Source organism: Kineococcus aridisoli, from assembly GCF_050871885.1.
Taxonomy (GTDB): domain Bacteria; phylum Actinomycetota; class Actinomycetes; order Actinomycetales; family Kineococcaceae; genus Kineococcus.
In genome coordinates this window covers 1-57671 of record NZ_JBJLSF010000001.1, presented here as the reverse complement: position 1 = coordinate 57671, position 57671 = coordinate 1, and the positions used below count along the sequence as shown (strand labels likewise).

Annotated in this window: 46 protein-coding genes; 18 read left to right on the top strand and 28 right to left on the bottom strand. The window is 71.4% G+C overall.

Annotated features, from left to right (window positions below; translation table 11 throughout):
- The first annotated feature begins 196 nt into the window (after nt 1-196).
- Nucleotides 197-925: an AroM family protein gene (locus ACRYM2_RS00230; RefSeq protein WP_432519019.1), complete on the top strand. Its 729-nt coding sequence runs from the start codon at nt 197-199 to the stop codon at nt 923-925.
- 94 nt (nt 926-1019) lie between these two features.
- Here the strand turns inward: ACRYM2_RS00230 and ACRYM2_RS00225 are convergent, their stop codons facing one another.
- Entirely contained in the window at nt 1020-1748 is a 729-nt protein-coding gene (locus tag ACRYM2_RS00225; RefSeq protein WP_432519017.1) for a FadR/GntR family transcriptional regulator, read from the bottom strand.
- Nucleotides 1749-2076: 328 nt separating this feature from the next.
- On the opposite strand from ACRYM2_RS00225, the gene ACRYM2_RS00220 reads away from it, so the two are divergent.
- From ACRYM2_RS00220 to ACRYM2_RS00210, 3 genes are all read left to right on the top strand, one after another.
- On the top strand, nt 2077-3159 hold the full coding sequence (locus tag ACRYM2_RS00220; protein ID WP_432519016.1) for an LLM class flavin-dependent oxidoreductase: 1083 nt from the start codon (nt 2077-2079) through the stop codon (nt 3157-3159).
- The gene (locus ACRYM2_RS00215; protein ID WP_432519015.1) at nt 3156-3884 is read left to right on the top strand and encodes a riboflavin kinase; all 729 of its coding nucleotides are present in this window, start codon (nt 3156-3158) and stop codon (nt 3882-3884) included. The genes ACRYM2_RS00220 and ACRYM2_RS00215 overlap by 4 nt, the downstream gene beginning before the upstream one ends.
- 410 nt (nt 3885-4294) lie before the next feature.
- Nucleotides 4295-4858, top strand: a complete 564-nt coding sequence (locus ACRYM2_RS00210; RefSeq protein WP_432519139.1) for a flavin reductase family protein — start codon at nt 4295-4297, stop codon at nt 4856-4858.
- A 76-nt stretch (nt 4859-4934) separates the two neighbouring features.
- Here ACRYM2_RS00210 and ACRYM2_RS00205 read toward each other — a convergent pair whose 3' ends face one another.
- Both ACRYM2_RS00205 and ACRYM2_RS00200 read right to left on the bottom strand, forming a co-directional pair.
- Complete coding sequence (locus ACRYM2_RS00205; protein ID WP_432519014.1) at nt 4935-5204, bottom strand: M20/M25/M40 family metallo-hydrolase; 270 nt, start codon at nt 5202-5204, stop codon at nt 4935-4937.
- Between the two features lie 313 nt (nt 5205-5517).
- Complete coding sequence (locus tag ACRYM2_RS00200) at nt 5518-5934, bottom strand: MarR family winged helix-turn-helix transcriptional regulator (protein WP_432519013.1); 417 nt, start codon at nt 5932-5934, stop codon at nt 5518-5520.
- 571 nt (nt 5935-6505) lie between these two features.
- Here ACRYM2_RS00200 and ACRYM2_RS00195 point away from each other — a divergent pair.
- The 6 genes from ACRYM2_RS00195 to ACRYM2_RS00170 all read left to right on the top strand — a co-directional run bounded on the left by ACRYM2_RS00195 (nt 6506) and on the right by ACRYM2_RS00170 (nt 13106).
- A complete protein-coding gene (locus tag ACRYM2_RS00195) occupies nt 6506-8167 on the top strand; it encodes a purine-cytosine permease family protein (protein ID WP_432519011.1) in 1662 nt (553 codons plus the stop codon).
- A 178-nt stretch (nt 8168-8345) separates the two neighbouring features.
- A complete protein-coding gene (locus tag ACRYM2_RS00190; protein WP_432519010.1) occupies nt 8346-9107 on the top strand; it encodes an urease subunit gamma in 762 nt (253 codons plus the stop codon).
- Entirely contained in the window at nt 9100-10803 is a 1704-nt protein-coding gene (locus tag ACRYM2_RS00185; protein ID WP_432519009.1) for an urease subunit alpha, read from the top strand. Before ACRYM2_RS00190 ends, ACRYM2_RS00185 begins: the two co-directional genes overlap by 8 nt.
- Before the next feature lie 80 nt (nt 10804-10883).
- Nucleotides 10884-11588, top strand: coding sequence for an urease accessory protein UreF (locus ACRYM2_RS00180; protein ID WP_432519137.1), 705 nt, complete (start codon nt 10884-10886; stop codon nt 11586-11588).
- Nucleotides 11581-12282 carry an urease accessory protein UreG gene (gene ureG, locus ACRYM2_RS00175; protein WP_432519008.1) on the top strand — a complete coding sequence of 234 codons (702 nt, stop codon included), beginning with the start codon at nt 11581-11583 and terminating at the stop codon, nt 12280-12282. Before ACRYM2_RS00180 ends, ureG begins: the two co-directional genes overlap by 8 nt.
- A 5-nt stretch (nt 12283-12287) precedes the next feature.
- On the top strand, nt 12288-13106 hold the full coding sequence (locus tag ACRYM2_RS00170; protein ID WP_432519007.1) for an urease accessory protein UreD: 819 nt from the start codon (nt 12288-12290) through the stop codon (nt 13104-13106).
- Nucleotides 13107-13206: 100 nt separating this feature from the next.
- On the opposite strand, the gene ACRYM2_RS00165 is transcribed toward ACRYM2_RS00170, so the two are convergent.
- Nucleotides 13207-13809, bottom strand: coding sequence for a helix-turn-helix domain-containing protein (locus ACRYM2_RS00165; protein WP_432519006.1), 603 nt, complete (start codon nt 13807-13809; stop codon nt 13207-13209).
- Nucleotides 13809-14243, bottom strand: coding sequence for a YybH family protein (locus ACRYM2_RS00160; RefSeq protein WP_432519005.1), 435 nt, complete (start codon nt 14241-14243; stop codon nt 13809-13811). Before ACRYM2_RS00160 ends, ACRYM2_RS00165 begins: the two co-directional genes overlap by 1 nt.
- Nucleotides 14244-14637: 394 nt before the next feature.
- Here ACRYM2_RS00160 and ACRYM2_RS00155 point away from each other — a divergent pair, with 394 nt between their 5' ends.
- The 3 genes from ACRYM2_RS00155 to ACRYM2_RS00145 all read left to right on the top strand — a co-directional run bounded on the left by ACRYM2_RS00155 (nt 14638) and on the right by ACRYM2_RS00145 (nt 18739).
- The gene (locus tag ACRYM2_RS00155) at nt 14638-16161 is read left to right on the top strand and encodes a purine-cytosine permease family protein (RefSeq protein WP_432519004.1); all 1524 of its coding nucleotides are present in this window, start codon (nt 14638-14640) and stop codon (nt 16159-16161) included.
- A gap of 73 nt (nt 16162-16234) precedes the next feature.
- Nucleotides 16235-17341 carry a zinc-binding dehydrogenase gene (locus tag ACRYM2_RS00150; RefSeq protein ID WP_432519003.1) on the top strand — a complete coding sequence of 369 codons (1107 nt, stop codon included), beginning with the start codon at nt 16235-16237 and terminating at the stop codon, nt 17339-17341.
- 57 nt (nt 17342-17398) lie between these two features.
- Entirely contained in the window at nt 17399-18739 is a 1341-nt protein-coding gene (locus tag ACRYM2_RS00145; protein WP_432519002.1) for an NAD-dependent succinate-semialdehyde dehydrogenase, read from the top strand.
- Nucleotides 18740-18876: 137 nt separating this feature from the next.
- On the opposite strand, the gene ACRYM2_RS00140 is transcribed toward ACRYM2_RS00145, so the two are convergent.
- The 12 genes from ACRYM2_RS00140 to ACRYM2_RS00085 form a co-directional block, all read right to left on the bottom strand.
- On the bottom strand, nt 18877-19929 hold the full coding sequence (locus ACRYM2_RS00140; protein ID WP_432519001.1) for a formamidase: 1053 nt from the start codon (nt 19927-19929) through the stop codon (nt 18877-18879).
- Between the two features lie 145 nt (nt 19930-20074).
- The gene (locus ACRYM2_RS00135; protein WP_432519136.1) at nt 20075-21505 is read right to left on the bottom strand and encodes an amidase; all 1431 of its coding nucleotides are present in this window, start codon (nt 21503-21505) and stop codon (nt 20075-20077) included.
- Between the two features lie 86 nt (nt 21506-21591).
- Entirely contained in the window at nt 21592-22986 is a 1395-nt protein-coding gene (locus ACRYM2_RS00130; RefSeq protein ID WP_432519134.1) for a cytosine permease, read from the bottom strand.
- Nucleotides 22987-23203: 217 nt separating this feature from the next.
- Nucleotides 23204-24016 carry a 5-oxoprolinase subunit PxpA gene (locus ACRYM2_RS00125; RefSeq protein ID WP_432519000.1) on the bottom strand — a complete coding sequence of 271 codons (813 nt, stop codon included), beginning with the start codon at nt 24014-24016 and terminating at the stop codon, nt 23204-23206.
- 89 nt (nt 24017-24105) lie between these two features.
- Entirely contained in the window at nt 24106-25725 is a 1620-nt protein-coding gene (locus ACRYM2_RS00120; RefSeq protein WP_432518999.1) for an amidase, read from the bottom strand.
- 52 nt (nt 25726-25777) lie between these two features.
- The gene (locus ACRYM2_RS00115) at nt 25778-26443 is read right to left on the bottom strand and encodes a GntR family transcriptional regulator (protein ID WP_432518998.1); all 666 of its coding nucleotides are present in this window, start codon (nt 26441-26443) and stop codon (nt 25778-25780) included.
- Between the two features lie 161 nt (nt 26444-26604).
- Nucleotides 26605-27384, bottom strand: a complete 780-nt coding sequence (locus ACRYM2_RS00110) for an alpha/beta fold hydrolase (protein WP_432518997.1) — start codon at nt 27382-27384, stop codon at nt 26605-26607.
- Nucleotides 27385-27415: 31 nt separating this feature from the next.
- Entirely contained in the window at nt 27416-28426 is a 1011-nt protein-coding gene (atzD, locus tag ACRYM2_RS00105) for a cyanuric acid amidohydrolase (protein ID WP_432518996.1), read from the bottom strand.
- Between the two features lie 164 nt (nt 28427-28590).
- Complete coding sequence (locus tag ACRYM2_RS00100; RefSeq protein ID WP_432518995.1) at nt 28591-29940, bottom strand: nucleobase:cation symporter-2 family protein; 1350 nt, start codon at nt 29938-29940, stop codon at nt 28591-28593.
- Between the two features lie 214 nt (nt 29941-30154).
- The gene (atzF, locus tag ACRYM2_RS00095) at nt 30155-31894 is read right to left on the bottom strand and encodes an allophanate hydrolase (protein WP_432518994.1); all 1740 of its coding nucleotides are present in this window, start codon (nt 31892-31894) and stop codon (nt 30155-30157) included.
- A gap of 110 nt (nt 31895-32004) precedes the next feature.
- Complete coding sequence (gene biuH, locus ACRYM2_RS00090) at nt 32005-32781, bottom strand: biuret amidohydrolase (protein WP_432519132.1); 777 nt, start codon at nt 32779-32781, stop codon at nt 32005-32007.
- A 103-nt stretch (nt 32782-32884) separates the two neighbouring features.
- Nucleotides 32885-33586, bottom strand: a complete 702-nt coding sequence (locus ACRYM2_RS00085; protein ID WP_432518993.1) for a GntR family transcriptional regulator — start codon at nt 33584-33586, stop codon at nt 32885-32887.
- Between the two features lie 710 nt (nt 33587-34296).
- On the opposite strand from ACRYM2_RS00085, the gene ACRYM2_RS00080 reads away from it, so the two are divergent.
- Both ACRYM2_RS00080 and ACRYM2_RS00075 read left to right on the top strand, forming a co-directional pair.
- Nucleotides 34297-35352 (top strand): hypothetical protein, encoded by a 1056-nt coding sequence (locus tag ACRYM2_RS00080; RefSeq protein WP_432518992.1) that lies wholly within the window; start codon nt 34297-34299, stop codon nt 35350-35352.
- A gap of 275 nt (nt 35353-35627) precedes the next feature.
- The gene (locus ACRYM2_RS00075; RefSeq protein WP_432518991.1) at nt 35628-36842 is read left to right on the top strand and encodes an ATP-binding protein; all 1215 of its coding nucleotides are present in this window, start codon (nt 35628-35630) and stop codon (nt 36840-36842) included.
- A 687-nt stretch (nt 36843-37529) separates the two neighbouring features.
- Here ACRYM2_RS00075 and ACRYM2_RS00070 read toward each other — a convergent pair.
- The 3 genes from ACRYM2_RS00070 to ACRYM2_RS00060 are packed head-to-tail and all read right to left on the bottom strand — an operon-like array spanning nt 37530 to nt 40740.
- On the bottom strand, nt 37530-38459 hold the full coding sequence (locus ACRYM2_RS00070) for an ornithine cyclodeaminase family protein (protein ID WP_432518990.1): 930 nt from the start codon (nt 38457-38459) through the stop codon (nt 37530-37532).
- Entirely contained in the window at nt 38459-39151 is a 693-nt protein-coding gene (locus ACRYM2_RS00065) for an SDR family NAD(P)-dependent oxidoreductase (RefSeq protein WP_432518988.1), read from the bottom strand. Before ACRYM2_RS00065 ends, ACRYM2_RS00070 begins: the two co-directional genes overlap by 1 nt.
- Complete coding sequence (locus ACRYM2_RS00060; RefSeq protein WP_432518987.1) at nt 39148-40740, bottom strand: M17 family metallopeptidase; 1593 nt, start codon at nt 40738-40740, stop codon at nt 39148-39150. The genes ACRYM2_RS00065 and ACRYM2_RS00060 overlap by 4 nt, the downstream gene beginning before the upstream one ends.
- 150 nt (nt 40741-40890) lie before the next feature.
- On the opposite strand from ACRYM2_RS00060, the gene ACRYM2_RS00055 reads away from it, so the two are divergent.
- A complete protein-coding gene (locus ACRYM2_RS00055) occupies nt 40891-42930 on the top strand; it encodes a hydantoinase/oxoprolinase family protein (protein WP_432518986.1) in 2040 nt (679 codons plus the stop codon).
- On the top strand, nt 42927-44681 hold the full coding sequence (locus ACRYM2_RS00050; RefSeq protein WP_432518985.1) for a hydantoinase B/oxoprolinase family protein: 1755 nt from the start codon (nt 42927-42929) through the stop codon (nt 44679-44681). The genes ACRYM2_RS00055 and ACRYM2_RS00050 overlap by 4 nt, the downstream gene beginning before the upstream one ends.
- A gap of 179 nt (nt 44682-44860) precedes the next feature.
- On the opposite strand, the gene ACRYM2_RS00045 is transcribed toward ACRYM2_RS00050, so the two are convergent.
- From ACRYM2_RS00045 to ACRYM2_RS00020, 6 genes are all read right to left on the bottom strand, one after another.
- On the bottom strand, nt 44861-46861 hold the full coding sequence (locus tag ACRYM2_RS00045; RefSeq protein ID WP_432518984.1) for a PucR family transcriptional regulator: 2001 nt from the start codon (nt 46859-46861) through the stop codon (nt 44861-44863).
- Nucleotides 46858-48111, bottom strand: coding sequence for a DUF917 domain-containing protein (locus ACRYM2_RS00040; protein WP_432518983.1), 1254 nt, complete (start codon nt 48109-48111; stop codon nt 46858-46860). Before ACRYM2_RS00040 ends, ACRYM2_RS00045 begins: the two co-directional genes overlap by 4 nt.
- Nucleotides 48101-49576: a hypothetical protein gene (locus ACRYM2_RS00035; protein WP_432518982.1), complete on the bottom strand. Its 1476-nt coding sequence runs from the start codon at nt 49574-49576 to the stop codon at nt 48101-48103. Before ACRYM2_RS00035 ends, ACRYM2_RS00040 begins: the two co-directional genes overlap by 11 nt.
- Nucleotides 49577-49766: 190 nt before the next feature.
- Complete coding sequence (locus ACRYM2_RS00030) at nt 49767-50780, bottom strand: ABC transporter permease (protein ID WP_432518981.1); 1014 nt, start codon at nt 50778-50780, stop codon at nt 49767-49769.
- Nucleotides 50781-50785: 5 nt separating this feature from the next.
- Nucleotides 50786-52300, bottom strand: a complete 1515-nt coding sequence (locus ACRYM2_RS00025; RefSeq protein WP_432518980.1) for a sugar ABC transporter ATP-binding protein — start codon at nt 52298-52300, stop codon at nt 50786-50788.
- Nucleotides 52301-52443: 143 nt separating this feature from the next.
- Nucleotides 52444-53559 carry a sugar ABC transporter substrate-binding protein gene (locus ACRYM2_RS00020; protein ID WP_432518978.1) on the bottom strand — a complete coding sequence of 372 codons (1116 nt, stop codon included), beginning with the start codon at nt 53557-53559 and terminating at the stop codon, nt 52444-52446.
- A 314-nt stretch (nt 53560-53873) separates the two neighbouring features.
- On the opposite strand from ACRYM2_RS00020, the gene ACRYM2_RS00015 reads away from it, so the two are divergent.
- Entirely contained in the window at nt 53874-55208 is a 1335-nt protein-coding gene (locus ACRYM2_RS00015; RefSeq protein ID WP_432518977.1) for a metal-dependent hydrolase family protein, read from the top strand.
- Nucleotides 55209-55526: 318 nt separating this feature from the next.
- On the opposite strand, the gene ACRYM2_RS00010 is transcribed toward ACRYM2_RS00015, so the two are convergent.
- Together ACRYM2_RS00010 and ACRYM2_RS00005 are read right to left on the bottom strand one after the other, a co-directional pair.
- Nucleotides 55527-56300 (bottom strand): excalibur calcium-binding domain-containing protein, encoded by a 774-nt coding sequence (locus tag ACRYM2_RS00010; protein ID WP_432518976.1) that lies wholly within the window; start codon nt 56298-56300, stop codon nt 55527-55529.
- 750 nt (nt 56301-57050) lie between these two features.
- Nucleotides 57051-57488 carry a hypothetical protein gene (locus ACRYM2_RS00005; RefSeq protein ID WP_432518974.1) on the bottom strand — a complete coding sequence of 146 codons (438 nt, stop codon included), beginning with the start codon at nt 57486-57488 and terminating at the stop codon, nt 57051-57053.
- Between the last annotated feature and the right edge of the window lie 183 nt (nt 57489-57671).

The following is a 57671-nucleotide window of genomic DNA, read 5'->3' as shown; positions in this document are numbered from 1 at the left end:
AGCACCGGATCGCTGAGCCCGGGTGACCGCCTTCCACGGCTCGCCGCCCAAGGCCCCGCCGTCCCGGTCCTGCCCTGTGACGGGCCGCGCCTGATCCGCCCCGTGAGCCGGCATCCCTGTCCCGCCGCGGTGAGACCCGATGCTCCATCCCCACCGACGCACCTTCATCCCCACCGACGCACCAGGAGGACCCGCGGTGAGCGCGACTCTCGGCATCATCGACCTCGGCCAGACGCCCGATCCCGGCTTCCGCGAGGAGCTTGCCCGCGCCGCACCCGGCACGCACATCCTCAGCGAGGCGCTGCTGCAGGACTTCACCGACGCGCAGGTGATCGCGCTGGATGATCCCGAGGGCGTCTTCCCCATCCACTTCCCGCTGCCGGGTGGAGGACGGGTGTCGATCCCGCTGGCGCACTTCCTGCCGCGGGCGCAGGCGGCTGTCGACCGGCTCGTGGTCGCCGGCGCCGATGTGGTGGTCATCACCTGCGCCGGCGACTTCAGCTCCGTGCGCTGCTCGGTGCCGCTGGTGCTGCCCGGCCGCCTGTCGGCAGCGGTGGTCGCTGCGGTGCTCCCCGGCGCCGCAGTGGCCGCGGTGATGCCGACCGCCGGTCAGGTGGCGCCCTCGGTGACCAAGTGGACCGCCCTGGGGCTGCAGCCACAGGTGCGCTGGCGGGTGCCGGCCGGTGAGGACCCCAGCGCCGAGCGCGGCTGGAGGCAGCTGGCGCAGGAGTTCGTGGCGCTGCAGACAGCGGTGACGGTGCTGGACTGCATGGGCTTCGACCACCGCGACGCCGCGGTGCTGCGTGCCCTGACCGATCGCCCTGTCATCGTCGCTCGTGAGCTGGCGGTGCAGGTGTGCGCGAGCCTGCTGAGGGGAGGAGGCATCGATGCACCGTCGGCGCTGGGGCAGCTCAGCCTCGCCTAGCTGCTTTCCGCACGAGACATCCCCCCTGCGCGAGCCGGCGGCGGTGGATGCCAGCGCGGCGCCTTCACGGCGCTCGCGGCGGCCGGTGCTGTGCTCAGCCTTGCCGATCGCTGAGCGTGGAGGGGAACATCTGGGTCTGGATGTTAGTCAGGTGCGTGCGCATGGCCTGCTCGGCGGCGTCGGCGTCTCCAGCGCGCAGGGCCTCGAAGATGGCCAGGTGCTCTTCGAACTGACGTCGCTGAGCTCCCGGCCCACGCAGGGCGTGCAGGTTCAGCAGCACCCACAGCGGGTGGCGCTCGGTGCTGACCAGCTGAGCGACGACACCTGCCAGCACCTCGTTGCCGCACAGGGCCGCCAGGTGGGCGTGGAAGCCGAGGCCCTCGTGGGTCTTGGCGTTGAAGTCCTCGGCGTTGACCGCCTCCTGCTCGCCGGCCCGCACGAGCACCTCCAAGGCTTGCAGCTGCTCGGCATCGATGCGCTCAGCCACCAGGCGGGTGGTGATGGACTCCAGGTGGACCCGGCTCTCCAGCAGGTCCTGCGGCAGGATGCCCAGCAGGGTGCGTCCGGGGTCCAGGCGCACCACATCCGCCGGCGAGACGTAGATGCCGTCGCCGTGGCGCACGTTGATGGCTCCGACCAGCTCCAGCGCCAGCAGCGCCTCGCGCACGGTGGAGCGGGAGACACCCAGCGTGCTGGCCAGGTCGCGGTCGCCCGGCAGCCGTTGCCCCGGCTGGTAGACACCGGCGTTGACGTCCCCGAGCAGTCGCTGGGCGACGTTCAGGTAGCGTCGTTGCGAGGTTGGTGCGGAATCCTCGATGCTCACCCCGACAGCATACAATTGGTCTGACCTCTCAAGTCTAGTGGTCAGACCAGAGGGTGCGTCGGGGACGCCGCACCGCGCCCCGGGGGTGAACCCCTGCCTCGACGCGGCAGGGCCTCACCCGTCAAGGTCACCCGGCGCGCGGGGGCACACAGCTCCCCCGGCCCCGGCATCACCCAGCCCCTGCCTCCAGCCCCTGCAGGCGTGGCTGGCTCCCACGGCACGCACAGGCGACCATCCCCACCACCCGCCGTCGGCGACCAGCCGTGCTCCAGCGGCTCTCCTCGAGCCGCCCCTTCCCCGCCCGCCCTTCCACCACAAGGAGACCACCATGCAGCTGGGCGTCTTCCTGCCCACCGGCAACAACGGCTGGATCATCTCGGAGACCGCTCCGCAGTACGCGCCCAGCTACGAGCTCAACCACAGCATCGTCAAGCGCGCCGAGGATTACGGCTTCACCCTCGGCTTGGGCATGGTCACCTTCCGCGGCTACGGCGGCAAGACGCAGCACTGGAACCAGACAGCTGACGTGTTGACGTTGACCAGCGCCCTGCTGGCCACCACCGAGCGCATGAAGATCTTCGCCTCCATCGGAGTGCTCGCCCTGCACCCGGCCATGCTCGCGCGCATGGCGGCGACCATCGACGACGTCGCACCCGCTCGCCTGGGCATCAACATCACCACCGGATGGCACCGCGCCGAGTACGCGCAGATGGGCATGTGGCCCGGGGATGAGTACTTCGGCTACCGCTACGACTATGCCAGTGAGTACGCGACCATCTTGCAGCAGTTGTGGGCAAGCGGACGCTCGGACTTCACCGGCAAGCACTTCCAGCTGCACGACTGCCAGGTGGGCCCCACCCCAGCCCATCACATCGATATCGCCGCCGCCGGTGCATCGCCACGCGGGCGCCGCTTCGCCGCCCAGTTCGCCGACTACAACTTCACCATGGCCGACGACCAGGCATCGATCGCCGCAGCCAACGCCGAGCTGCAGCAGGCGGCGGCCCCCCACGGACGCCGGGTACGGTTGCTGACCCACCGCACGGTCATCCTGGACGACAGTGACGAGCAGGCGCGCAAGAAGATCGCCTACTACAACGCTGGCGCGGACACCGAAGCACTGGCCCAGCAGAAGGGGCACTACGCCCTCGACGCCAACGGCGTCAGCTCAGCGGCAGCCGCAGAGTCGATCCAGACCTACCAGGCCATCGATCCGGACAGTCCCACCTTGTTCGCCGGATCCCCCGCCACCGTGGCCACCCACCTCAACCAGCTCGCCGCGACCGGCGGCATCCACGGGCTGCTCATGGACTTCGATGACTTCCGCGACGGGCTGGACCGCTTCGGCGAAGAAGTCGTTCCGCTGCTCGACTTCCCGATCGCCACCGCCAACCTCGAGCAGCCGTCATGAGCGCGCAACGACCCGTGGAGGGCTCCAGCACACCGTCACAGCCAGCGGGCCGGTGCGTGCTCAGCCCGTCGGCCGCCGACACGGCGGCACCGGTGCACATCGAAGCCTCAACGGGCGGGGTGCACCCGCACGGCGTCGTCCTGCACGTCGAGGGGGTGGTCGAGCACGGAGATGAGCGCGGTCGCCTCCTCGGCTTCCCCACGGCCAACATCGCACTCGCCTCACTCAGCGTGCACGAGAGGCACGCTGTGCGGGATGGAGTCTGGGCCGGCACGGTGCAGCTGGACCCGCCCAGGGCTGACGGCTTCGCGGGCGGAGGCGAGAGCAGGGGCGAGAGCAGGGACGAGAGCAGGGGCGAGGGCAGGGGTGAGGGCGGTGGCGTGCACGTGGCCGTCATCTCGGTAGGGCATCGGCCCACCTACTACGGCAGGCATGGCGAGCGGCTGCTGGAAGCGCACCTGCTCGACTTCGCCGGTGATCTGTACGGGCGCTCGGTGCTCGTGCGGCTGCACGAGCGGCTGCGCCCGCAGCGCCGCTTCGCCGGGCCTCTTGCATTGGTGGAGCAGTTGCGCCGCGATGTGGTCGACACGCGGGCCTGGGCGGTACGCGCCGGTCTCGGCGCCCTCCCGCAGTCCTCGGCTGATCAGCACCTCCCCGCTAATCCGGGGCACTCTGCGGGTGCCGGCGGAGCTGGCCGGAAACCCAGGATCGTCCCGGTGGCTTAGGAGCGCTCGGTGGCCCGGCGAGCGGTTCCAGCCGCTCATGCGGATTGGCGCGCTCCGGCGCTCGCCTCAACTCGCCGCCGCACTCGGCGCACTGCCAGGCGCACCGAACGACGGCTCCGGTGGATCGTGGATGTCGTAGACGTCCGGCTCCGTGCCAGGCAAGTGCGCCAGCAGGCGATCGGCGAGCGCACCGGGGTGCCCTTGGCCCACCTGCGTTGCCCTTCCCTTCCGGCGACTCGAGCGTCACCCAGACTGCTCTTGTCCCCCCATCTCAGCGCTCCCATCTCGCCCATGCTCCCGACGATCATTGAGAGGTCTTCGTGACCGAAGCTACTGCAGCACTCCACACCGCATCGGCCGCCGCACCGGCCGCCGCACCGGCCGCCGCACCGGCCGCCGCACCGGCTCCGCTGCAGCTCGCCCCCGTGGGCGACCTCAAGGCGCTGTTCGCCACCTTCGCGCAGTTCCCTTCCGGCGTGGCCGCCCTCTCCGCCCTCGTACCCACCCAGCACGACGACGGCGACGGCGGCCAGGACGCCGCCGAACCCGTGGTGCTGGTGGCCTCCTCCTTCCAGGTCGGCATCTCCGCCGACCCGCCCCTGGTCCTCTTCGCCGTCCAGCACACCTCCACCAGCTGGCCACGCCTGCGCGCCGCCTTGACCCGCCCCGGCGCCCTGCTGGGCGTCTCCGTGCTCGGCGAGGCCCACGACGCCGCCGCCCGCCAGCTGGCCTCCAAGGCCCTGGCCGGCGCCGACCGCTTCGCCGGCATCGCCACCAGCACCACTGCCTCCGGCGCCCACTTCGTGTGCGGCGCCCCCATGTGGTTGGAGTGCTCCGTCCACTCCCAGGTCCCCGCCGGCGATCACGACGTGGTCCTGCTGCGGGTGCACGCGGCCGCCAGCGCCCCCGGCACCGAACCGCTGGTCTGGCACGGCTCCGCCTTCCGCGCCCTGCAGCCGCGGGAGCGGGCGTGAGCACCGACGCGAAAACAGGCGTGAGCTGTAGATTCGTTGCATCATGTGGTTCCATCCGGAACTGCACGAGCAGGCGCTATCTCGAACGATGTCGTGATCTCGCAACTGGCACCGGAGGAGATGCCCCAGCGGCGCACTCGGTGGTTGTTCTTTGCTCTTGAACGCGGCCGTCGACTACGACCAGCCCGTACGGTGCGATCACCACGTCAACACGCCCAGCAGCGACGACGCCCGCCTTGATGTCGGCGGCGCCGCGACCGTGGACGAGGCCCTCTACCAGCTCGCCCCCCACGGGTCCTACCGCCACCGGCCCGGCGACGGGTACGGTGTCCAGGTGGCAGGCCAAGATCAGCGTGCTCTCCCGCGCCCTGTCGCCAGTGCCCGGCCAGCCCTCGGACTCACCGCTGAATCCGGCCGTAGCTCTGGCGCCCGATCGGAGGGCCGGTGCGTCAGCGGCTGCCGCGTCGGGTGCGTGCAGCAGGCACCAGGGACATTCAGCGTCTCCCCCTCAGCGCAGCGCCAGGTGCGGCGCTGCGGCGCGCGCGGTCCATCACCTTCTCGATAGCCCACTGCTGAGCACCGGCATCACCGGAGATGGTGCGGGGGGCACACCATGGCCTGCAGAAGCTTCAGGTGTGCGCTCTCATCCAGCACGAAGCTCACGAGCCCACCTCTCCGACGGCCAAGCGCATCTGCACGCGCCGCAGCAGCAGCGTACCGTCCGTAGAAATCCGCAACAGTACCCGCCGTCGGTCGGCGGGATCGATCGTGCGCATGAGCAGGTTTGCATCGACGAGAGCGTCCACGGCGCGTGACGCGGTGGCTGCAGCCATGGCCAGCCCGTGCAGCACCTCACTCATCGAGGCATCCGGCTGATTGGCGACGAAGGCTAGACAGCGCCAGCGATCGACGCTCAAACCCGTGGTCCGCAGCACAGCAGCGACGTGGTTGTGCAGCACTGCTGCCTGCCGCAAGACAGCGAGGATGTCCGCGTCCGTCAGCTCGACAGCGACATCAGCGGCGGGCTCGGCAGCGGGCTCGGCAGCGGGGTCGATGCGCGTGGTGCTGGATCTCACCGGTCACCTCCTGCGGCGACGACCACCGGGCGCCGCTCCCCCGACATCGCTCTCTCGGCATCGTCTTCTTGGCGTCGTTTCCCCGACGCCGTCGACAGCATGCCAGAGGCCCAGGCATCCGCTGCAGCGTGGACGGCGTTCTTTCGCATCGCCCTAGCGCTGCTGCGCTGCGGGCGGGAACGCCTTCACCGAGATGCACGTGTCAGCCGGCGTGCGATCGCGCTCGGCGCCCTTGAGCGCCGCCTCGGATCGAGTACTGAGGGGAGACGCTGAGGCGCAGTCTGCCGGCTGGCGCAGTTGCGCCACGGACAGGTGGGCACTGGCGTGCACGTGAAGGTCACCGATGGGCTGAACTGGAGCACCATCGCCCGCCTCTAGCGGTGCGTGCGGTTGGGTGGCAGGCCAGGTTTCCGAGGTGTTTCGTGTTTCTTTCCAGCGTGTCAATTTTGCATTGCCGCTGCAGCGCAATGCATTTTGCAGACTGGCAGTGTTGACCGTAGTCGTCGCGTCACCGTAGGTTCGAGAATGCTTCCACCTGGAAGCGATTGGGCGGCCTTCCCGGAGGACAGTGATGACCCAGGACACCACCGGCGCACCTCCGCCTGCCAGTACCTCCACGCATGGCGCGGCGGCGACGTCGGAGACGCTGGAGGACTACACCCTGCGCTTCGCCCCGCGCAGCTACCGCCGCTGGACGCCTGGTGTCGTGGCGACCTCTGCCCTGGGTGGCATCGCCTACCTTGCCGACTTCTCCATCGGCGCCAACATCGGCATCGCCCACGGCACCACCAACGCCCTGCTGGGCATCGCGCTGGCCGCCGCCATCATCTTCATCAGCGGTTTTCCGCTGGCCTACTACGCAGCCCGCTACAACATCGACCTGGACCTGATCACCCGCGGTTCCGGCTTCGGCTACTACGGCTCGGTGCTCACCAACGTCATCTTCGCCACGTTCACCTGCATCTTTTTCGCCCTCGAGGGCTCCATCATGGCCCAGGGTCTGGAGCTGGGTCTGGGGATCCCGCGCTGGCTCGGCTACGCGCTCTCCACCCTCATCGTCATCCCATTGGTCGTGTACGGCATGAAGGCGCTCTCGAAGCTGCAGGTGTGGACGACGCCGCTGTGGCTGCTGCTCATGGTGATTCCCTTCGCGTATCTGGTGCTCAGCCACCCCGACTCCGTGGGGAGCTTCTTCGCCTACACCGGCCAGGACGGCTCGGGCAGCTCGGTGAGCACCGCATCGGTGTTGCTGGCCGCGGGGGTGTGCTTGTCGCTGATGGCTCAGATCGCCGAGCAGATCGACTACCTGCGCTTCATGCCGCCGCGCACCGCCGCCAACCGTCGCGCCTGGTGGAGCGCGGTGGTGCTGGCCGGCCCCGGCTGGGTCGTCTTCGGGGCCATCAAGCAGGCCGTGGGCCTGTTCCTGGCCGTCTACCTCATCGCCTCCCTGGACCCGCAGGCAGCGGCCACCGCCAACGAGCCGGTGCACCAGTTCCTCGGCGTCTACGAGGAGATGATGCCGGGCTGGCTGGCCATGACGCTGGCCGTCGTCCTCGTCGTCATCAGCCAGATCAAGATCAACGTCACCAACGCCTACTCCGGCTCGTTGGCGTGGACGAACTCCTTCACCCGTGTCACCAAGCACTACCCTGGCCGCATCGTCTTCGTCGCCGTCAACCTGGCCATCGCATTGACGCTGATGGAGGCGAACATGTTCGACTTCCTCAACACGATCCTCGGCTTCTACGCAAACTGCGCGATGGCCTGGGTGATCACCGTCGCCACCGACATCGTCGTCAACAAGCACCTGCTGAAGATCTCCCCGCCGGTCGCGGAGTTCCGCCGGGGCATGCTGTACCCGGTCAACCCCGTCGGCTTCGTCTCGGTGCTGCTGTCGGCGGGCCTGTCGATCGTGGTCTTCTTCGGCGGCTTCGGCCAGGCGCTGCAGCCGTACTCCCCGGTCGTGGCGGTGGTGCTGGCCATCGTCTGCCCGCCGGTGCTGGCGATCGCGACGCGCGGCAAGTACTACTTGCGCCGCGACGACGACGGGCTGACGCTGCCGATGTTCGATGCCGCGGGCAACCCCTCCGGGCAGGTGCTGACCTGCCACGTGTGCCGGCAGGGCTTCGAGCGCCCCGACGTGGCGGCGTGCCAGACGCATGATGACGTGGTGTGCTCCCTGTGCCTGAGCACGGACAAGGTCGCCGACCACGTCCTGCCCGCACAACGCTGAGCGGCCGGCATCTGCAAGCATGCGGCGCGGAGTCCTTCCGGTGCTGAGAGCGTGCAGCGCTGGGGCCGCTGGCGCTGAAAGGATGCAGCGCTGAGGTCATCCAGCACTGCGGACATCGAGCAGTGAGAACGTCCGGTATGCGTATCGGGCGGAGCGAGAGGGAAGGAGGTGACCGGCGGTGCACTTGAGTCCTGCCGATACCGAGAAGCTGCTCATGGCCGTCGCGGGCATGGTCGCCCGCGACCGCCTGGCCCGCGGGGTCAGGTTGAACCACCCCGAGGCGGTGGCGCTGCTGTCCACCTGGGTGGTCGAGCGTGCCCGCGAGGGGGCGCTGGTGGCCGACCTCATGGAGTCGGGCCGCCACGTGCTGACCCGTGAGCAGGTGATGCCCGGGGTGGCGGAGATGCTCCACGACGTACAGGTGGAGGCCACCTTCCCCGACGGGCGCAAGCTGGTGACGTTGCACCACCCGGTCCAGGGGCCCACCGGTGAGCCGGGGCACCCGGATGCGCACGCGGCACCCGAGGCACCGAAGACAGCGCCGGCGCCCGACACAGGGTCGGCACCTGACGCAGCGCAAGCGTCTGAGGCACCCGAGGCAGACGAGGCACCCGGTGCGGTGCGGGTACGAGCGGGCACCATCACCCTCAACGCCGACCGCACCGCCGCCGAGCGCCTGGAGCTGCAGGTGGAGAACACCGGGGACCGCCCCGTGCAGATCGGCTCGCACCTGCACCTGCCCGACGCCAACCCGGCCCTGGTCTTCGACCGGGCAGCCGCGCACGGCTTCCGCCTCGACGTGCCGGCCGGCACGTCGGTCCGCTTCGAGCCGGGCGTGGCCCGCAGCGTCGCTGCCGTCGCGCTGCGCGGGCAGCGGCGCGTGCCCGGCCTGCGGATCGACCGCTCGGCCCTAGGGGAAGGAGGCTCTCTCGATGGTTGAGATCGACCGCGCTGCCTACGCCGCGCTGTACGGACCCACCACCGGGGACCAGGTGCGCCTGGGCGACACCGACTTGTGGATCGAGATCACCGAAGACCTCACCGCCGGCGGTGAGGAGGCCGTCTTCGGCGGCGGCAAGTCGATCCGCGAGTCCATGGCCCAGGGCACCACCACCCGCTCCGGTGGCGCCCCCGACACCGTCATCACCAACGCCATCGTGCTGGACCACACCGGCGTCTACCGCGCCGACGTCGGCCTGCGCGACGGAGTGATCAGCGCCATCGGCCGCGCCGGCAACCCCGACATCGCCGACGGTGTCCACCCCGACCTGTGCATCGGCCCCTCCACCGACGTCATCTCCGGCGAGGGACGCATCCTGACCGCTGGCGGCATCGACACCCACGTGCACCTGATCTCCCCATCGCAGGTGCACGAAGCGCTCGCGGCAGGCATCACCACCATCGCCGGCGGCGGCACCGGCCCCAGCGAGGGCACCAAGGCCACCACCGTCACCCCCGGCGCCTGGCACCTGACCCAGGTCCACCGTGCTCTGGACGCCCTGCCGGTGAACGTGCTGCTGCTGGGCAAGGGCAACACCGTCAGCGCCGAGGGACTGGCCGAGCAGGCCCTGGCTGGAGCGGCCGGCTACAAGGTGCACGAGGACTGGGGCTCCACCCCCGCCGCCATCGACGCCGCACTGCGCGCAGCGCAGGAGTTCGGGCTGCAGGTGGCGCTGCACTCGGACTCGCTCAACGAGGCCGGCTACGTCGACTCCACCATCGCCGCGATCGCCGGGCGCTCCATTCACGCCTTCCACACCGAAGGCGCCGGTGGTGGGCACGCGCCCGACATCATCACCGTCGCCGGCCTGCCGCACGTGATCCCCGGCTCGACGAACCCGACGCTGCCGCACACGGTGAACACGGTGCCCGAGCACCTGGACATGCTGCTGGTCTGCCACCACCTCAACCCTGCCGTGCCCGAGGATCTCGCCTTCGCCGAGTCGCGCATCCGCGCCACCACGATCGCCGCCGAGGACGTGCTGCACGACATCGGGGCGCTGTCCATCACCTCCTCCGACGCGCAGGCGATGGGCCGCATCGGGGAGGTCATCACCCGCACCTGGCAGGTCGCGCACGTGATGAAGCACCGCCGCGGACCCCTGGGCGCCAGCCAACCGGCGGACAACGAGCGCGCCCGCCGCTACGTGGCCAAGTACACGATCAACCCGGCCATCGCGCACGGCATCGAGCACCTGCTCGGCTCGGTGGAGGTCGGCAAGATGGCCGATCTGGTGCTGTGGGAGCCGGCCTTCTTCGGCGTGCGGCCCTCGGTGGTCCTCAAGGGCGGGGCGCTGGTGCTGGGGGCGTTGGGTGATCCGAACGCCTCCATTCCCACTCCGCAGCCGGTGCTGCTGCGCCCGGCGCTGATGCACCCGGTCGGCGCGGACGTGTCGGTCTCCTTCGTCTCCCCGGCGGCGCTGGCCGATGGTCTGGCCGGGCGGCTGGGGCTGCGCCGGCGGCTGGAGGCGGTGCGGGAGACGCGCGCGGTCGGCAAGGCGCAGATGGTGCACAACGACGCCCTGCCGAGCATCGAGGTGGACCCGGAGACCTTCGCCATCACCATCGACGGCGACCTGGTCGAGCCCGCACCGGCCACCGAACTGCCGCTGACCCAGCGCTACCAGCTGTTCTGATGAGCGCCTCGACACCCGTCTCGACACCCGAACCTGCTCCCCCCTCCGATGCCCGTTGCGCGGCAGGAGGCGACGTGCCGATGACGGCGGTAGCAGCGGACGAGGTGATGAGAAGCGGGTCGGTGGTTGCCGATCCAGACCTGTTGCTGGCGCTGCTGGCCGATGCCCGCCTGCCGGTGGGCGCGCACACCCAGTCCGCCGGGTTGGAGCCGGCTGTCGTGCACGGCGGCGTGCGCACCACCGACGTTCCGGCCTACCTGCACGGACGGTTGTGCACGGTCGCGGCCGTCGAGGCCGCGACCGCGGTGGTGGCCCGCCACCACGTGCTGGCTGGCCTGCACCTGGCGGTGGTGGAGGAGGCCTGGGCCGCGCGCACCCCCAGCGCGCCGCTTCGCGAGGCCTCGCGCACCTTGGGACGCGGGTACCTGCGCATGGCGGGCCGGGTCTGGCCCCATCCGCTGTGGCTGGGCCTGGGGCGCACCCCACCGCGACCGCTGGTGCTGGGCGCGCTGGCCGCCCTCGCCGGGCTGGACGCTGCGCGCCTGGTCCGCTTGTGCCTGCACGATGAGGCCGCCACGATCGGGGCCGCCGCGTTGAAGCTGCTGCCCACCGATCCTGTGGACACCGTCACCTGGACGTTGGCCGCTCACCAGATGGCCATGGGCCTGGTCACCGACCTGGCCGCGTTGACCGACCCCGACGACATCCCCGCCGCCGGAGCCCCACTGAGCGAGCAGCACTCCTTGCTGCACGCCACCACCACGATGAGGTTGTTCCATGCCTGAGACCACTGCCACCCGCTCCTTCCGCCTCGGTGTGGCCGGCCCTGTCGGCACCGGCAAGAGTTCGCTCATCGCGCTGATCTGCCGGGAGCTGTCCACCCGGCTGCGACTGGGCGTGATCACCAACGACATCTACACCGACGAGGACGCTCGTTTTCTGCGCTCGGCCGGCGTGCTGGACCCCGAGCGCATCCGCGCGGTGGAGACCGGCGCCTGCCCGCACACGGCCATCCGCGACGACGTCACCGCCAACCTGCTGGCCGTCGAGGACTTGGAAGCCGACTTCGCGCCACTGGATGTGGTGCTGGTCGAATCCGGTGGCGACAACCTCACCGCAACCTTCTCCCCGGCCCTGGTGGATGCTCAGATCTTCGTGCTGGACGTGGCCGGTGGTGGGGATGTGGCCCGCAAGGGCGGACCCGGCATCGCGCGCGCCGACCTGCTGATCGTCAACAAGACCGACCTCGCCCCCCACGTGGGCGTGGACGTGCAGCGCATGCACGCCGACGCCTCCGCCGCCCGCGACGGGCAACCTGTCATCGCCCTCTCGCGCACCGACCGGCACTCCATCGACCACCTGGTCGCCTGGCTGCTGGGGATGCTGGAGCACTTCCGCAGCGGCCGCCACGAGCCGGTCGACCCGGGCCCGATGGCACCTCACTTCCACGCCGACGGGACCGTGCACAGCCACGCGTGAGGGACATGAGCTTCACCACCGCCGCCGTGGCCGCTGCGCACCGCAGCGCGCCGCCCACAACCGCGCTGCCCACAACCGCGCCGAGTGCAGCCACCTCCCGTGGTGTCGCAGGAGGCACTGCTGCCGAATCCACTCGCGAGGGCACCTGTGACAGCACCGCCGCCAGCGCCGATGCCAGCGCTCATGCCAGCGCCGATGTGACGCGCGTCGGTGTCGACGCCGGCGGCCTCGAGCTGCGTTCGGGGGCGTTCGCGCCCAAGCTGCTGCAACGCAGCGCCGACGGGCGCAGCGTGCGCATCGCGCTGGTCGGAGCCCGGGCGCTGCTGCTGGCCGGTGATCTGGTCGTGCTGCATGTACACGTCGGTGCAGGGTGCACCTTGGAGCTGGTGGAGGTGGCAGCCACCGTGGCCTACGACGGCCGCGGTGGGCCCCCGGCCATTTGGAGCACCCGGATCGATCTGGCGGCCGGTGCCCGCCTGCGCTGGAACGCCGAACCGCTCATCATCGCCGACGGTGCCCACCTCCAGCGCAGCACGCACATCGACTTGGCCGCCGGTGCCGTCGCCCGACTGCGCGAGCAGCTGGTGCTCGGGCGCAGCGGCGAGAGCGGCGGCGCGGTGCTGCTGCGCACCCGTGCCCGCCTGCAGGGACGGGTGTTGCTGGCGGAAGACCTCGATCTGCGCGATCCCCAGCTGCGCCGTTCCCCCGCCGTCCTCGGCGATCACCGGCGCTTGGACACCTTCACCGTGCTGGGCGAGCGCGAGCAGGCACCGCAGGCCCTGCAGTTGCAGGGCCCCGGCACCCTGCTGCGCAACCTGGCCTGACCTGACCGGAGCTGACCGGAGCTGAGCTAAGCTGACCCAGTTTGAAGGGGGTGCTCCGGTGCAGACGGTCAGCTCGGCGGCCGGTCGCGAGGCTTCGGGTTCATGGTGCGCCGCGTACATGGCCGAGCAGCCCGGGGCTGATCACCCACAGGACCCGTGCTCCCTGCCCGCCGGCGCTGAAGGTGTGCAGCTCGCCGGGATCGAAGGTGAAGGTGTCGCCCTCGCCGAGGACGACAGGCTCGCTGATGTGGGGAAAGGTCAGCTCGAGGGTTCCGGAGAGCACGAAGCAGAACTCGACGTCTGCAGGCAGTGCGTACGGCTCTGCGCCTCCACCGCCGCCGGGTTCGATCTCACTGAGGATGGCCGCCAGACGCTGCTCACCTCGGGGAGTCAGCAGGTGCTCACGAAGGGCGTGGCCACCGAAGCTGATGGGCGGGTAGTCGGCGCGGCGCAGCACCTGACCTGCCGGTGCCGGCTCGAAGAGCGCACCCACCGGCAGCTGCAGCACCTTGCAGATGCGCACCAGGACCGCGACGGAGGCGTTGGCCTGATCGCGCTCGAGGCGGGACAGGAAGCCCTTGGTGACCTCGGCGGCGGCGGCGACCTCTTCCATCGTCATCCGTCGGGCGGCGCGCACCGCCCGCAGGCGTGCGCCGATGCGCACCTCAGCGTCATCGTCAGAGGCTGCGCTGACCGGCCGCATCAGCAGCTCTGCGCCGCGCTCGGATGCACGGACAGGTGCTCGTGCACTGCCCGCCACCCCTGAGTCTGTCGCTGGAAGACGATCGTCTCGCGCTCATCCAGGGTCGAGACCGTTCCTGCCGCGCGCACCGTCGTCGCCACGCGGTGTACCAGGACCGCGGCGTTCTCCCACACCTGCCAGTGCTGTTCGCTGGTGTGGCACTCCAGCACGGTGAAGCCGTCCGTGCGCACCCACTCCTCCCACGCCTCGCGGTAGGCCTGCGCCGAGGTGAGGACCTCGGGGCTGGTGTGGAAGGCGAAGGAGGCGTCGTCGGCGAAGCACGCGAAGTACGTCCGCAGGTCGCCGGCGCCGAAGGCGGCCACGAGCCGGCGGGCGAGCTCGTGCACGTGCGCCTCCTGCTCCGCAGCGCTCGCCAGGACCCCGTCTGCCGTCATCACACACCCCTTCCTCGCCGTGCGGACCGTGCCCGCCAACCGCCCGGCCGTGCTGGCCGTGCTGGCGGTGCTGGTCGCATCGGCCCTGTCCGCGAGCCGTTCGGGCACGGTAGCAGCGTTGATCACCGGAAAACAGTAGTTGCTCGATGCGTCTCCTCTGCACGGGCAGGTGCAGGGTGCCTAGGTCAACGAAGATCGCTGCACGCTGACAGCGGTGCAGGCTCACGTTACGTTCTTGCTACATCCGGTACGTCTCATGAAACAAGGGTTGACTGGCGAGTGGCCACGCGGGACCGTGAGGGCCCGGCTCGGGCCCCCGAACCGGAACCGATCAAGGACGCTCTGCGCTCGCCCACTCGGCGTGCGCGCCGGCCCCTGCACCCCAGGAGCGCTCATGACCACTCCTGCACCACCCCCCGGCTCCCCCGCCGGATCCACCTCCGACTCCTCCAGCAGGCCCGTTCGAACCGGTGCGAGCACCCCCACGGCCCCTGGCGGGGAGCGCTCCTCGGCCATCGAGACCCGCTCGCTGGACTGGGTGCCCACCGCTGAGCGGCACGGCAAGGTGTGGCTGCAGGGCCCGTTCTGGTTCCTGGGCAACTTCCAGCCCTTCACCGTCGCCATCGGCCTCATCGGTCCCGCGGTGGGACTCTCGCTGGGCTGGACCGCCACCGCCGGCATCGCCGGCATCCTCTTCGGCACCTTCTTCATGGCCTTCCACGCCACCCAGGGCGCCCGGCTCGGCCTGCCGCAGATGATCCAGTCACGCGCCCAGTTCGGCTACAGCGGTGTCCTGGTGCCCCTGATCGGCTCGTTGGTCACCTTCGTAGCCTTCAACATCGTCGACACCGTCATCATCGGTGAGGGACTGCAGGGCATCTTCGGCTGGAACCCGGTGCTCGTCGGCGTCGTCATCAGCCTCATCGCCACCGTGCTGGCCATCTACGGCCACGACTGGCTGCACACCACCTTCAAGGTGCTGTTCTGGATCTCGCTGCCCTTCTGGGTCATCCTGACGATCGGTGTGCTCACCGGAGCGGCCGGCGGATCGCCGGCAGCGGCGGACGGCGGCTACAACACCACCGGGTTCATCATCATGTTCACCGCCGCCGCCAGCTACAACATCACCTACGCGCCCTACGTGTCGGACTACTCGCGCTACCTGCCCGAGGACACCGCCCCCGTCAAGATCATCGCCTCGGTGTTCTGGGGCGCCGCCGCCTCCCCGGCCTGGCTGATCCCGCTCGGCGCCTGGTTCGCCACCTCACTGGGGGTCAGCGACGCCCTCGTCGGCATCCACGACGCCGGCAACGCCGTCTTCCCTTCCCTGGGCAGCATCCTGGCCGTCCTGGCTGTGCTGGCCCTGGTGGCCACGATGGGCTTGAACGCCTACAGCGGCATGCTCTCCCTGATCACCGCCATCGACGCGGTGCGCCCGGTGCCGCGCACCCGCGGTGTGCGCATCGCCGGGATCCTGGTGCTGGCCGTGGTCTGGACGGTGGTTGGGGTGGGGCTCAGCGACGCCAGCGAGGCGCTGAACACCGCGCTGCTGGTGATGCTGTACCTGCTGGCTCCCTGGACCGCGGTAAACCTCGTCGACTACTTCTTCGTGCGCCGCGGTCACTACGCCATCGCCGACCTGTTCACCCCCGACGGCATCTACGGGCGCTGGGGGATCCGGGGGCTGATCGCCTACGCCGTCGGCATCCTCGCCGAGATCCCGTTCATCTCCGTGGCCGGCTTCTACAGCGGCCCCACCGCCGAGGCCCTGGGTGGTGTCGACCTGGCAGTCGTGGTCGGACTGGCCGTTCCGGGAGTGCTGTACCTGCTGCTCACCCGCCGCCTGGACGTGGCCACCGAACGCTCGGCCATCGCCCACAGCGACGAACTGCTGGCCGATGTCGACCCCGCCCAGTGAGCCGAGCGGACCGCCCCACCAGCGCGCCCTCGGCCAGCAGATCCAACCGCGACAGCGAAGGAAGCATCACCCGATGCCCACGATGACGGCAGCGCTGCTGGAGCCAGGCTCCAACAGCATCGCCCTGCGAGAGGTCAGCACCAGCGCCGCCCTGGCGCCAACCCACGTGCGCGTGGCCGTCAAGGCCAGTGGCGTCTGCCACTCCGACCTGCACGTCGTCGACGGCGACTGGCCCACCGAGGAGCCCCTCATCCTCGGCCACGAAGGCGCCGGCGTGGTCACCGAGGTCGGCGCGGACGTCAGCGATGTGCGGGTCGGTGACCACGTGGTCCTGTCCTGGTTCGCCCCGTGCCGGCGCTGCAGCGACTGCCTGCAGGGGCGGGCGTGGACCTGCGCGCGCACCCGCTCCCTGGACAACCGCCTACCGGACGGATCCAGCCCACTGTCAGGCGCGGACGGACAGGTGATCGCCCCCTTCCTGGGGGTGGGTGCCTTCGCGCCGGAGGTCGTGGTCGGCGAGTCCGCGGTGGTCGCCATTCCCGAGCAGGTGCCGCACGAGGTGGCTGCGCTCATCGGCTGCTCGGTGGCCACCGGTGTGGGCTCGGTCACCAACACCGCGGGGGTGCGGCCGGGGCAGTCGGCCGTCGTCGTCGGCTGCGGCGGTGTGGGACTGGCCGCGATCATGGGCTTGCGGCTGGTGGGCGCAGGCCCGATCATCGCGGTGGACCTGTCGCAGGAGCGGCTGGACACCGCGCAGCGCTTCGGCGCCACGCACCTGGTGCGCGGCGACGTCGAGGATCTGCCAGCCCGGGTGCGCGAGATCACCGGACGCGGCGCCGACTACGCCTTCGAGGCCATCGGGCGGGCCGCCACCATCGAGGCGCTGCCTGACCTGGTCGCACCCGGCGGCGCCGCAGTGCTGGTGGGCATGACCGCCTACGACACGACGGTGCGCATCCGCCCCTTCGACCTGGCCGACTCCGCCAAGCGCATCCTGGGCTGCAACTACGGCTCCTCCATCGCCCAGGTCGACTTCCCCCGCCTGGCCCGCGCCTACCTGGCCGGCACTCTGCCGCTGGATCAACTCATCGGTCGGCGCGCCTGCCTGGAGGAGATCGACTGCGCACTGGAGGACCTGCGAGCCGCGCGCGGTCTGCGCACCGTGATCATCCACGCCTGAACCGCTGCACCGAACCAGCTGCACCGAACCAGCTGCACCGAAGGATGAGGGAGCTGCATGACCACCTACGCCGTCACCGACCCCGCCACCGGCGAGGTTCTCGCTCGCTTCCCGACGGCCAGCGCCGAGCAGGTCGAGCGCGCCGCCGCCGACGCCGCCCACGCGCAACGGGCGTGGTCGCGCATCCCGCTCAGCGAGCGCGCTCAGGTGCTGCGCCAGGTGGCGCGCGCTCACCAGGAGCGCCGTGATGAGCTGGCCCGCATCATCGGCCGGGAGATGGGGAAGGCTTACGACGACGCCCTGGGCGAAGTCGACTTCTGCACCGCCATCTACGACTTCCACGCCGAGCACGCCGAGTCCCTGCTGGCCGACGAGCCGATCGAGCTGCTGTCTGGTTCCGGTACGGCGTTCGTGCGGCGTGCCCCGATCGGGGTGATCCTGGGAATCATGCCGTGGAACTACCCCTACTACCAGGTGGCCCGCTTCGCCGCGCCGAACCTGCTGCTGGGCAACACCGTTCTCCTCAAGCACGCTCCGCAGTGCCCGGAGTCGGCCGCGGCCCTGCAGTCCATCTTCGAGCAGGCCGGCGCCCCGGCAGGGGCCTACGTCAACCTCTACGCCAGCGAGGAGCAGGTCGCCCAGCTGATCGCCGACCCCCGGGTGCGAGGCGTCTCGCTCACCGGCTCCGAGCGGGCCGGAGCCGCCGTCGCCGAGATCGCCGGGCGTCACCTGAAGAAGGTCGTCCTCGAGCTCGGCGGCTCCGACCCCTTCATCCTGCTGAGCACCGAGGACCTGCAGGCCACCGTCGATGCGGCGATCGCCGCCCGGCTGGACAACACCGGACAAGCGTGCAACGCCGCCAAGCGGTTCATCGTCATCGACGAGCTGTACGACGCCTTCGTAGCCGCGCTGCACGAGCGGCTGCCGGCCGCCGCCGCACAGCTGGCGCCCCTGTCCTCCCTGCAGGCGGCGACGCGGCTTCAGGAGCAGGTCGATCGCGCGGTGGCCCAGGGCGCGCAGCTGCGCAGCACCGGCGAGCGCGAGGGCGCTCGCTTCCCCGCCGGCCTGCTCATCGGTGTCACTGTGGACTCGCAGGCCTACCGCGAGGAGCTGTTCGGGCCGGTGGCCATGATCTTCCGCGTCCACGACGAGCAGGAGGCCATCGCGGTGGCCAACGACACCCCGTACGGGTTGGGCTCCTACGTCTTCAGCACCGACCCGGCCCAGGCGGCCCGTGTGGCCGACGCGCTGGAGGTCGGGATGGTCTTCGTCAACGGCGTGCTGCTGGACGCTCCGGAGCTGCCCTTCGGCGGCGTCAAGCGATCCGGCTTCGGCCGCGAACTGGGTCGCTACGGCGTGGATGAGTTCGCCAACAAGAAGCTGATCCGCACCGTGTGAACGCTGGCCGGCCGCTGGCCGCTGGTGCACGCTCGTGTGCAGGTGCCTGTGCAGGTGCCCGCCCGTGAGCTGGTGGGCACCTGCACGAGGACCTGTATGGGGGGCCTGGAGGAGCCCCCGCCCCCTGCCGACCTGCGTCAGCCGCCGCTGGGGCCGGTGGGCGCAGGCCCGGAGCCGGCGCCGGGCTGAGCGCGTGAGCGCACCTGCTCAGGCACCGGCCAGCCGGCGCGGGTGCCGTCCACGTGCACGACCTCCTCCTCCCACGGCACGCGGTAGGAGCCCGCGGCCAGGTCCCGCACCCAGGTGTAGGGGTTGTCGCGGGCGCCGCCTTCGAGGGCGACGTAGCCGCGGTGACCCAGCTGGTAGATGTTGTTCTCCACCCCCCAGCCGCGGCGGGCGTCGTCGGCGCGCGAGGGCACGACCTCGGCGGTCACCAGGCGGTCGGGGGTTCCATCGCCTTCGACGAGGACGGTGCCGTCGATGTCGCACACCATCGCCGCGCCCTGGGACCAGACGCCGTTGGGGTCGGGGCCGGCCATGCACACCGAGACGGTGTAGGCCAGGTTGTGGAAGGCGTTGGACTGGTTGGTGATGCGCCAGGACTGGGCGATGGGGTAGGTGTACCCGGCGGTGCGCAGGATGACGTTGGCTCCGCGATAGGCAGCCTCCCGGGCCACTTCGGGCAGCATCCCGTCGTGGCAGATGATCAGGGCCAGCTTGGAGCCGGCGGGCCCATCGCACACGGGGATGCCCAGGTCGCCGGGGGCCCAGGGCTCCATGGGCACCCACGGGTGCAGCTTGCGGTAGTACAACTGCACCTGCCCGCTGTCGTCGACGACGATGCCGGCGTTCCACGGGGCGCCGTCGGGGTTGCGCTCCATCAGCGAGAAGCAGCCCCACACCCCGGCCTCGGCGCAGGCTGCGCGCAGGGTGGCCATTTCCGGGCCTTCCAGGTCGACCAGCAGGGAGTCCTGGAGGAAGGTCTGCGGGTCCAGGCCGTTGAGGCTGTACTCGGGGAAGACGACCAGGTCCAAGGTGGGCATCCCGCGCTTGGCCCGGCGCAGCAGGTCCGCCAGGTGCTCGGCCTGCGCCTTCAGGTCCGCGCTCTCACGGATGACGGGGATGCGAGCTTGCACCATGCCCAGCACAAGGGCACCGGGCGAGGGGTTGAGACCATCCAGTCCGCTCACGTGAGTCCTTTCATCGGGTCACTCCTTGCTCGTGGGAGCTGGTGCACGGCGTGGCGGAGTCGGCGCGCCGCGGCCACCAGCCTCCTCCATGCCTCACTGCCGGCATCTCAACACCGGCGCCTCGACACCGGCGCCATGGTTGGAGTCACGACTGGGTGGTGGCGGCGGCGAGGGTGGGCCAGTGCTGCGCCCACGGAGCGGCGGCCTCGAAGGCCGCCGAAGCGCGCAGCACGCTGGCATCGGCCAGGTGGCGGCCGACGATCTGCAGCCCTACCGGCAGCCCGTCGTCGGTGAAGCCGGCGGGGATGCTGGCCGCGGGCTGCCCGGTCATGTTCATCGGGTTCACGAAGCCCAGCCAGGCGTTGTCGGGCACCTGCCTGCCGTCGATCTGGGTGGGGCCCTGCACGCCCAGGCCGAAAGGTGCAACGGCCAAGGTGGGGGTGAGCAGCAGGTCGTAGCCAGCCATGAAGCGCCACATGCGGTTGACCACCCGCTTGCGGGTGATCAGGGCGTCGGTGAAGTCCTCGGCGCTCCAGGGCCGGCGCAGCAGCGCCAGCAGGTGCGGGGACATGTCCGGGTGCTGATCGGCGAGGGCGCGCATGCCGCGCAGGTCGGACTCGCTGGCGACCATGGTCCAGAAGGCGTCACCGAGGTCGCCGAGGTCGGGGCTGGCCTGCTCCACGTGAGCGCCGAGGTCCTCGAAGATGCCCACGGCGCGTTCGACGACCGCCCGCACCTGGGGATCGACGGCCAGGTGGCCCAGGTCGGGGCTGTAGGCGATCCGCAGGCCCGCCACCCCGTCGGTGACCCTTGCATCGCTGGTCTGCCCGTCGCTGGCGGCGGTGATCCAGTCGACGTCGGTGCAGGGGATGGAGTGTCGATCGCGCGGGTCGGGTCCGGCGATCACCGAGAGCATCAGGGCGGCGTCGGCCACGGTGCGGGTCAGCGGGCCGACGTGCTCCAGGCTCTCCCAGCTGGAGATGCCGGGGTAGCGCTCGTCGCGGGTGCCCGGGTACAGCGGCACCCGTCCCATGGATGCCTTCATCCCGTAGATGCCGCAGTGGGCGGCGGGGATGCGGATGGAGCCGCCGCCGTCGCTGCCGAAGGCCAGCGGCGCCATCCCGGTGGCCACGGCGATGGCCGAGCCGGCGCTGGAGCCGCCCGGTGTCAGTTGCGGGTTCCACGGGTTGCGTGCGGTGGGGCTGACGGGGCTGTGGCCGACGGCGCTGTAGCCGAACTCGGGCACGGTGGTCTGCCCCAGCAGCACCGCGCCGGCGGCGCGCACCCGTTCGACGACGATGTCGTCCTCCTCGGGCACGAAGTGCAGGTAGGCCGGTGAGCCGTTGCGGTTGCGCACTCCCCTGGTGGCGATGAGGTCCTTGACCGCCAGCGGGACACCGGCCAGCGGGCCGACCTGCTCGCCGCGGGCGATGGCTGCGTCCACGGCGGCGGCCTGCTGGCGGGCGGCGTCGGCGGTCAGCTCCACGAAGGCGTGCAGAGTGCCATCCAGGGCCTGCACCTGCGCGAGGGCGGCCTCGGTGACCTCGGCTGCGCTGATGCTGCCCTCACGCACCATGCGGGCGAGGTGGGTGGCGGGCAGCCGGGTGAGCTCGCTCGCTCCGCCCAGCTGAGCAGGTTGGGTGGGCTGGGTGGTGGTGGCGCTCACGGGGCCTCGCCCGCCCTCACGTCACTGGCCGGAGTCTGGGAGGCCGGAGTGTGGGAAGCCGGGGTGTGAGGGGCGCGGGGGCTGACCAGCGGGGCGCCCGCCGACTCGGCCAGGGGCTCGCGACGCCCGGTGAGGACCTCCAGCACGGTGTAGGCGAGGGCGCCGATGACGATGCCGGCGATGGCCTCCGACAGGTGGGGGGCCTGGTAGTGCACCAGCGCCGCGCCCAGCGAGCCGATGGCCCAGGCGAGGAAGGGACGCACCCGGAAGGAGCTGACCGGCCGGCCGGCGGAGCGGCGCAGCAGCAGCTGGTCGAGGATGAGCACCGCGCCGATGGGGGGCACGAAGATGCCCAGCAGGTTCAACCAGGCGGCGAAGTGGCTCCACACCCCCGCCAGGGCGGCCAGCAGGCCGATGCCGCCGAGCACGAGGGTCAGCACGCGCATGCGACCACCGCTCAGCTGGCTCCAGCCGACGGCGCCGTTGTAGAGGCAGTGCGTGCACACCGAGCCGAGGTTGATGAAGACGAACACCACCGCCAGCGCCGACAGCAACCAGCCGTGGGAGGTGAGGATCGGCAGGAAGTCACCGCCGTTGGCGGCGGGGTTGGCGGCTGCGCCGGCGGCGACGATGAGGCCACCGACCAGCAGGGAGACGAAGTTGGCGACGGGGAAGGCGGTGAAGGTGGCCAGCACGGCCTCGCGGCCGGTGCGCGACCAGCGGGTGAAGTCGGCGGTCATCGTGCCGGAGTCGGCGAAGCCGGCGATGACGATGGTGATGGCCGCACCGATGCTGAGCACACCGGCATCGGCAGCGCCGCCCTGGAAGGAGGTGATGTTGGACATGCCACCGTTTCGGGCGGCGAAGACGAGGGCGACGATGGCCAGGACGACGAACAGCGGGGCGGCCACCAGGCCGATGATGGTCAGCGCGCGGATGCCGATGAAGGTGACGGCGATGTAGAGCACGCCGGCCAGCGCGATCATCAGCGGCTCGTTCCAGCCCAGCGAGGTGTTCAAGGTGGCGCCGGTCAAGCCGGTCTGGAAGGCGAACCAGCCGATGACCACGGTGGACAGGAACCCGGCGGTGATGGCGGCGCCCTTGCGCCCGAAGGTCTCGGCGGCGGTGAGGGCGAAGTTCTTGCCCGTGCGTCCGGCGATGTAGCTGAGCGCTCCGACGTAGGCGAAGAGGATCAGGTTGCCGGCGACGATGGCGGCCATACCGCGCCAGAAACCCAGGCCGTAGACGATCGTGCCGCCGAAGATGGCGTTGGTGATGATCATCGGGAAGCCGAACCAGACGGCGGAGACGGACCCGAGGGAGCGCCGGCGTGAGGTGGGGACGGGTTCGTGCTCGTACTCGGATTCGAGACCGTGGTGCTCGACGGCCATGCCGTCGCGGGTGCTGGTGCTCACGGTGGGTTCCTCCCAGAAACGGGGTCAGGTGAGGTGGGGTGAGGTGGAGTGGGCCGGAGTGGGGTGGCTGAGGCCGCGAACGCGATCGCAGGCGCGGTCGACGGAACCGTCACGGGCGCGGTCGACGGCGCGATCGTGGTCGGCGCCAGAACTCGTGGCACGTTCGGGGTGCCAGTTCGGGCAGCCGAAGAGGTCAGGCGTGGTGCGCTCGGACGGCTGACGCCACGGACTGGGGCGCGGACTGCGGTGCGGTGCGGGGTGCAGTCTGGGGTGCGGACACCGTCCAGCCGAGGGTGGACAGGTGCCGGCGCAGGGCTGTCAGGCGGGCGGCGGCGGCCGGGGTGTCGCTGTGCACGCACAGCGTTCCTACGTCGGCGAAGGTGGCGGTGGCCAGCTGGTGCAGGGTGCGCTCGGCTGCTTCCTGCGGTGAGCCGATCTCCTGAAGGCTCCAGCCGAACATACGCACCGCGCCGGCGTGGTAAGGGCGGTCGGCGAAGAACTCCTCGACCACCCGCAGCCCGGCGCTGCGGGCGGCTGCGGCCAGGGCGGAGCCGGGCAGGGCGTAGATGGCCAGGGCAGGATCGAAGTCCGTCACCGCCGTGCACACCGCCTGGGCGAGCTCGGGTGCGTCGTTGACCATCATGTACAGGGCTCCGTGCGGTTTCAGGTGCGCCATCGGCTGCCCCGCCGCGCGCAGGAAGGCCTCCAGGGAGCCCATCTGCGCCAGGCACAGGTCGTAGACCTCCTGGGCGCTGACCGGGATCATGCGCCGGCCGAAACCCTCCCGATCGGCCAGGCCGACGTGGGCGCCGACCGCCACCCCGTGCCGGGCGGCCAGCTCGATGCTCTGGCGCATCGTACGGGGATCACCCGCGTGCGCTCCGCAGGCGACGTTGGCCGAGGTGATCAGCGGCATCACCTCCTCGTCGGCGCCGTAGCGGTAGACGCCGAAGCTCTCCCCGAGGTCGCAGTTGACGTCCACGGTGCGCGGCGCGGGCGCGTTCACCGGCTCCCCAGCGTGCTGAGCCCCCGCGTGCTCGGCCCCCGTGTGCTGGGCCCCCGCGTGCTGCGCCGGCGCCTCAGCGGCGGTCTGCGTCACAGCGCTGCCGCTTCGAGGCCGGCGGCGGGCGCCGGGACGGTGACGGCAGCAGCGGTGGAATGGGTGACGGATCCAGTGCTGGATGCGGTGGTGGGCTCGCCGTCCGCCGCGGCGAGCTGGGGCGCGCGGCGCGCACCGGCCGTGCGCTCCCAGGCGCGGGCGAAGCGCAGCAGCCGCTGCTCGCCCATCACGGGGGCGAGCACCTCCAGGCCGACCGGCAGGCCTGCCGGTGTGAAGCCCACCGGCACGCTGGCCGCCGGCAGCGAGGACTGCGAGGCCAGGACCGTGTTGGTGGGGAAGGTCAGCGCTGTCCAGCGCTTGGCGGCCAGCTCCTCACGGGTGGGGGCCGGCACCTGCACCGTGGGGTAGATCAGCACGTCGACGTCTGCGGCGGCCATCAGGGCGCTCAGCCGGCGGCGCAGCTGCTCCTGGCGCAGGCGGCGCGGCAGGTAGTCCGGCTCGTCCATGGGGTCCTCGGGTCCGGCGACGATGTCGACGACGAGGTCGGTGAGTGGGTGGAAGGCGCCGGCGGCGGCGATCTGCTCCCAGCTCTTGGCCGGTGCGGTGGGCCGGGCGGCCAGGAAGTCGGCGAGGTCCTGCTTGGACTGCGTGGTGTACAGCGAGGTGCCGCTGATCCACTCCTGCACATTCCCCAGCTGCAGGCCGTCCACGACGGTGACGCCTTCGGCGCGCATCCGCTCGATGGCCACGCGCACGACCGCGTTGGTGTGCTCGTGCTCGGGTCCCTGCCCGAAGGCGTCCTCGAGGACGCCGACGCGCCAGGAGGACAGCTGAGGTGCCGTGGACTCCCTTGCCTGCAGGTCTGCGGCGAAGGAGCCGAGGTGCTCGTGCCCGGCGGCCAGGGCGGTGTACTCGTCCTGGGCGTCCCAGCCGGCGATGACGTCCAGGACCACGGCGGCGTCGGTGACGGTGCGCGCCATCGGTCCGGGGGTGTCCTGGAAGTGCACCAGGGGGGAGAAGCCGGTGCGGCTGACCAGCCCGGTGGTGGGGCGCAACCCGAAGAGGTTGGTGAAGGAGGCCGGCAGCCGGATCGATCCGCCGGTGTCCTCGCCCACGCCGACCAGGGCCAGGTTGGCGGCGAGCGCGGCGGCGGTGCCGGCGCTGGATCCACCGGTCTCACGCTGCAGGTCGTAGGGGTTGCGGGTGAAGCCGGTGCGCGAGGAGAAGGAGAACCAGCCGGCGGCGAAGTCGCACATCGCCGTCTTGCCCAGCAGCACCGCTCCGGCCGCGCGCAGGCGGGTGATGACGGTGGCATCGCGTTCGGGCACGTAGTCGGCGAACAGGGAGCAGCCGAAGGCGGTGGGGATGCCGGCGGTCTCGGCCTGGTCCTTGACGACGACGGGCACCCCGTGCAGCGGCCCGACCAGCTGCCCGGTGCGGGCGAAGTGGGCATCCAGCTCCTCGGCCTCGGCCAGGGCGGCGGTGTTGACGGTGACCAGGGCGTTGATGCGCGGACCGCCCTGGTCGAGGTCTGCGATGCGCTGCAGGTACCAGGCGGTCAGCTCAGCGCTGGTGACCTGGCCGCTGCGCAGCAGTTGGTGGAAGCGGGCGATGGTGAGTTCCTCGAAGCCGGTGTGTTCGAGCGTCTCGGCCATGCGGTCTCCTCGGGGTTCTCCACGTGTGGTGCAGCACGTGGGGTGTTCGGTCTCAGGTGGGTGCCTGCCGCGCCTCGGCCAGGGCTTCGGCGACGGTGCGGCTGGTGTGTTCCAGGTGCCAGTGCGTCTCGGCGAGCAGCGCCGACAGGTCCTTGGCTTCGATGAGCTGCAGCATGCGCAGGTGCTGGCGGTGGGCCTCGCTGAAGTCCTCCACGGTGGAGGCGTAGATGGCCATGTAGGGCTCCACCCGGTCCCAGACGCCGGTGATGAGGTCCAGCAGGTAGGGACTGGCGGCGCACTCGTAGAAGCGCTGGTGGAAGCGGCGGTTCAGCGCCCGCCAGCGGCTGGTTTCCAACCGCTCGTCGGCCATCTGCTCCAGGACTGCCCGCAGCTCGCTCACGTCGGCGGGTGTCAGTCGTGGCAGCGCCCACTCGGCGGCCAGTTGCTCCAGGTGCAGGCGGATGGCGAAAACCTGGTGCAGCTCGTCGGCGGTGAGGGAGACCACGGTCACGCTGCGGCGCTCGAAGACGACGAAACCTTCGGCCTGCAGGCGCTTGAGGGCTTCGCGCACCGGCATCGTGCTGACCGAGAGCTGTTCTGCCAGCGAGCGGATCGAGAGTCTGCTGCCTGGTGCCAGGGTGCCGCTGGTGATGCCGGCCCGGACACGGTCGTACACCTCCTCGGCGAGCGTTGAAACGGTGACGGCGCTGCTGTCCATGGTGCTGACCTCCGTGATGTGTGATCACACTGCCAGCAGCACGTTACGCCGGTGTTTCCCGCTGTTACGGCGGCATCAAGCTTTCGGCACCGCGTCCGCAAGTGCGAGCCGCCGCCTCCTCGACGGCCGACATCGCTCACCGCCTCACCGGCCGACATCGCTCACGGCCTCACCGGCCGACATAGTGCACCGCTTCGACGGCTGAGGTCGCCGGCCAGTGCGACGTGATCGAGGACCAGCTCGGCCAGGGCCTCGGGTGCCTGCAGGTGGGCGGCGTGCGCGCACGGCAGCACCGCTGAGCGCACGCCCATCGACAGCTTCGCCAGCGCGCGCACCGAAGCGTGCCGTGTCGGAGGGGAAGTGGACCCGACGGTCAGCAGGACCGCAGGGCGCACGTGCTCGGGCAGGGGTGCCGGCTCGAAGGCGCCGAACATGGCGAATTCGCGCCGCAAGGCGTCCTCGCTGATCTCCGTCTCGCTCGCGCTCCACCCCCGCCCGTACAGCGCCTCACCGAAGCCCTGCACCCCGTGCGCCTGCAGCCCCTGACGCACGTGCTCCAACAGGCCCGGTGCCAGTGAACCGGCAGCTGGCTCGTGCAGGAGCGCACCCACCGGCGCCTGCCTCCGCGAGGCCTCAGGCCGGGCCTCACGCTGGGTCTCCGGTTGGGTCTCAGGCTGGGGCTCGCACAGCTCATCACGCAGCTGCTCGCTCAGCAGAGCCCACCCGAGGGTGGCCCCGCCGCTGACCCCGACGAGGAACGCGCCGGCGCTCACGGAGCGCAAGGCATCGAGCTCCTCGCTCAGCCGGCCGGTCTGCGGGCGGGTCACGGCCAGCACCTCGTGCTGCTCACCGCGCTGCGCCGAGCGTTCTTGCAGGGCCGGGATCACCGAGCGCCACACCCGGGAGGTGGTCGCCGCGCCGTGGACCAGGACGATGCGCATCAGCGCTGCCCACCGAGCTGCCCGGGGCGCATCAGCGGTGCTCGGGAACGCGGTAGATGAGGGTGATGCTGCCACCACCGGGTGGGCCCTGGTGCTCGGCGCCACCGGAGACGTAGACGCGAGGATCACCGCGCAAGGCCGCCAGCAACCCACCGACGGCTGCCCTGGCGTGGCGGGTGGAGTTGATGTCGGAATCGGTCAGCATCGTGTGCCGCTGCCCGCGCACCCGCCCGCTGGGATCGGCTTCAGCCTTGGCGAAGATCTGCACCAGCTCACCGCCGTCGGCGCGCACCACCTCCAGCAGCCGCTGCACCGAGGCGATGTCGATGGCATCGGCCATCGCGCCGTGCACCGCCCGCAACGGGTTGGCAGCGGCGCGGCTGACGGCCAAGACCATGACGTGGCAGTCCTCCAGCTCGGCTCCCGCGCTGGCGGAGGCCCGCTCGGACCACACCTGCATCGAGCCCTGCAGCGCCGACAGCACATCGGCGTCGGTGCACTCCCCCAGCGCCAGCGCGATCCCCAGCGAGCTGGCCGCGCGCGAGTGGGCCATGGACTCGTAGGTGTCATCGGTGACCGGCTGCCGACCTGCGGCCCGCACCGTCGCCATGCGCTCGCTGGTCAGCAGCGGGCACTTGACGAGCACGAGGTGGACATCCTCGGCGCTGACGGCCAGCTGCTCGATGAGCGAGCGCACCACGGCGGCCACGGCGTGCACCTGCGGCAGGCGCCCCAGGTCGGCGGGGGCGATGGCGCCGGTGCGCCCGGCCGCGGCCACCAGCCCGCGATCGTGGCCGGGGTGCACCTGCTGGTCGCGCACCAGCAGGTTGACGTGAGGGCTGAGCACTCCTTCAGTGCCGCCGGAGAAGACGGTGACGGCCTGCGCGCTCAGCAGCGGCTCCCAGGCGAGCGCGGCCAGGGTGCGGCTGAAGTCGTTGACGCAGCCGTTGCCCTCGCTCTTGCCGACGACCGCGACGATGTCGGCGGCCTCGGCGGCGTGCTGCTGCAGCAGGTGCACGGGGGTGGTGTCGGCGGGGCTCACGGTGGAGCCCACCAACAGGTTGACGCCGTAGCCGCCCGCTGTACCGGCTGCTGCGCTTCCGACCTGGCCGGGGTTGGTGCTGCTTCCGGTGGTGCTGCTTCCGGTGGTGGTGCTTTCCGTGGTGGTGCTTCCCGTGGTGGTGCTGACGCTGGTCGAAGAAGCGCTCATCGCTGCCCCTCCAGGCTCTCCAGCGCGGGCGCGGCAGCGGCCTGGGCGGGTACGGGCGCCGGGTGCGCCTGCTGGCCGCGGGCGTTGAAGAGCAGGTTGAGCACGAAGGCCACGATGACGCAGCTGGTGATCGCCCCGCCGGCGATGATCTGCACGGTAGTGGGGAAGGTCGAGTACAGGTCGGGAGCGACGACCGGCACCATCCCGATGCCCAGCGACAGCGAGACGATGAGCATGTTCTGCGTACCCTCGTAGCGCACCGTGGACAAGGTGGTGATGCCCACACCGGCGACGGTGGCGAACATCACCAGGCTGACGGCGCCGACCACCACCGTGGGCAGGCTCGCGACGGCCTCGCCCAGCTTGGGCAGCAGGCCCATGACCACCAGCAGCACCCCGGTGACGGTGACCACGCGCCGGCTGCGCACGCCGGTCATCTGCAGCAGGCTGACGTTCTGGGCGAAGACGGTGTCGGGGAAGGAGGTGAAGACCCCACCCAGCACGCCGGAGAGGCCGTCGGCGGCCAGACCGCGCGCCACGTCGCCGGAGCGCAGCCGCTGCCCGGACATCTCGGCGACGGACATCATGTACGCCGTGGACTCGGTGAAGATCACCAGCATCACGATGCACATGGAGATCACCGCGGCGATCGGGAAGGTCGGCGCCCCGAAGTGGAAGGGCTGCGGCAGCCCGAACCAGGCGGCGCCGGCGACCGAGGAGAAGTCGGCCATCGACAGCGCACCGGCGACGGCGGTACCGGCCAGCAGGGCGATCAGCACCGCAGCCTGCGCCAGGAAGCCACGGCCGAACCTCATGAGCACCACGATCAGGGCGATCACCGCGCCGGCCAGCGCCAGGCGCCCACCGATGCTGGAGGCGCCGTCGGTGATCATCCCGATGGCGGTGCCGATGAGCGAGAGACCGATGATGGTCACCGCTGCCCCGCGCACCGCCGGGGGGAAGAAGCGCGTGATGCGGGAGAAGGGCACGGCGATGAGCACGCCGAACAACCCGGCGGCGATCATCGCGCCCCAGACGGCTTGCAGGCCGTACTGCTGCCCGATCAGGATCATCGGGGTGACGGCGGTGAAGGAGGCTCCGGCCACGATGGGCAGGCGCACCCCGAGGATGCGGGAGATGCCCAGTGCCTGGATGACGGTGACCAGCCCGGCCACCAGCAGGTCGGCGTTGACGAGCACGCCGATGGTCTCGGTGCTCAGCCCCAGGGCGCTGCCGAAGACCAGGGGGACGGTCACGCAGCCGGTGTACATGACGATCAGGTGCTGGATGCCCAGGATGAGGACCCGGGGAGCCGGGAGCCGGCGGGCAGCAGGATGCGCGGACATGGGACTTCAATCTCTCGAGGGGAGGCGAAGCAGAACAGGCAGCCGGTCCAGCAGGCGGGTCACCGGGGGCAGATGAACCGGGTTCGGCCGGGCTCATCGGCAGCGGCGGGCACGGGAAGTGCCGACGCGAGCGGACCGCCGGTGCGAGGGGCCGCTGGCGCAGGGGAACCACTGAGGAGGACCGCTGAGGGGGACCGCCGACGCGCAGGGTCCGTCAGGGGTTCACGTGGGTGAGCCAGTCACCGAGCTCGGTGATGTCTTGCGCTTGCTGCACCGAGCAGGCTTCGGCGAGGAAGCCCAGCTCGCTGGAGCCGTCCTCCAGCTGCACCCGCCCGATGCTCATCGGCGCGGCCAGGTCGGCCAGGAAGTCGGCGACGGCGGCGCGGGGAAGGCGCCAGCGCTCCCCGGTGATGCTGCCCGTCGTGCCCTCGGTGGCGCTGCCCGTGATGGCTTCGGTGGCGCTGCCCGCAGTGCCCCCGGTGGTGCTCGTGCTGCGCACGACGGCCGGTTTGGGCGGCACCGTGGGCAGGGCGAACATCTGGTACACGGGTGCTGTGCGCACCGGGCCGATCAGGCGCCCGCCGCGCTGGCTGATCTGGTGGTTCAACGGCTGACCCTGGCGGTGGGCGCCGAAGACCACGAGGTCCACTCCCGGCGGAGTCCACGGTTGCTCGGGGCGCTGATCCTGCAGCAGGCGGTGGGCGACGTCGACGATGAGCGCGTCGTGCATCGCCGCCGCGGCCAAGGTGATGCTGCACGGCAGGCCGTCGGCCTGCCCGAAGGGCACTGCCAGGGCGCACATGTCGGCCAGGTTGGCGAAGGTGCTGAAGCGGCCCATGCGCGCGTTGACACCGAGCGGGTCGGCCTGGACCTCCGCCAACGTCGGCGCCTGCGTCACGGTGGGCAGCATGATGAGGTCCACCCCGCGCATCGCCTGGCGTGCACGCTGCAGCAGCTGAGCCAGGTGCTGGCGGGCGCGCACGTAATCCGCGCCGCTGACCGAGCGGGCATCGGCCAGGACACTGGCCACCGAGGGGTCCAGCTCCGGTGCGCGCTCGGCCTGGCTGCCGAAGCCGGCGGCCCGCTCGGCGACCAGGCCGGCGCCGTAGAGCATGGCACCGGCCTCCAGCAGCGCCTCCAGGTCGACCTCGACGACCTCGGCGACGGCGCGGGCGCGCTGCACGGCCTCGGCGAAGGCCGCCGCCCGGGCCGGGCTGAGCGGGGTGAGCAGCGGAGCGGCGGGAACGCCGATGCGCGGGCGTTGCGGCGCGGCGAGCGGGGCCTCCGCTGTCCAGGTGCGGACGCTGGGATCTGTGGGAGCGGGGCCGGCGATCACTGCGGTGAAGCGCTCGGCGGTGGCCAGGTCGGCGGCGAAGACGCTGATGGTGTCGAAGGAGGGTGCGGCGGGCACGACACCGGTCAGCGGCACCAGCCCCAAGGAGGGCTTGAGACCGACGATGCCGTTGAGCGCCGCCGGCACGCGACCGGAGCCGGCGGTGTCGGTGCCCAGCGCGGCATCGACGATGCCGAGGGCGACCACGACCGCCGAGCCGGAGCTGGAGCCACCGGAGACGCGGGTGGCGTCCGGCACCGAGCGCACCGCCCCGTAGGGGCTGCGCGTGCCGACCAGGCCGGTGGCGAACTGGTCCATGTTGGTGGTGCCCAGCACGACCGCCCCGGCGTCGATCAGGCGCTGCACGGCCACGGCCGACTCGCTGGGGATGCGCTGCAGCGAGGGCGCGGCGCAGGTGGTGGCGATGCCGGCGACGTCGATGTTGTTCTTGACGGCGACGACGGTGCCGGCCAGCGGCAGCTCCTCCCCCGCCGCCAGGCGCCGATCGACCGCGGCGGCGTCGGCGAGGGCGTCCTGCTCAGGACGCAGCGTGATCCACGCTTCGGGGCGTGCGCTGCCGTCGGCGGCGGTCTGCGCGAGGCGCCGGTAAGCGGCGCGCACACGATGGAAGGCGACCCCTGACGAGTCCATGTCCAGGGTGGTGATGTCTTCAGACGCGCGGTCCGCAGCGCCATTCGGGGAGGCGCTGGGTCGCAGGGTGGCCTCGTGGCTCACGCGCTGACCCCCGCACCGGATGCTGCGCCGACTGCTGCATCGGCTGTCGTACCGATTGCTGTCCTGGTGCTCGTCGTCGTGCTGGTGTGCAGCGAGGCGAGGAGGTCCTCGGAGGTGGCCACGGCGCCGAAGACGCCGCCTTGCATGGTGACCATGCGCAGGGCCGCCTCGTGGTTGGCCGGGTCGGTGGCCCCGGTGCAGTCGGACAGGATCAGGCACTCGTAGCCGCGGTCGTTGGCCTCGCGCATCGTGGTGTGCACGCACACATCGGTGGTGATGCCGGTCAGGATGAGGTGGGTGATGCCGCCCGCGCGCAGCAGCAGGTCCAGGTCGGTGGCGTAGAAGGCGCCCTTGCCGGGTTTGTCGACCACGTGCTCGCCGTCGACGGGTGCCACCTCGGGCACGATCTGCCACCCGGGTTCCCCGCGCACCAGGATGCGCCCGCAGGGGCCGGCGGCGCCGATCTCGGCGCCGATCTGCGCGGAGCGCCACCGCTTGTTGGCCGGCAGGTCCGCCAGGTCGGGGCGGTGGCCCTCTCGGGTGTGGATGACCTTCAGCCCGGCGGTGCGGGCCGCTCGCAGGACGCGGGCGGTGGGTCCCAGCCCGGCGCGGGTGAGCTGGATGTCGTAGCCCATGGCATCGACGTAGCCACCCGGCCCGCAGAAGTCGACCTGCCAGTCGATGCACAGCAGCGCCGTCCTGGCCGGGTCGATGCCGCCGTCGTAGGGCCAGGCGTAAGGCGTCGCGCCGGACAGGGCGGGCAAGGTCGACATGGTTTTCGGCAAGGAGTTCAGCGGAGAGTCCTGCAGCTGCTCCGGTGCTGCAGAGGCGGTGGTGCACTCGCTCAGCGCGGACATGGTGCCTCCTGGGGCGGGGTCAGCGGGTGGTGGAGACGGCCAGGGCGCGTGCGGTCAGGGCGCGCTTGGCCCGTCCCTCCACCACGTCCAGGGAGTCGCCGACGTGCTGGTGCAGCGCGTGCAGGCCGTCGGCCAGGCGGTCGGCGAGGACGTGGTCGAGGATGTCCAGGTGTTCGGTGATGGTCGCCCACACCCGGTCTTCGGTCAGGTAGTCGTACATGCGGACCAGGCGGATGCGGCTGTTGACGGTGCGCAGCGCTTCTGTCAGTGCGGGGTTGCCGGAGGCGGCGGCGAGACGTACGTGGAAGTCCTCATCCAGCAGCACCATGTCCGGTCCGGGGGTGGGCGGTTCGTCCTTCAGCTCCAGCCAGCGTTCGCGCAGGGCGTGCAGGGCGGCGATGTCGTGCTGCACGGTGGTGTCCTCGAGTGCGCGGGCGATGCAGCGCAGCTCCAGCGTGATGCGCAGCTCGTACAGGTCACGCAGCTCGTGCAGGTCCAGGACGACTGGGTAGTAGCCGTCCTGCTCTTGGGTGATGAGCCCGTCGGCGTGCAGGCGCACCAGCGCCTCCCGCAGCGGGGTGCGGGAGACTCCGACCACCTCGGTCAGGCGGCTGGTCACCAAGCGCCGGCCCACCGGCAGGGCGCCGGACATCAGCAGCTCGCGCAGGTGGTTGTAGGCCCGGTCGCGCAGGTTGGCGGCCTCAGCAGTGTGCGTATCCATCGCTGGATACAGTCATGGATACCGGTTTCGGCCGTGGTTCAGCCATGTTTCACGCTTGTGAACACTCCCCCGACGACTGAGCGCCGCTCAACCGATCGTCTTGAGCCACTGGCTCGGTACCGACCGCTCCAGCCCATCGTGTGATGAGGACGCCTCGAGCGCATTGCCGGTGCTCATCCACGTGCTGATGTCACCAGCGGACGTCGCCAGGGCACGCGAACCACCTTCAGCACGCTGACAAGGACGATGCACAGTGGGTGCACACGCAACAGCGGGTCCAGCTGCGCGGTCATCGCCGGCCGACCCGGCGCTCGTAGGCGGGGTTGTCGATCGGGAAGCTCACGCAGCGCCCTGAATCCGCGCCGCTGGCCGGGAGAGCGTCGTAGCCCGCCACATCTCACCACCGACTCGCGGCCGCTGCTGACGCTCTTCGCTGCCTTACCAGCACACCTGCAGCACCGGCCTCGTGACCCCACCCACCAACTGGGTCACCATCGGACCTCGGCACTCGGTGAGTGAGCGTTGCCTGGGCGAGGGAGCAGCTGGCTTCCACAGCTCAGGCTTGGGCGTTGGAGGAGACCCTGTCGGCGCGGTAGTGGGCGAAGGCCTGTACGCCGCGATGAAGCAGGATCCGCTTGAGCACTGCCGATGATGACGGATCAAGAAGGCACCCCTGGTGGGACGGCCGATGGGGCACCTACGGTCGAGCCATGACCCGCCGACCGCGCAGCGCAGCGCTCGTCCCCGCCACCATCGCCCTCACCGCGGGCCTGCTAGCCGCACCGGCTCCCGCCATCGCCGCCCCCGCAGCAGCTGCCCGCACCGCCGGTGCGGCCACGACAGCCGGTGGCGCCACGGGTGTCACCACCGCGGGGGAGGTCACCGGCGCTACGGAAGTCACCGCTGCTGGCGGTCGGCACGGGCGCCTGCCCGAGACGATCGCGCTGCCCACCGGTTCCCTGCCCGAAGGCATCGCCCGCGGGTGCGGCACCACCTTCTACGCCGGCTCGCGCGCCGACGGCAGCATCGTCGTCGGCGACCTGCGCACCGGCAGCACCCGGCAGCTGGTCGCCGGGGTGAGCGGTCGCGTGGCCGTGGGAATGGTCTACGAGGCGCGCGCTGACCGGTTGTGGGTGGCGGGCGGGGCGACCGGGGCGATCACGGCCTACGACGCCGGCACCGGGCAGGAGCTGGGCCGCTGGGTGGTGCCCGGCAGCGGTTTCCTCAACGACGTGGAGGTCACCCGCGAGGGGGTGTACGTCACCGACTCCGCCGTGCAGCGCCTCGTCGTCATCCCGCTGGGTCGGCGCGGCGCCCTGCCCGCCACCGACGGCGCCAGGACGCTGGAGATCACCGGCGACCTGGTCTACGGGCCCGGTTTCAACGCCAACGGCATCCGCGCCTACCGCGGTGCGCTGATCGTGACGCAGAGCAGCACCGGGGACCTGTTCCGGGTGGACCCGCGCACCGGTGCCAGCGAGCGCATCCAGGTGAGCGGTCGCGACCTGACCGCCGGTGACGGCCTGGTGCTGCGCGGGCGGACCCTGTACGTGGTCTTCGGCTTCTCCACCGACTCCGCCGCGGTGGTGCGCCTGTCCCGCGACGGGCGCAGCGGTGAGGTCGTCGGCGAGGTGGGCGATCCCGACCTCGATCGCCCGACCACGGGTGTGCTGGCGGCGGGGGCGTTGTGGCTGGTCAACGGCCGCTTCGAGGTGGCCGACCCGCGCAGCGCCGACTACCAGGTCGTGCGGGTGGACTTGCGCTGAGCTCGCCGCAGGCGTGCTCGCCTGATCGCGGCAGGGGGGCACCCCTCGGGCCTCTTTCGGGTGCCTGTTGAGGACACAGGAGTCCGTCACCTCATGAGCGCGGGTGTCGGGTCGGTGCAGCGCCTCTGCCGCAGCGCCTGCCCCGGGACGCTGCCGCCGCCCTACCGGAGGCGGGGCATCGGCACCCGATCCGCCCGGGCGTGTGACGGGTTACGAAGCTTAGGATGCTTTATCTGCTGTGGATAAGGCATCCTAAGGCAGCTAAGATCGGTGTCATGCGGGCCCTGACCAACCCCTACACCCCCAACGCCGGCGCCGAGCCCGAAGCCGTCGTCGGCCGCGATGACCAACTGGCCTCCTTCGAGCTGCTGCTGGCCCGCCTTGCCCGCGGGCGCACCGAGCAGTCCATGATCATCACCGGGCTGCGCGGAGTCGGCAAGACCGTCCTGCTGGGCCAGTTCCGCACCAAGGCCCTCGAGCAGGAGTGGGTGGTGCTCGAGCAGGAGGTCAGCAAGCACGACGAAGCCGACTTCCGCCGCGACATCTCCTCCCGCCTGCGCGCCGCCCTGCTGCAGCTGTCCCCCAAGGTCCGCTGGAGCGATCGGCTGCGCCACGCCGCCGCGGTGCTGAAGTCCTTCAGCCTGTCCGTGGACGCCGCCGGCACCCTCACCGCCGGGATGGACGTCGAAGCCGCCGAAGGCTTCGCCGACCACGCCGACCTGGCCATGGACCTCACCGACGTCTTCGTGGCCTTGGGCGAGGCCGCCAAGGAGCAGGAGCGGGGCGTGGTGCTGCTCTTCGACGAAGTGCAGTTCCTCACCAAGACCCAGCTGGAAGCCCTCATCCAAGCCCTGCACAAGATGGTCCAGCGCAAGCTGCCCATCACCTTCGTCGGCGCCGGGCTGCCGCAGATCGCCGAGCTGGCCGGGGATGCGAAGTCCTACGCCGAGCGCCTGTTCAAGTTCCCCAGCATCGGCAACCTCACCGACGACGACGCCAAGGCCGCCCTGGCCCGCCCGGCCGCCGAGGAGGACATCACCTACAGCCCCGCCGCTCTGGAGGAGGCGGTGGCCATCACCGGCGGCTACCCCTACTTCCTCCAAGAGCTCGGCTACGCCGTCTGGACCGTCGCCGCCGGCCCGCAGATCACCCTGGAGGACGTCCAGGCGGCGGTGCCGGCCTACGAGGCCAAGCTGGACGCCTCCTTCTTCCGCGTCCGCCTGGATCGCACCACCGACCTGCAACGTGCCTACCTGCGCGCCATGGCCCAGCTAGGAGCGGCCGCGCAGAAGGCCGCCGACGTCGCCGAGGTGATGGGACGCACCTCCACCAACCTCGGCCCCACCCGCGCGGAGCTGATCAACATGGGTCTGCTGTGGACACCCCAGCACGGCTACGCCGCCTTCACCGTCCCCCACTTCGACCGCTTCCTGCTGCGCGCCATCCCCACCCTGGACGTCCCCCCACTGCGGGCACGCCGCACCCGATGACCCCGCCGCCGCCCCGAAGGCTCCTGACGGCCTCTCGTTCACAGCCGGCAGGGTCGACCTCGCCACCGCAGGTGCGATCACAGCAGCCGTGGACGCTGGTCGGCGGCCGAACCGTTGCCGCTCAGGAGAGCGGCGCTCCCACAGGCGCTGCCAGGCCGGCTTTCCCTGCCGCGCTTGCTCGTAGTGCTCCCGCTGCCGCAGCCGGCCGGATCCAGCAGCACACTCGCGTGCGGGTGCCACTGCAGCACCGACGCCGGGCAAGAAGCCGACAACGGGCCCTCGACCACCGCGGCCGCCTTCGCCGACCTACAGGCCAGCAACACCAGGTCCCGGGCCTGCAGGATCGTGCCCAGCCCCTGCGCCAGGCACCACGTGGGCACCGCCTCGATGTCACCGGCAGCGGCGATCAGCAGCGGCAGCTATGGCATCGAGCACAGCAGCAGGCTCTCGTACTGGTCCATCAGCTCCGCACCTTTCGCCTACGCCCGGAGCTCGCACTCATCGCCGGAGGATCGGTCCACTCCCGCAGCGCAGCTGCCTGAGGAAGACCGGAGCATGGACGCAGACGGCGCCGGATGGTGAGCGCTTGGCGGCCGTGGACGCGCTGATCCACCCGGTGCTCGTCTCTTGGTGAGCGGCCACTCGAACTGGCTGAGGGTGGAGCCCGAGAACGCGCAGCGGCCTGCATCAGGCTGTGCTGGAGGAGGCTGGATCAACTGCTGCAGCAAGTTCGGCGACCACCAAGTCCTGCCAGCCCATGCCGACGCTCTTGAAGACCGTCAGCTGCCGACCGGTCGTCGAGCGTGAGCTGGTCAGCAGTTCCGTCAGCTCGATGAGGTCGTCTTCTTGGACCGCCCCGTCGCTGAGAGCCAGCACGATGTCTCCGGCCTCCCGCAACGCCACCTTCCGCTGCTCGACCACCACGCTCGAGGCACGTCGAAGAAGCGCCGACTCGAGCTCGCGGAAGCCGCGGTGGTGGGAGCCGACGGCCACTACGCAGGCGTGAGCGGGCACTAGACCGGTGGGGAGCACCGGTGTGCTGGAGGTCGTCGCGCAGACCACGATGTCGGCCTCCGGCACCTGGTCCAGGGTGCCGGCCCGGGCCGGCAGGCCCTCCTCACTGAGTCGGGCGGCCAGGTGCGCGGCGCGCTGCGCCGAGCGGCCGACGATGCAGATGTCGTCCAGCGCTCGAACGCTCGCGATGGCGTGAGCATGGCCCCAGGCTTGCGGGCCGGAGCCCACCACCACAAGGCGCTGAGCCAGGGGGGCGGCCAGGTGCCGCACGGCGACCGCTGAGAGCGCCGGGGTGCGCACGGTGGTCAAGGCGGTGCCGTCGAGCAGCGCCTGCGGGGTCAGCGTGACGGGGTCCAGCAGCAGGTAGCTGGCCTGGATGCGCGGAAGGCCACGTCCGGTGTTGGACGGCGCCACACCGACGACCTTCACGCCGACCGCCGTTGCGGAGTGCGCGGGCATGAGCAGCAGCTCCCCGGCCTCAAGCGCGACCGCCATGCGCGGTGGCGCGCTGGCCCGTCCGCCGCGCGCGGCTGCCTCGATGGCCTGGATCGCCGCGTTCCAGGGCACCCGGGCGTACAGCTGGTCGGCGTCGATGATGCGCATCAGTCGTACAGGTCCGACTGCAGCAGCAGCACACCGCTGACGGTGCCGCGCGGCATCGTGACCATGGTGTGCACCAGCTGCGCGATCGACTCCGGGGCGATGACGAGCTCCGGGTCCATCTGCGGTGTCGAGCGCCAGCGCATCGGGGTGTCCACCGGCCCCGGGCACAGCGGCAGCACACGGACGTGCTCCGGTGCCAGTTCGGCGGCCAGGGCCCGGGCCATGCCCACCACACCCGCCTTGGCGGCGCTGTAGGCGACGACGGGATAGCCCCACAGCGCGGTCTTGGAGGAGATCAGGACCAGGCTGGCGTTGGAGCTGCGGCGCAGGTGCGGCAAGAAGGCGGAGGAGATGAGGAAGGCGGAGGTCAGGTTGGCATCGACCACCCGTCGCCACTCCGCGAGGCTGCAGTCCTCGAAGGAGGTCATGGAGCTGTCTCCGACGGCGTGCACGATGACGTCCGCGTGCTCCACCGCGCCGGCCAGGGCAAGCACGTCCTGCTCACTGGTGGCGTCGGCGGTGTGCACCACGGCGTGCCCGCCGGCGGCTGTGACGGTTTGGGCGGTGTGCTCGAGCGGCTCGCGGCGGCGGCCGACCAGGTGCACGGTGCCGCCGTCGGCGGCCAACCGGGTGGCGGTGGCGGCTCCCACGCCTTGCCCGGCGCCGACGATGACGCTGCTGTACGTGCTCACGACTGTCCTCCGAAGGTGCTGAGTGCTTCGACGAGCTGGACGAGGGTGCGGACCCCGAATCCGGTGGGCATCGCGTCGGCTCCACTGCCGCGTTCGGCGGGACCGGAGATGTCCAGGTGCGCCCACGGCAGGCCGGGTGGGACGAACTCGGCCAGGAAGAGCGCCGCGGTGATCGCGCGGGCGTTGTCCTGTCCGGGGTGGTTGCGCACGTGCGCGTGCGCGGAGGCGGAGAGCACCTGCGTCCGGTAGCGGGCGGCCAGGGGAAGGGGCCACATCGGCTCTCCGCAGGAGCGGGCCGCGCTCAAGACGGCCTCGACCAGCGCGCCATCGGAGCCCAGCACCCCGGCGATCTGCGGGCCGAGGGCGGTGACGACCTGGTAGGTCAGCGTGGCCACGTCGATGAGAGCTCGTGGGTGGTGCCTGGCGGCGAGCGTGAGCGCGTCGGCCATCAGCACCCGGCCCTCGAAGTCGGTGTCGACGATCTCGATGCGCTGGCCGGACAAGGAAGTGATGATGTCGCCGGGCCGCGTGGCCAGCGGGCCGGGCATGTTCTCCGCCAGGGGCAGGAAGGCACGCACGGGCACCGGCAGCGCCAGCTGAGCCATCGCACATACAGCCGCGGTCACCACCGCGGCGCCGGCCTTGTCGCGGTGCATGCCGACCATGGCCGCCGGTGACTTCAGCGACAAGCCCCCGCTGTCGAAGGTGACGCCCTTGCCGACCAGGCACACCGGCTGCTGCCCGGCGCTGCCCGGCGGGTCCCAGGCCAGGCTGACCAGGCGGGGCGGATGCGGTGAGCCGGCGCCGACGGCCAGGACGGCACCGAAGCCCTCCCGGCGCAGTTGGTCCTCATCGCGCACGTCGACGTCGACGCCGTGCTGGCCGGCGAGGTCGGTGAGGGCCCGAGCGAAGGAGTCGGGGGTGGCCTGGTTGGCTCGCAGATCGGTCAGGGCCCGGGCTTGCCGGGCGGCCGCGGACAGTGTCCGGCCGCGGTGAACCGCACCGGTCAGATCCTGCGGAGCGTGCAGGACGATGCCGGAGCGGTCAACCGGGTGCTCCGCAGTCGAGCGCTGGCTGGTCGAGCGCTGGACAGGTGAACGCTCGCCGGTCGGATGCTCACCGGCCAGCGGTGCCCCGGCCGCGCCTTGCGGCCTTCGCTGCCGACTGTCAGCCGGCCGCTCGGCCCGCTGCCGGCTGTCACCTGGCTGGGCGGCTCGGTCCCGGCGGGCCTCGTCGGGACCGGTCTCGTGGGGGCCGGTCTCGTGGGGGCCGCTCTCGTGGAGCAGCTCATCGGCGACGTCGGCGATGAGCTGAGCCCACCAGCAGCTGTCCCAGCCGGGGTGCGCGACGCGCTCGGCGAGGGCCTGGACGTCGATGGCCGCCCGGTCCGCTGTCGGACCGGCTGCGGGGTTGGCTGCCGTGTGCAGGCCCGCCTCGCGCAGCGCCGCGGTGACGGTGGCGCGAGCGCTTTCGACAGCGGTGGCGTCGGTGAGGTGCGCGAGGTGCGCGAGGTGAGCGAGGTGGGCGAGGCCGGTGGCCTCGAGGACCACGCCGTGCGCGGGAGCTGGGGCGTGGCTGGTCCAGATCACGTGCCGCAGCCTGCTGGGCGTGTGGCGGCGGGTGGAGTGCGTCCTGCCCAGCCGGTGGTGGTGGCGTTGGTCAACGCGCACGGGGGGTGTCCGGGGCGCCTTCCTACGTTGGCCGTGCTTCCCTCATCCCGGCTCCCCGAGGCAGGTCTCATGAGCAGGTACCGCGTTTCCATGGACATCGGTGGCACGTTCACCGATGTCATCTCCTACGACGAGGACAGCGGTGAGTACCGCGCGGGCAAGTCCTCCACGACACCGCACGACCTGACGGCCGGGGTGTTCGCGGCGATGGACGCCCTGGTGGCGGATCCGCGTGACATCTCCTTCATGGTGCACGGCACCACCCAGGGCCTGAACGCGCTGCTGACCCGGCGCGGTGAGCGCGTGCTGGTGCTGGCCACCGAGGGCGCCAGCCACCAGCTGCACATCGCCCGCGGACCGCGCTGGCGGCTGTACGACCTGCACTACCGCAAGCCCGAACCGCTGGTCCCGCTGCAGGACATCGTGCCGATCGGCGGGCGCTTCTCGGCCGAGGGTGTCGAGCTGAGCGCGTTGGATGAGGAGGCGGTGCGGGCGGCCGCGGCCCGCGGCCGCGCCGAAGGCGTCACCGCGTACGCGGTGTGCCTGCTGTTCAGCTTCCGCTCCCCTCAGCACGAGCTGCGCGCGGAGGAGATCCTGCGCGAGGAGCTCGGGGCGGAGGTGACCATCTCCCTCTCGCACCGCGCGGCCAAGGAGTGGCGTGAGTACGAGCGCTCCTCCTCGGCCGTGGTGGAGGCCTACACCGGGCCGGTGGTGCGCCGCTACCTGACCAAGCTGGAGGACTCCCTGACCCAGCGGCAGCTGCCGGTGCCGCTGCACGTGATGCAGTCCTCCGGCGGCATCCTCACCGTCGACTCCGCCCGCCAGCGGCCGCTGCAGACGCTGCTGTCGGGGCCGGTCGGCGGCGCGATGGGCGGTGCGGCCCTCTCGGCCAGCCTGGGCCGGCCCAACCTCATCTGCGTGGACATGGGCGGCACCTCCTTCGATGTCTCGCTGATCGTGGACGGGCAGCCGGACGTCTCCCCGGAGACGGAACTGGAGGGGCTGCCGATGCTGATGCCGGTGGTCAACATCCACACCGTGGGCGCCGGGGGCGGTTCGGTGGCCTACCTGGAGCAGGGCGGCCTGCGGGTCGGCCCGCGCTCGGCGGGCGCCACGCCGGGGCCGGCCTGCTACGGGCGCGGCGGCACCGAGCCGACCGTCACCGATGCGAACCTGGTGCTGGGTCGGGTGGATCCCTCCTGGTTCGCCGGTGGGCAGATGAGCCTGGATGTGCAGGCGGCCCGCACGGCGGTGGCCACGGTCGCCGAGCCGCTGGGGTTGAGCGTGGAGGCGATGGCCGAGGGCATCTGCGATGTGGCCAACGCCAAGATGGCGCAGGCCATCCGCACCATCACCGTCGCCCGGGGCATCGAGCCGCGCTCGTTCAGCCTGGTCGCCTTCGGTGGGGCCGGCCCCATGCACGCGGTCTTCCTGGCTCAGGAACTGGGCATCCGTGAGGTGCTGGTGCCCCGCTTCCCGGGAGCCTTCTCGGCCTGGGGGATGCTGCAGACCTCCATCCGCCACGATGAGACCGAGCCGTACTACTTCCGCGATGAGGACATCGACACCGCGGACATGGCCGCGCGCCTTCGCCGCATGGGTGCTCACGCGCTGGACTTCGTGCGCGCCGAAGGCGTCGGCGAGGACAGCGCCCGCATCAGCTTCTCCGCCGATGTGCGCTACGTGGCGCAGGAGTACACCCTGACCGTTCCGCTGCTGGAGGCTGATGAGCCGATGGAGGCCGGCTTCCTGGCCTCGCTGGCGGCGCGCTTCGGTGAGCAGCACAAGACCCGCTTCGGTCACGCCAACGACGGCGCACCCATCGAGGTGGTGGCGCTGCGCGCCACCGGGCTGGGTGATCTGCTGCGGGCGGCGCCGGGTGCCTTCACCCCCGCTCCGGCCAGCGAGCAGGTGCCGACCTCGCAGGTGTGGTTCGCCGGGCAGGCCATGCCGACGAGCTTGCACCGGCGCGCCGGGCTGGGCGCTGCTGCGATCGCCTCGCCCACCGTCGTGGTCGAGGAGACCGCCACCACCGTCGTGCCCCCGGGCTTCAGCGTCGCCGTCGATGAGCGGGGCACGCTCGTCATCACCGCCGAGGAGAACGCATGAGCACCACACCGTCGGCTGCGACGCCCTCGCACGCCACGCCCAGCACCGCGAGCCCGGGCCGCACCAGCGTTGACGCCGGCTCTGCTCCGGGCTCCCCCGTCGACCCCGTCGTCGTCGAGATCATCCGCAACGCGCTGAACTCGGCCGCCGACGACATGAACGCCTCGCTGATCCGCTCGGCCTACACGCCGATCATCTACGAGGGCGGCGACTGCGTCGTGGCGCTGCTGGACGACCAGCACCACGTGCTCGGGCAGTCGGCCGGGCTGCCGATCTTCCTGGGCAACCTGGAGATGTGCACGATCGCCACCGAGGAGGCCTTCGGGCGCGATGCCTGGCAGCCGGGTGATGTGTGGATCCTCAACGACAGCTACATCGGCGGCACCCACCTCAACGACGTCACCATCTTCGGGCCGGTGTTCGTCGATGAGACCCTGGTCGGCTTCACCGCCTCCCGCGCGCACTGGATCGATGTGGGCGCCAAGGACCCCGGCAGCCCGATGGACTCCACCTCCATCTTCCAGGAGGGCCTGCGGCTGGGCCCGCAGAAGCTGGTGGCCGGCGGCGAGCCGGTGCACGCGGTCATCGACACCATCAAGCGCAACGTCCGCTTCCCCTACCCCACCACCGGCGACATGCACGCGATGATCGCGTGCATCGAGATGGGTCAGGTGCGCCTGGCCGAGATCGTGCGCCGCTTCGGGTTGGAGACGCTGCGCGCGGCCCGCGATGAGATCTTCGCCCAGACCGAGCGCCTGGAGCGCGCGGTCATCGCGGGCATCCCCGACGGCGTCTACGAGGCCGAGGGCTTCCTCGACAACGACGGCATCGACCTGGACACGCCCATCCCGGTCAAGCTGCGCATCACCGTCTCGGGGGACTCCATCGACTTCGATGTGCGCGAGTCGGCCGATCAGGCTCGCGGGCCGGTCAACTGCGGCACCGCCCAGACCATCTCCGCGTGCCGGGTGGGCTACAAGCTGCTCATCAGCCCCGATGTGGCTGGCAACGGCGGCTCGTTCCGGCCGATGACCGTGCAGGTGCGGGAGGGCTCGGTCTTCGGGGCGGTGGCTCCCGCTGCCTGCCAGTGGTACTTCTCCCACCTGGGCCTGCTGATCGACCTGGTGGCCAAGGCGATGGCGCCGGCGATGCCGCAGGCCGTGGCCGCAGCCAGCCACGGCGACTCGATGATCGTGCAGGTCGCCGGCTACGACAGCCGCGTCGGTCGCGACTACGTCAGCTTGGAGGCCACCCTCGGCGGCTGGGGCGCCTGGGAGGGCAGCGACGGCGAGAGCGCTCTGATCAACAACGTCAACGGCTCGCTGAAGGACCTGCCGATCGAGGTCTTCGAGACGCGCTACCCCTTCCGCATCACCGACTACCGGCTGCGTCCTGACAGCGCCGGTGACGGCAAGTACCGCGGTGGAGTCGGAGTGGTGCGCGAGTACACCGCGCTGGAGGACTGCACCATCTCCTTGTGGTTCGAGCGCTCGCGCACCAAGCCGTGGGGCATCTTCGGCGGCGGGGAGGGCGTGGGCCCCAGCGTGGTCATCAATCCCGGCCGACCCGACGAGCGTGCGGTCTTGAAGTCCAACGGCACCGTCTTGAAGGCCGGCGACGTCATCCGCTGCCAGACCAGCGGCGGCGGCGGCTTCGGTGATCCCCGCGAGCGTGATCGCGCGGCCGTGCAGGCCGACGTCCTGACCGGGGTCATCTCCGCCGACAAGGCCGCCACGGTCTACGGGCTCTGAGACGACTGCGCCCTGAGCCGGAAGCCCGAGCAAGGTCGGGGCCGCGCCTGGACCCGCCGCCGCACATGGCAGGCGGCGGGTCTTGGCAGGCGGCGGGTCTAGACAGGCGGCGGGCCCAGGCGCGGCCGGCTCAGGAGCAACCGGCTTGGCCCACGTGGTCGGTGACGTCCGTGAGCGGCTCAGGTGGTCATGCCGCCGGTGACGGCCACGTGGCAGAGCAGGTGAAGCTCCAGTGCCCGCTCAGGGTCGTCCAGCGCCACGCCGAGGCGGCGGATGCGCTCCATCCGGCCGCTGACGGTGTTGCGGTGCACACCCAGGCGTTCGGCGGCGCGCATCGTGGAGCCGGCGCAGTCGAAGTAGGCCAGCAGGGTGCGCACCAACTCGTCGCGGTCGTCGACGGCCAGCAGCACCTCCAGCGCATCCTGGGCGATGCGATGCAGATGCGCGGCATCGTTGGCGGCGACGATGCCCCGCGAGCCCAGCTCGGAGAACTGCTGTGCCTGCTGCCCGGTGGAAGCCGCAGCACGCGCCGCGATCGCCGCCTGCTCCAGCGTCTGCGCCAGGGCGCCCTCCCCTTGGCACAGGCGTCCCAGGCCGACGTGCAGGTCCACCCCGACGTCGGCGCGCTGCACCAGACGTTCGGCGCGCGCCAGGACCGCCATCACGGCCTGCGCGCGAGCGTCCTCCTCGTCCGTGTCCTCGATTGAGTCCTCGCTGGTGTGCTCACCACGTGCATCTCGCAGGCCGTCGGCCAACCCGTTCCGCTCAGCGGCGGGCACGGCAGCCCGCGGGCTGCTTTCAGCACCGCCCGGGCGAGCGTCCTCAGCGTCTGCTCGAGGCGTGAGCGCCGACCACAGCGCCCAGCCACCGGCGTACGGCGCCGGTGGCGCTCCGACGGGCTCGGCGTTCCACGCCGTCCGCAGCGCCAGGCCGACCGCGGCAGCTCCCCGCAGGCTCTCATCGCGGGGCAGGACGAGGGCGGCGACCAGGTCACCGTCCAACGGCCAGCCAAGCGCCGTCGCCGGTGCCGGGTCGCAGGGATCCGCCAACAGGCGGCTCAGGGCGAAACCGTCCCGCTCGTGCCGGGCGGCGACATCGACGCGCTCGGCTGCCTCACAGGCGATGATCTGGGAGCGGGCGATCTGCAGCACCTGGGTGAGCACCTGGTTCCAGGCGACCGATCGGTGCGAGGGCACGGCGAGCAGCACCCGGCCGGGCTCGACGTCCAGCGGCGCCAGCGGCACGCGGACCGCTTGCGCACTCACCGGTGAGGCATCACCGGCGATCACCCGCTGCGAGGAACCGCGCAGGCTGATGGCCGTTCCCGGCAGCTCGCGCTGCAACAGGGAGAGGACTTGGGGCACCGAAGTGGTTTCGCTGAGCAGGACGGCACAGCGTGCGATGAGGGCTGAACGCACCGCGCCTGGACGTGCCACCAGCGCTGACAGCTCCAGCGCGAGCTCGGTGGGATCACTCCGGTGGAATCCCACGGACACCGACAGCCGCTCTGCCAGGCGCTGCACTGCCTGGGCGGCGTGACCGTCGGTCTGGGCGATGACCGCACGGGCGTTGCGCTCCCACGCATAGCGCACGGCGATCTCCACAGTCCAGGCGGCTGAGGCGATCGGCGTCTGCAGCACCACCAGGGTCCCCGGGCGACAGGCTTGCATCTCGTCCAGATCGGAGACGAGGCGGACCTTGGAGACGGTGCGGTCCAAACCGACCTGCACCGGGACGTCGACACCTTCCATCGGCTTGGAGCGCAGCAGCTCCCCCCAGGTGACTGCTTCGGTGCGGGCAGGCGGTGGACCGAGCACAGCTCGTGCTCCCCGCTGCGGGGCCTGCTGCGGGGCCTGCTGCGGGGCCTGCTGCGGGCGCTGTCGCGGGTTGTGCTGCGGGCTCTGCTGCGCCTCGCGCACGGGCTGCTGGTGGGGTGCACTCCGAGAGCCTGCAGGGCTGCGGCCGGCTGCGGCGGCAACGCCCTGGACCGATGCCTTCGCTGCTGGCCTTCGCACACCCGCCTCGCGCACGCCCGGGTTCTGCACGCTCGGCTCCTTCATGCCCGGCTCCTGCATGCCCGGCTCCTGCACGCCCGCCTCCTTCATGATCGCCTGTTCCTCGATCGACGCCTCCACCCCGAAGGTCTGCGCAGCTGCTCGCGCCTGCCCCGGCTCCTTCACGGGCGGCTTCCTGGCGGCCAGGTCAGTCCGAACGCCGCTGGACCGGCCATCGCGAGCCCGGCCTGGCTTCGCCAGGCATCGGCGGCCGGCAGGATGAGGACTTCCATCACCTGGCCCACCTGCAGATCGCTGAGCTCCACCGCGCGCCGGCGCAGCGGGTCGATCAGGCAGATGGTGTCCGGCACCGCGCCGACCACTCCGCCGTCGACGGTGGCGATGACGATCTCGTTGCGCACCTCCAAGCGGATCAGCGGCTGCGTCGCGGACAGTCCCCGCAGCAGGATGCTGTAGGGGCGCGCCGGCTGCCGGGTGCGCAAGCCGACGTGGTCGTGGGCGCTGAGTTCGATCACCTGGGCACGGGCTACCAGGCGTCCACCCAGCTGGCGGGCCAGTCGCTCACCGAGGTCGGCGCGCGGTAGCTGCAGGACGGCGCCGCTGTCCATGCGCTGGGACAAGGAGTGCGCGATGCCTGTCTGGACCAGGCGGTGCACCAGCGCCGGGTAGGTGGCGCACAGCAGCCAGCCGCCGGCGGCCGAGACCGCTGCGCGCACGATCTCCTCGGTGTGAGCGCCCGGCGAGTCCACCGTGATGACATCCCCCCAGGGGCCCACCCCGACCAGCGGGCTGACCGAGACTCCACCCAGGGCGAAGGTCGTCTGATCGATCAGCGGCAGGATGCGGCCCTGGCCATCGCAGTCCACCAGCGGCAGGTCCAGCAGTGAGGCGGCTCCCACGGCGATGAGCGCGTTGGGCCCGGAGCAGTTGAAGGGCACCAGCGCGCTGAAGGGCCTGCCCACGCTCTCCTCAAGACGCCGCACCGCAGTGCTGATCTCGTCACCGCGGAAGGGGTGCTCCAGCAGGCTCAGCAGCGCCCCGACCATGAGGACAGCCACCCCCATCTCCTCGGGAGCGAAGCGGGCGCGGGCCTGCTCGGGGTCGAGAAGTTCGACAGGACGCCGGCTGAGCAGTGAGTGCACCCAGGTCTCCAAGGCGCCGCGGTAGGTGCTGGCCGCCGACAGCACGCCCAGCTGACTGCCCACGAACAGGTCGTCGAAGTCGTCGGGGCCGATGACGGCGCTGCTGCGCCGCGACGAGGTCGGCGTGTCGCCGCAGGAGACCGTCGGCGCGGAACGGGCGAGGCCTGAGCCGGGGCGCCCAGCGCTTCGGGCTGGGCTCGCGATCGGGTTCGCAGTCGTGCTCGGGCTCGAGTTCGGGTTCAGGTTCGGGTTCGGCGGAAGCTCAGACGACACGGACGCTCTCCTGCGCAGCGGCGACGAAGGAGCGCACCTGCACCAACGGCGCGCTGAGGTAGGACAGGGGCACGACCTGGTCGGTGACGGTACGCAGGTGTGCGCGCGGGTCGGTGGTCAAGACGCTGGCTTGCGCGCGACGTCGGGCGGCTTCACGCGCTCGGTCCCAGGTGCCGTCCGGTTCGGCGCTGGCGTAGGTGACGACCTCGCACTGGGCGAGCGCCGCGCACACTCCACGGGCCAGGAGCACCTCCTCGGCTTCGATGATCTCGTGCACCTGCAGACCGCTGCCCCGCAGCTTCTGAGCCAGCGCATCCATCGATGTCCCAGCAGATGCACCGGGGCACGCGACGGGGGATGCGCCAGGGGATGCGACGGCAAGTGCGGCGGCAGGTGCGACGCTGGTCGCCTCGAGCAGGACCACGGGCTGGCCGGTGAGGGCGCTCAGCGGCAGTCCCTCGCCGTCGGCGTCGGCGACGGTGAGAGCGCTGGCGTGGCGCTGGTTGGCGCGTACTCCAGGCAGCCACGGCGAGAGCTCCCGCACGGGATCCACCCGCACGCAGCCTTGCTCCACCGCCGCAGCCTGCAGCACACCGCCAGTGCGCAGCAGCACGTGCGCGGTGCCGACGCCGGCGGTGGCCGCTGCTCCCTGCACCAGCAAGGCCGTGCGGCTGCCCAGCAACCGTGAGGCGTGCAGCCGGGCCTGCTCGCGACTGACCCACGAGCCGTCGGCGAGGGTGAAGCCGGGCCGGGCGCCGGGCACGACGGCGTCGACGGCCGCGGAGAGCTCATCGAGCATCCGGCTGACCGCGGGAGCCAGCGCCGCATCGAGCACGGCGGTGCACTCACGCTCCAGCTGCCGCACGCCACCTGCCGTGTGCGACATCGCCACCGGCCGCCCGCTCAGCCGGCTCAGCTGGTCGGCCACATCGGTCTCCCAGCTGCTGTCGACCAGCGACCCGACCGCTGAGACGGCGAAGGAGGCCGAGCCGTGAGCCTGCGCCAGGGCCACCGCACGATGCAGAGCGTCATGGTCCATCGCGCCCAGTCGCCGGCCCTGGAAGTCGTGCCCGCCGTGCAGGTGCACGCGCCCGGCATCCACGCGGGCGACCACGCTGGCCGGCCAGCCGGAGTACAGCTCACCGATGGAGCGCTCCGAGGGAGAGATGCGCACCGTGGTCACCGCTGCCAGGCGTTCGTAGCCGCCGCCGAGCAGGTCGATCAGCAGCTCCGAGACATCCAGCAGCACCCGGGTGCCTGCCGGTGGAGCCAGCTGCTGCAGCACGGCTGTCAGCGTCTGCACCGGCTGGCCGCCGTGCCGGCGCGCGGTGGCGGGCGCGTGGGGATGGGCCAAGGCGCCCACCGCCCCGCCCGGTCCCAGGTGGATCCCGACCATGGCCAGCACCGGGCCAGTATCGGTGCCCGCCGCCAGGCCGCGGACGCCCGCCGGCGTGCTGGTCGGCATCCTCACCGCCCCTCCTCACCTGGCGTGACGTCAGCGCCCCTGCGTGGCCCTCCGGGTCTTCCTGGCCTCTTGGTCCTCCTGGCTCTTCTCACCAGCTCCCAGCAGCGCCTCGTCGCGGGGTCGGCGGCGGGAGCGGGCGGCGGGGGTCGGCGCAGCCGGTCATCACTGTCAGTCACCGCCACTGGAACTTTCAGCGGCGGCGGCGGCGCAGCACTTGGTCGATGCTGACGGCCAGCAGGATCAGGAAACCGGTCAGCACCTGCTGGTAGGTGGTGTCCCAGCCCAGCAGGTTGAAGCCGTTGGAGAACAGCTGCAGGATCAGCACCCCGGCCAGGGCCCGCCAGATGGCGCCTTCACCACCGGCGATGCTGGTGCCGCCGACGACGGTGGCGGCGATGGCGCTCAGCTCCAACCCCTCCCCCAGGCTGGCCTGGGCCGAGCCGGCGCGCGAGGAGAGCACCACCCCGGCCAGGCCGGCGCACGCACCGCTGATGACCAGGGCCAGCAGGCGCACCCGGTCCACGCTGATGCCGGACAGGCGCGCCGCTTCGGCGTTGCCCCCCACCGCGTACAGCGAGCGCCCGAAGCGGGTGCAGGAGAGCAGGAACCAGGTGCCGGCGGCCACGGCGAGCAGCACGAACACCGAGACCGTCACCCCCAGCGGGCGGGTGGTGTAGGTCATCATCTGGAAGCCCAGCAGCTGCTCGGCGAGCGGGTAGACGATGCTGCCTCCGGTCAGCAGGATCGCCACGCCGCGAAAGACGATGCTGGAGGCGAGGGTGGCGATGAAGGAGTTGACGCCGATGCGGGTGATGACCACCCCGTTGAGCGCGCCCAGCAGCGCTCCGACGACGACGGCCGCGGCGAAGCCGACCGCGACACCTGCCGCCTGGGTGGTCAGGATCCCGACGATGGCGCTGACCGCCAGCACCGCGCTGGTGGACAGGTCGAAGATGCCGGCGATGATGCACAAGGTCACACCGCAGGCGATGATCCCGACGACGACGACCTGATCGAGCAGGTTGCGCAGGTTGGCCAGGGTGGCGAAGGTGTCGGTGCTCAACGACAGCGACACGATCAGCAGCACGATGACGACGAGGATGCCGTAGTCGCGCAGCAGCGCCACGTGGGAGGCGCGTCGGCGCGCCGAGGCAGCGCCACTCGGTGGCCGCAGGTCACCGCCGTGCTCCTGGGTGGTGCTCATCTGTGTCATCGAAGGTCCTCTCGGTCGGCGAAGGCGGCCTGCAGGATGCGTTCGGGATCGGCTTCGGCCGCGTTCAGCGCGGCGCTGATGCGTCCTTGGCGCAGCACCAGGACGCGGTGGGAGAGCCCGCGCACCTCCTCCACCTCCGAGGAGACCAGCAGCACCGCCATGCCGGAGGCGGCCAGGTCGGCGATGAGGCGGTGGATGCGGACCTTGGCGCCGACATCGACGCCGCGGGTGGGCTCGTCCACGATCAGCACCCGCGGCGCGCGGGCCAGCCACTTGGCGAACAGCACCTTCTGCTGATTGCCGCCCGAGAGGGTCCACACCGCTCCGTCGTCGGCGGCGGCGCGCACATCCAGGCCTTCCACGCTCTGCCGGGCCAGCCGGCGCTCGGCGCGGCGGCTGCGCAGGCCCCAGCGGGTGGTGGCCTCGGGGCTGGCCAGGGTGATGTTGTCGCGCACGCTGTGCTGCAGCAGCAGTCCCTGGTCCTTGCGGGACTCGGGCACCATCGCGATGCCGGCGCGCATGGCGGCGGCCGGTGAGCCGGCGCGGATGCGCCGCCCACCCACCCGCACCTGCCCGGCATCGGGGCGGTCGGCGCCGAAGATCAGCCGCAGCGTCTCCGAGCGGCCGGAGCCGACCAGGCCGGCGATGCCGACCACCTCACCGGCGCGCACGCTGACGTCCACGCCGCGCACGGCGCTGCCGCGGCGCAGGCCCACGGCCTCCAGCAGCACCGGTGCGTCGGCGGGCACCGGTGCCAGCTGCGGGTAGAGCACGTCCACATCGCGCCCGGCCATGGCCCGCACCAAGGTGGTGGGGGTGTGCTCGGTGGTGGGGGCGGTCAGCACGTGCCGGCCATCGCGCAGCACCGTGACCGCATCGCACGTCTGCAGCACCTCCTCCAGGAAGTGCGAGATGAGCACCACGCAGGCGCCGGCATCGGCCAGTCGGCGGGTCAGGGCCAGCAGGGCGGCTGTCTCCGACTGCGTCAGCACCGCGGTCGGCTCGTCCATGACCACGATGCGCACCCCGCGCCCGACAGCGCGCAGCACCTCTACCTGCTGCTGGGCGGCGATCGGCAGGTCGCCGACGATGGCGTCGGGGTCCAGGTGGAAGCCGGTGCGCTCGCACAGCTGCTCGAAGCGGCGGCGGTCGGTGCGCCGGGAGAGCACCCCGGCGCGGGTGGACCAGGCGCCCAGGAAGACGTTCTCCAGCACGGTGCGGGCGGGAACGGTGGCCAGCTCCTGGGAGATGATGCTGATGCCGTGGGTCAGCGCCTCGGCGGGTGAGGTGATGTGCACCGGGTGGCCGTCGATGCGGATGGCGCCGGAGTCGGCGCGCTCGATGCCGGTGAGCACCTTCATCAGGGTGGACTTGCCGGCGCCGTTCTCACCGACCAGGCCGTGGACGGTGCCCGGCTGCAGCGTCAAGCTCACCTCGTGCAGGACGCGGGTGCCGCCGTAGGACTTCACGATGGCCTCCAGCTGCACGGCTGCGCCCGACGCGGGTGGCACGGGTGGCGAGGTCGGCGTGGCCGGGACCTGCTCCGCACCTGCCGTCAGTGGTGCAGCCGTCGGTGCCATGGCAGGTGCGGCGCTCGCAGGTGGCACGGCGCCGGCGGAGGCGCCGTCCTGGTCGGCCGGCCGCGGCGCGGTGCTCATTCGTCGTACTGGCCTTCGATGCCGGTCACGGTGGAGGAGGTGCAGATCATGTCTGCGGGCCAGGCGACGCCGCTGGGAGCGAGCCCGGCGTAGTCGTTGGAGGCGGGCACCGCGGTGCCCCGCGCGGCGGCCAGCCCCAGCGCGGCGGCGGTCTGGCCGGCGGTGACCTCAGGAGTGCAGTAGGCGCCGAACCAGCGGCCATCGCGCACCGCGTCCAGCGCCTGGCGCGATCCTCCATTGCCGATCAGCGCGACGTCTTGACCGACGACGCCTTCGGCGCCGGCGATGGCCTGGGTGGAGCCGATGACGACGTCGACGTCCGGGTCGGACTGCAGCACGTCCTGCATCGCCTGCCGGCCGCTGTCGTTGGTGTAGCCGCCCTCCACCGAGGCCACCACCTCGATGCCGGCGCTGCTCAGCTGCTGCTTGACCGCTTCGGTGCGGGCGTTGTCCAGCGGCAAGCTCCGGTTGCCTTCCAGGTAGGCGACTTGGCAGGGCTGGGTGCCCAGCTGCTTGCAGGCGTCCACCGCCATCTGCCCCAGCGCCTTGCCGTTGTCGGTCGGCACGTCGATGAGGGTCAGGGCGCCCTGGACCTGCGGGTCGGCGCTGTCGTAGGCGGTGCCCACCGGGGTGAACTCCACGACCACGCTGATGCCGGCGCTGATGGCGCTCTGCACGGCGGGGATGACCGCCTGGCCGTCGTTGGCCTGCACGACGAAGACGTCGAAGCGGCCGCTGGTGAGCGCATCCTGCATCTGGCTGACCTGGGTCTGCGCGTCGAAGTTGGGGTCGAAGAACTGCGCGGTGGCGTTGTGCGCCTGCGCGTACTGCTCGATGCCGCTCCAGGTGGCGTTGGCGAAGGAGTTGGCCCGCGCGAAGCCGAAGAAGGCGATGGACTTGGCCTCGCCCTCATCTGCTGCCGGCACCGCGTCCGGTCCAGTGATGTCGATGTCGACGGCCGGCTGCGCCGAGGCCGTGCCGGCGCTGCCTCCAGCCTCGCCTCCGCCTCCCGCTCCGGTGGAGGCTGGTGCGTCCACGCCGCAGCCGGCGAGGAGGAGCGGGGTCAGGCACAAGGCGGCGAGCGCCACCTGGCGCTGGCGACGACTGGTCATCGGTGGTCTCCCGGGGTCGCTGAGCGAGGCTTGCGGGAAACCTAGGAGGGCAGCGCGGCGGCTGGTGTGCAGGATGCATGGCGGGTGGGCCACTGCTTGTGCCGGACGCCGCACGTTTCCACCATGTTTCACCTCTGAAGCCGCCACCCCACCGTCCCACTCCACCGGCCCACCCCACCGGCCCACCCCGCTGACCCACGCCGTTGTGCAGTCGGCCCACCGGTGCCTTCGGAGCCTGTGCGCGGCGTCGCCGGGCGCGCTGGCCGCGCTGCCAGAGTGCGCGCAGACGCCCACCGCGACCCTGGGAGCCTTCGTTGAGCAGTGAGTCCACCGACAGCAGCCCGATGCTGGGTGCAACGGTCAGCCCAGTGGTCAGCCCAGTGGTCAGCCCAGAAGGCGGCCCGGGCAGGCGTCCGCAACTGGCGGTGCGCAACGTGCGCATCTTCGACGGTCTGAGCCCACAGCTCACCGAGGGCACCATCGTGATCACTGACGGACGCATCAGCGCTCTGGGACCCGACGCCGAGGCCGACGATGCCGAGCAGGTGCTCGAGGGAGGCGGCCGGACCGCACTACCAGGCCTGATCGATGCGCACTTCCACGCCTACGGGCTGAGCCTGGACCTGCTCGACATCGAGTCGCGACCGTTGAGCTACGTGGCGCTGGCCGGTGCCCGGCGCTTGTCGCGGGCGCTGGCGCGAGGCTTCACCACCGTGCGTGATGTCGCCGGCGGTGACGCCGAGCTCGGGGCGGCCGTCGAGCAAGGCCTCATCAGCTCCCCGCGCTACCTGTGGACAGGGCCCGCGCTCTCGCAGACCGGCGGGCACGGCGATGTCCGCTCCGGCGATCGTGAGCAGGCGGTGTGCTGCGCGCACTCCAGCGAGGTCGTCGACGGGGTGGAGGCCGTCCGGCTGGCCGTGCGTGATCGGCTGCGGCGCGGAGCTCACGCGATCAAGATGATGACCTCCGGCGGCGTCACCTCCGTGATCGATCCGATCAGGGTGCCGCAGTACTCCGCCGAGGAACTGCAGGTGGCGACCGCAGAGGCGGCGCGCCGCGGCTCCTACGTCACGGCCCACTCCTACTCACCGGAGGCGATCCAGCACTCGGTGCGCAACGGCGTCACCTGCATCGAGCACGCCAACCTGCTCGATGAGCCGACCGCCGCCCTGATGAGCGAGCGTGGCGTCTTCATGGTGCCCACCTTGGTCACCTACGACGCGATGAACCGCCGGGGCGCGCAACTGGGCATGTCGGCGATCTCCCAGGCCAAGAACCGCGAGGTCCTGCAGCACGGCCGGCACGCCATCGAGCTGGCCGCCGCGGCCGGTGTCCGCATCGGCTTCGGCACCGACTTGATGGGTGAGCTGGAAGATGAGCAGCTGACAGGCCTGCGGCTGCAAGCAGAGGTGATGGGCCCCTACGAGATGCTTCGCTCGGTCACTTCCACCAACGCCGACCTGCTGCGGCGCCCTGACCTCGGACGGATCAGCGAAGGAGCGATCGCCGACCTGCTGCTGCTCGACGGTGACCCCCTAGAGCATCCCAACTTCCTGTGGGCTGCAGACCGAACGGTCATTCGAGGCGGCCGGATCGTGGGTGCACAAAAAGGTTGCCCCTCTTCTCCCGACACCGACCCGAGGCGGTGACATCGCCGGAGAGAAGTCCTTTGATGCCCCGACCCCACCCGTCGGCGCGGCATCAGCGTGCTGTGAAGCCGGCAAAGCCGCGCGAGCCGCCCTTGCACGAGCGCTGCTGACTTCGGCGTCAGCGAGGCCTGCCTGCGCCGCTGGGCTCGTTGGAGCGACGGCGGTCGTGCCTGCACCAGCGGGCGCAGCGGGAAGGCCAGCACTGACGCGCTTGAGTGATCAGTTGAGGGTGGCGTCAAGTGTGTGGGTTCGCCGACCGTGAGGCGCCGCGGCCACCACCCCCCTGCGTGGTGGTCGCAGCGCCTCAGCCGGGCAGGCTCAGCGGGGGTCGACCTCGCAGGCCACGCCATCCCCATCGCGGTCCAGGTCACGGCTGTAGCCCTGCTGACCGGCGTACAGGGGTGAGCCGATGGTGTTCCACACATCGGTGCAGTTGGCGTAGAAGGCCTTGGACTGACGCACCACACCGCTGGCCCGCGTCCACGTCAGCGTGCCGCCCTGGAAGTTCTGGTACACGCCGTTGGCGCCGGCCAGCTCCTGGCTGGTGGGGTAGCCCAGCGTGCCGCGCTCCCAGCCGCGGGCGGCCCAGTGGCTGTAGAAGGCCCCCGAGACGCTGTGCGCACCGGTGGCCGGCGACCAGTACAGGGTGCCGCCCTGGAAGCGCTGGAAGACACCACCGGCGGCGGGCAGCTCCTCACTGGTCGGGAAGCCCAGGAAGGAGCGCTCGAAGCCCAGGGAGGCCCACAGCTGGTAGAAGGAGCCGGACACCTTGTGCGCGCCGGTGGCCGGGCTCCAGTACAGGGTGCCGCTCTGGAAGACCTGGAAGACGCCACCGGCCGCGGCGCCCTGCTCGTTGGTCAGCGGGTACCCCAGCGGGCCCCGCTCCCACCCCTGGCCGGCCCAGTAGCCGTAGAAGGCGCCGTGCACCTCGTGGGCACCAGTGCCCGGAGACCAGTGGATGACCCCGTTCTGGAAGGTGTTGAAGGCACCCACCGCGCCTGCGGTGGGCAGCTCATCGCTCAGCGGAGCGCCGGGCTTGAAGCCGGTGCCGGCCTGCAGGCGCAGCCATTCCTGCTCGATGGCCCCGCGCACGTCCTTGGTGCCGTTGGGGCCTGGGCAGGGAGTGGCCTGGGCAGGGGGTGGCCTGGGCAGGGGGTGGCCTGGGCAGGGGGTGGCCTGGGCAGGGGGTGGCCTGAGCGGTGCCCGCTCCGGCCAGCAGGGCCGCTGCGCTCACGCCGGCAGCCAGGAAACGGCGCATCATCACGCCCGTGGTGAAGCCTCCACACGTTCGGTCGGGTCTGGGGGCCAGCGCCGGTGGGTCCGTCACCACCTGCAAGACACCCAGGTGGTGCTCAGCCCTACCGGAGGGGTGGAAGTTCTCGCTGCCTGAGGTGCAGGTGTCGATCGATGCTCCGCGCTGCGCCCACTCCCCCGCGCTGCGGTCACCTCCCCACGCTGCGGGCGGGCCGCCAGCACTCCGGCGCTCAGGCCGCTGGACGCTGGCTGGCCGCACAGGTCAGTTGCTGCCGATGCGGACTGCTGCACGCCTTCGCCGGCACGAGGCGCCCGCGCTCCTGCACCCAGGTCGCGCTGCCCTGGCGGAGGAGCAGCGGCCCGCAACGAGTCGGCGATGAGCCGGCGACGAGCTGCAGTTGCCGTCTTCCCTCAGCGGTTGCGCACCGATCGCTGCGGTCGCAGGTCGGGGGACGCTGGCGGCGCTGGCGCTCTGCATGCCGGCCCCGGCTCTGCAGCGGGAGCCGTCGGCTGCGCTCTTCGACGCGAGGTAGTCGGCAAGCCGGCACCGGCCGCCGACCCGCCTGCGAGGGGTGTCCGCGCTGGTGCTCAGGCAGTGGCTCCGGCGCGGATGCGGCGCAGCAGCTGCGCGAACGCCAGCGCACGTGGGTCTGCTCCAGCCGGTGTGGGCACGGCGGCGGTGGTGTAGCCGAAGGCCAGGCGGGTACCCGGGTCAGCGAAGGCCAGCGCCCCACCGGCGCCGTCGTGACCGAAGGCGGCCGGAGTGCCGAAGTCCAAGCGAGGACTGGGCTTTTCGAACAGGACCGCGAAGTGCGTGCTGCCACCGAGGACGAGGTCGCTGCCGGACACCTGCGAGCGGGTGACGGCATCGAGGGTGCCACTGCGCAGCAGCGGGCTGTGGCCGCCGAGGCCGGTGGCCGCGGCGTAGGCATCGGCCAGGCCGCGGGCGGAGCCGGTGCCCGAGACCGACGGGATGCCCGCGGCACGCAGCGCCGGCGCGTTGATCCAGCTGTTGGCGGGGCCCATGGCATCCAGCTGCTCGGTCGCCGCCTGCAGCAGCCCTCCCGCCGGCCGCGGGGGGGGCGGGCGGGCGGGGGGCGGGGGGGGGGGGTTGGGGCGCGGGGGGGGCGGGGGAGTGGGGCCCCCCCCCCCCCCCCGTCCGCGCACCAGCGTGGAGGCCGTGGTGGACCGGCTCATCACGGCCATCGC

Excerpts from the sequence above, each read along its gene's own strand:
- ACRYM2_RS00220 (WP_432519016.1), top strand. The coding sequence starts at position 2,077 with ATGCAGCTGGGCGTCTTCCTGCCCACCGGCAACAACGGCTGGATCATC.
- ACRYM2_RS00215 (WP_432519015.1), top strand. The coding sequence starts at position 3,156 with ATGAGCGCGCAACGACCCGTGGAGGGCTCCAGCACACCGTCACAGCCA.
- ACRYM2_RS00195 (WP_432519011.1), top strand. The coding sequence starts at position 6,506 with ATGACCCAGGACACCACCGGCGCACCTCCGCCTGCCAGTACCTCCACG.
- ACRYM2_RS00185 (WP_432519009.1), top strand. The coding sequence starts at position 9,100 with ATGGTTGAGATCGACCGCGCTGCCTACGCCGCGCTGTACGGACCCACC.
- ACRYM2_RS00180 (WP_432519137.1), top strand. The coding sequence starts at position 10,884 with ATGACGGCGGTAGCAGCGGACGAGGTGATGAGAAGCGGGTCGGTGGTT.
- ureG (WP_432519008.1), top strand. The coding sequence starts at position 11,581 with ATGCCTGAGACCACTGCCACCCGCTCCTTCCGCCTCGGTGTGGCCGGC.
- ACRYM2_RS00170 (WP_432519007.1), top strand. The coding sequence starts at position 12,288 with ATGAGCTTCACCACCGCCGCCGTGGCCGCTGCGCACCGCAGCGCGCCG.
- ACRYM2_RS00165 (WP_432519006.1), bottom strand. The coding sequence starts at position 13,809 with ATGCGGCCGGTCAGCGCAGCCTCTGACGATGACGCTGAGGTGCGCATC.
- ACRYM2_RS00160 (WP_432519005.1), bottom strand. The coding sequence starts at position 14,243 with ATGACGGCAGACGGGGTCCTGGCGAGCGCTGCGGAGCAGGAGGCGCAC.
- ACRYM2_RS00155 (WP_432519004.1), top strand. The coding sequence starts at position 14,638 with ATGACCACTCCTGCACCACCCCCCGGCTCCCCCGCCGGATCCACCTCC.
- ACRYM2_RS00150 (WP_432519003.1), top strand. The coding sequence starts at position 16,235 with ATGCCCACGATGACGGCAGCGCTGCTGGAGCCAGGCTCCAACAGCATC.
- ACRYM2_RS00145 (WP_432519002.1), top strand. The coding sequence starts at position 17,399 with ATGACCACCTACGCCGTCACCGACCCCGCCACCGGCGAGGTTCTCGCT.
- ACRYM2_RS00135 (WP_432519136.1), bottom strand. The coding sequence starts at position 21,505 with ATGGTGCGTGAGGGCAGCATCAGCGCAGCCGAGGTCACCGAGGCCGCC.
- ACRYM2_RS00130 (WP_432519134.1), bottom strand. The coding sequence starts at position 22,986 with ATGGCCGTCGAGCACCACGGTCTCGAATCCGAGTACGAGCACGAACCC.
- ACRYM2_RS00120 (WP_432518999.1), bottom strand. The coding sequence starts at position 25,725 with ATGGCCGAGACGCTCGAACACACCGGCTTCGAGGAACTCACCATCGCC.
- ACRYM2_RS00115 (WP_432518998.1), bottom strand. The coding sequence starts at position 26,443 with ATGGACAGCAGCGCCGTCACCGTTTCAACGCTCGCCGAGGAGGTGTAC.
- ACRYM2_RS00110 (WP_432518997.1), bottom strand. The coding sequence starts at position 27,384 with ATGCGCATCGTCCTGGTCCACGGCGCGGCGACCACCTCCCGGGTGTGG.
- ACRYM2_RS00100 (WP_432518995.1), bottom strand. The coding sequence starts at position 29,940 with ATGTCCGCGCATCCTGCTGCCCGCCGGCTCCCGGCTCCCCGGGTCCTC.
- biuH (WP_432519132.1), bottom strand. The coding sequence starts at position 32,781 with ATGTCGACCTTGCCCGCCCTGTCCGGCGCGACGCCTTACGCCTGGCCC.
- ACRYM2_RS00085 (WP_432518993.1), bottom strand. The coding sequence starts at position 33,586 with ATGGATACGCACACTGCTGAGGCCGCCAACCTGCGCGACCGGGCCTAC.
- ACRYM2_RS00080 (WP_432518992.1), top strand. The coding sequence starts at position 34,297 with ATGACCCGCCGACCGCGCAGCGCAGCGCTCGTCCCCGCCACCATCGCC.
- ACRYM2_RS00075 (WP_432518991.1), top strand. The coding sequence starts at position 35,628 with ATGCGGGCCCTGACCAACCCCTACACCCCCAACGCCGGCGCCGAGCCC.
- ACRYM2_RS00070 (WP_432518990.1), bottom strand. The coding sequence starts at position 38,459 with ATGCGCATCATCGACGCCGACCAGCTGTACGCCCGGGTGCCCTGGAAC.
- ACRYM2_RS00055 (WP_432518986.1), top strand. The coding sequence starts at position 40,891 with ATGAGCAGGTACCGCGTTTCCATGGACATCGGTGGCACGTTCACCGAT.
- ACRYM2_RS00050 (WP_432518985.1), top strand. The coding sequence starts at position 42,927 with ATGAGCACCACACCGTCGGCTGCGACGCCCTCGCACGCCACGCCCAGC.
- ACRYM2_RS00035 (WP_432518982.1), bottom strand. The coding sequence starts at position 49,576 with ATGCCGACCAGCACGCCGGCGGGCGTCCGCGGCCTGGCGGCGGGCACC.
- ACRYM2_RS00030 (WP_432518981.1), bottom strand. The coding sequence starts at position 50,780 with ATGAGCACCACCCAGGAGCACGGCGGTGACCTGCGGCCACCGAGTGGC.
- ACRYM2_RS00020 (WP_432518978.1), bottom strand. The coding sequence starts at position 53,559 with ATGACCAGTCGTCGCCAGCGCCAGGTGGCGCTCGCCGCCTTGTGCCTG.
- ACRYM2_RS00005 (WP_432518974.1), bottom strand. The coding sequence starts at position 57,488 with ATGGGCCCCGCCAACAGCTGGATCAACGCGCCGGCGCTGCGTGCCGCG.